At 66.6% G+C, this 57,671-nt stretch carries 46 protein-coding genes (2 of these 46 cut by a window edge); 23 read left to right on the top strand and 23 right to left on the bottom strand.

Annotated elements, in window-relative coordinates; translation table 11 throughout:
• The 6 genes from folC to M3I56_RS12170 form a co-directional block, all read left to right on the top strand.
• On the top strand, nucleotides 1-635 hold the 3' end of the coding sequence (gene folC, locus M3I56_RS12195; protein ID WP_254354137.1) for a bifunctional tetrahydrofolate synthase/dihydrofolate synthase. It extends 676 nt beyond the left edge of the window; 635 of the gene's 1,311 nt are visible here — the last part of the coding sequence; its start codon lies beyond the left edge, outside the window; it ends in the stop codon at nucleotides 633-635.
• A gap of 62 nt (nucleotides 636-697) precedes the next feature.
• Complete coding sequence (locus M3I56_RS12190; RefSeq protein ID WP_254354136.1) at nucleotides 698-1,621, top strand: SPOR domain-containing protein; 924 nt, start codon at nucleotides 698-700, stop codon at nucleotides 1,619-1,621.
• Nucleotides 1,622-1,628: 7 nt separating this feature from the next.
• A complete protein-coding gene (locus M3I56_RS12185; protein WP_028202927.1) occupies nucleotides 1,629-2,123 on the top strand; it encodes a CvpA family protein in 495 nt (164 codons plus the stop codon).
• A gap of 125 nt (nucleotides 2,124-2,248) precedes the next feature.
• Nucleotides 2,249-3,793 (top strand): amidophosphoribosyltransferase, encoded by a 1,545-nt coding sequence (gene purF, locus M3I56_RS12180; protein WP_254354135.1) that lies wholly within the window; start codon nucleotides 2,249-2,251, stop codon nucleotides 3,791-3,793.
• A 139-nt stretch (nucleotides 3,794-3,932) separates the two neighbouring features.
• Nucleotides 3,933-5,129 carry an O-succinylhomoserine sulfhydrylase gene (locus M3I56_RS12175; RefSeq protein ID WP_254354134.1) on the top strand — a complete coding sequence of 399 codons (1,197 nt, stop codon included), beginning with the start codon at nucleotides 3,933-3,935 and terminating at the stop codon, nucleotides 5,127-5,129.
• Nucleotides 5,130-5,210: 81 nt separating this feature from the next.
• Nucleotides 5,211-6,086 (top strand): MOSC domain-containing protein, encoded by an 876-nt coding sequence (locus M3I56_RS12170; RefSeq protein ID WP_254354133.1) that lies wholly within the window; start codon nucleotides 5,211-5,213, stop codon nucleotides 6,084-6,086.
• 15 nt (nucleotides 6,087-6,101) lie between these two features.
• Here M3I56_RS12170 and M3I56_RS12165 read toward each other — a convergent pair whose 3' ends face one another.
• Both M3I56_RS12165 and M3I56_RS12160 read right to left on the bottom strand, forming a co-directional pair.
• Nucleotides 6,102-6,905, bottom strand: coding sequence for an AraC family transcriptional regulator (locus M3I56_RS12165; protein WP_254354132.1), 804 nt, complete (start codon nucleotides 6,903-6,905; stop codon nucleotides 6,102-6,104).
• A gap of 54 nt (nucleotides 6,906-6,959) precedes the next feature.
• Entirely contained in the window at nucleotides 6,960-7,301 is a 342-nt protein-coding gene (locus tag M3I56_RS12160; RefSeq protein ID WP_028202932.1) for an FKBP-type peptidyl-prolyl cis-trans isomerase, read from the bottom strand.
• Between the two features lie 155 nt (nucleotides 7,302-7,456).
• On the opposite strand from M3I56_RS12160, the gene M3I56_RS12155 reads away from it, so the two are divergent.
• Both M3I56_RS12155 and M3I56_RS12150 read left to right on the top strand, forming a co-directional pair.
• Entirely contained in the window at nucleotides 7,457-8,221 is a 765-nt protein-coding gene (locus M3I56_RS12155) for a sensor histidine kinase KdpD (protein ID WP_254354131.1), read from the top strand.
• A gap of 127 nt (nucleotides 8,222-8,348) precedes the next feature.
• Nucleotides 8,349-9,749, top strand: coding sequence for a hemolysin family protein (locus tag M3I56_RS12150; protein ID WP_254354130.1), 1,401 nt, complete (start codon nucleotides 8,349-8,351; stop codon nucleotides 9,747-9,749).
• Nucleotides 9,750-9,767: 18 nt separating this feature from the next.
• Here the strand turns inward: M3I56_RS12150 and treY are convergent, their stop codons facing one another.
• The 8 genes from treY to M3I56_RS12110 all read right to left on the bottom strand — a co-directional run bounded on the left by treY (nucleotide 9,768) and on the right by M3I56_RS12110 (nucleotide 29,256).
• A complete protein-coding gene (gene treY, locus M3I56_RS12145; RefSeq protein ID WP_254354129.1) occupies nucleotides 9,768-12,656 on the bottom strand; it encodes a malto-oligosyltrehalose synthase in 2,889 nt (962 codons plus the stop codon).
• Nucleotides 12,653-14,896, bottom strand: a complete 2,244-nt coding sequence (malQ, locus tag M3I56_RS12140) for a 4-alpha-glucanotransferase (RefSeq protein WP_254354128.1) — start codon at nucleotides 14,894-14,896, stop codon at nucleotides 12,653-12,655. The genes treY and malQ overlap by 4 nt, the downstream gene beginning before the upstream one ends.
• On the bottom strand, nucleotides 14,893-16,794 hold the full coding sequence (treZ, locus tag M3I56_RS12135) for a malto-oligosyltrehalose trehalohydrolase (RefSeq protein WP_254354127.1): 1,902 nt from the start codon (nucleotides 16,792-16,794) through the stop codon (nucleotides 14,893-14,895). The genes malQ and treZ overlap by 4 nt, the downstream gene beginning before the upstream one ends.
• A 26-nt stretch (nucleotides 16,795-16,820) precedes the next feature.
• The gene (gene glgX, locus M3I56_RS12130) at nucleotides 16,821-19,040 is read right to left on the bottom strand and encodes a glycogen debranching protein GlgX (RefSeq protein WP_254354126.1); all 2,220 of its coding nucleotides are present in this window, start codon (nucleotides 19,038-19,040) and stop codon (nucleotides 16,821-16,823) included.
• Between the two features lie 68 nt (nucleotides 19,041-19,108).
• The gene (glgB, locus tag M3I56_RS12125) at nucleotides 19,109-21,325 is read right to left on the bottom strand and encodes a 1,4-alpha-glucan branching protein GlgB (protein ID WP_254354125.1); all 2,217 of its coding nucleotides are present in this window, start codon (nucleotides 21,323-21,325) and stop codon (nucleotides 19,109-19,111) included.
• The gene (gene treS, locus M3I56_RS12120) at nucleotides 21,318-24,773 is read right to left on the bottom strand and encodes a maltose alpha-D-glucosyltransferase (RefSeq protein WP_254354124.1); all 3,456 of its coding nucleotides are present in this window, start codon (nucleotides 24,771-24,773) and stop codon (nucleotides 21,318-21,320) included. Before treS ends, glgB begins: the two co-directional genes overlap by 8 nt.
• A complete protein-coding gene (locus tag M3I56_RS12115; RefSeq protein WP_254354123.1) occupies nucleotides 24,770-28,264 on the bottom strand; it encodes a maltotransferase domain-containing protein in 3,495 nt (1,164 codons plus the stop codon). The genes treS and M3I56_RS12115 overlap by 4 nt, the downstream gene beginning before the upstream one ends.
• A gap of 335 nt (nucleotides 28,265-28,599) precedes the next feature.
• A complete protein-coding gene (locus M3I56_RS12110; protein ID WP_254354122.1) occupies nucleotides 28,600-29,256 on the bottom strand; it encodes a DUF1345 domain-containing protein in 657 nt (218 codons plus the stop codon).
• A 341-nt stretch (nucleotides 29,257-29,597) separates the two neighbouring features.
• Between M3I56_RS12110 and M3I56_RS12105 the strand changes: the two genes are divergently transcribed.
• From M3I56_RS12105 to M3I56_RS12090, 4 genes are all read left to right on the top strand, one after another.
• The gene (locus M3I56_RS12105) at nucleotides 29,598-30,173 is read left to right on the top strand and encodes a sorbitol dehydrogenase family protein (protein ID WP_254354166.1); all 576 of its coding nucleotides are present in this window, start codon (nucleotides 29,598-29,600) and stop codon (nucleotides 30,171-30,173) included.
• A gap of 71 nt (nucleotides 30,174-30,244) precedes the next feature.
• Entirely contained in the window at nucleotides 30,245-31,846 is a 1,602-nt protein-coding gene (locus tag M3I56_RS12100; RefSeq protein ID WP_254354121.1) for a GMC family oxidoreductase, read from the top strand.
• Between the two features lie 13 nt (nucleotides 31,847-31,859).
• Nucleotides 31,860-33,263 (top strand): cytochrome c, encoded by a 1,404-nt coding sequence (locus tag M3I56_RS12095; protein ID WP_254354120.1) that lies wholly within the window; start codon nucleotides 31,860-31,862, stop codon nucleotides 33,261-33,263.
• 183 nt (nucleotides 33,264-33,446) lie between these two features.
• Nucleotides 33,447-34,187: a metallophosphoesterase gene (locus M3I56_RS12090; RefSeq protein WP_254354119.1), complete on the top strand. Its 741-nt coding sequence runs from the start codon at nucleotides 33,447-33,449 to the stop codon at nucleotides 34,185-34,187.
• A gap of 35 nt (nucleotides 34,188-34,222) precedes the next feature.
• Here M3I56_RS12090 and M3I56_RS12085 read toward each other — a convergent pair whose 3' ends face one another.
• Nucleotides 34,223-34,924, bottom strand: coding sequence for an RES family NAD+ phosphorylase (locus tag M3I56_RS12085; RefSeq protein ID WP_254354118.1), 702 nt, complete (start codon nucleotides 34,922-34,924; stop codon nucleotides 34,223-34,225).
• A complete protein-coding gene (locus tag M3I56_RS12080) occupies nucleotides 34,921-35,349 on the bottom strand; it encodes an MbcA/ParS/Xre antitoxin family protein (RefSeq protein ID WP_323183449.1) in 429 nt (142 codons plus the stop codon). The genes M3I56_RS12085 and M3I56_RS12080 overlap by 4 nt, the downstream gene beginning before the upstream one ends.
• A 117-nt stretch (nucleotides 35,350-35,466) precedes the next feature.
• Here M3I56_RS12080 and M3I56_RS12075 point away from each other — a divergent pair, with 117 nt between their 5' ends.
• Nucleotides 35,467-35,964: a hypothetical protein gene (locus M3I56_RS12075; protein WP_254354117.1), complete on the top strand. Its 498-nt coding sequence runs from the start codon at nucleotides 35,467-35,469 to the stop codon at nucleotides 35,962-35,964.
• Nucleotides 35,965-35,971: 7 nt separating this feature from the next.
• Here the strand turns inward: M3I56_RS12075 and M3I56_RS12070 are convergent, their stop codons facing one another.
• Nucleotides 35,972-36,823, bottom strand: coding sequence for a LysR substrate-binding domain-containing protein (locus M3I56_RS12070; RefSeq protein WP_254354116.1), 852 nt, complete (start codon nucleotides 36,821-36,823; stop codon nucleotides 35,972-35,974).
• Nucleotides 36,824-36,923: 100 nt separating this feature from the next.
• Here M3I56_RS12070 and M3I56_RS12065 point away from each other — a divergent pair, with 100 nt between their 5' ends.
• The gene (locus M3I56_RS12065) at nucleotides 36,924-37,307 is read left to right on the top strand and encodes a tautomerase family protein (protein WP_254354115.1); all 384 of its coding nucleotides are present in this window, start codon (nucleotides 36,924-36,926) and stop codon (nucleotides 37,305-37,307) included.
• A gap of 164 nt (nucleotides 37,308-37,471) precedes the next feature.
• On the opposite strand, the gene ppk2 is transcribed toward M3I56_RS12065, so the two are convergent.
• Both ppk2 and M3I56_RS12055 read right to left on the bottom strand, forming a co-directional pair.
• Nucleotides 37,472-38,563 carry a polyphosphate kinase 2 gene (ppk2, locus tag M3I56_RS12060; protein ID WP_375541717.1) on the bottom strand — a complete coding sequence of 364 codons (1,092 nt, stop codon included), beginning with the start codon at nucleotides 38,561-38,563 and terminating at the stop codon, nucleotides 37,472-37,474.
• 193 nt (nucleotides 38,564-38,756) lie between these two features.
• Nucleotides 38,757-38,975: a YdcH family protein gene (locus M3I56_RS12055; protein ID WP_028202952.1), complete on the bottom strand. Its 219-nt coding sequence runs from the start codon at nucleotides 38,973-38,975 to the stop codon at nucleotides 38,757-38,759.
• 238 nt (nucleotides 38,976-39,213) lie between these two features.
• Here M3I56_RS12055 and M3I56_RS12050 point away from each other — a divergent pair, with 238 nt between their 5' ends.
• Both M3I56_RS12050 and M3I56_RS12045 read left to right on the top strand, forming a co-directional pair.
• Nucleotides 39,214-40,863, top strand: a complete 1,650-nt coding sequence (locus M3I56_RS12050; protein WP_254354114.1) for a CHAD domain-containing protein — start codon at nucleotides 39,214-39,216, stop codon at nucleotides 40,861-40,863.
• 101 nt (nucleotides 40,864-40,964) lie between these two features.
• A complete protein-coding gene (locus tag M3I56_RS12045) occupies nucleotides 40,965-41,891 on the top strand; it encodes a TOBE domain-containing protein (protein WP_254354113.1) in 927 nt (308 codons plus the stop codon).
• A gap of 36 nt (nucleotides 41,892-41,927) precedes the next feature.
• Here M3I56_RS12045 and M3I56_RS12040 read toward each other — a convergent pair whose 3' ends face one another.
• Entirely contained in the window at nucleotides 41,928-42,629 is a 702-nt protein-coding gene (locus tag M3I56_RS12040; protein WP_254354112.1) for a phosphatase PAP2 family protein, read from the bottom strand.
• Between the two features lie 287 nt (nucleotides 42,630-42,916).
• Between M3I56_RS12040 and M3I56_RS12035 the strand changes: the two genes are divergently transcribed.
• Complete coding sequence (locus M3I56_RS12035; RefSeq protein ID WP_254354111.1) at nucleotides 42,917-44,098, top strand: PHB depolymerase family esterase; 1,182 nt, start codon at nucleotides 42,917-42,919, stop codon at nucleotides 44,096-44,098.
• A gap of 101 nt (nucleotides 44,099-44,199) precedes the next feature.
• Nucleotides 44,200-44,379, top strand: a complete 180-nt coding sequence (locus tag M3I56_RS12030; protein WP_028202957.1) for a DUF3563 family protein — start codon at nucleotides 44,200-44,202, stop codon at nucleotides 44,377-44,379.
• 94 nt (nucleotides 44,380-44,473) lie between these two features.
• Here the strand turns inward: M3I56_RS12030 and M3I56_RS12025 are convergent, their stop codons facing one another.
• From M3I56_RS12025 to M3I56_RS12015, 3 genes are all read right to left on the bottom strand, one after another.
• A complete protein-coding gene (locus tag M3I56_RS12025; RefSeq protein ID WP_254354110.1) occupies nucleotides 44,474-45,277 on the bottom strand; it encodes a BPSS1780 family membrane protein in 804 nt (267 codons plus the stop codon).
• Nucleotides 45,268-46,275, bottom strand: a complete 1,008-nt coding sequence (locus M3I56_RS12020; protein ID WP_254354109.1) for a homoserine kinase — start codon at nucleotides 46,273-46,275, stop codon at nucleotides 45,268-45,270. Before M3I56_RS12020 ends, M3I56_RS12025 begins: the two co-directional genes overlap by 10 nt.
• Nucleotides 46,276-46,448: 173 nt before the next feature.
• Nucleotides 46,449-46,856, bottom strand: coding sequence for a hypothetical protein (locus M3I56_RS12015; RefSeq protein WP_028202960.1), 408 nt, complete (start codon nucleotides 46,854-46,856; stop codon nucleotides 46,449-46,451).
• Nucleotides 46,857-47,099: 243 nt separating this feature from the next.
• Between M3I56_RS12015 and M3I56_RS12010 the strand changes: the two genes are divergently transcribed.
• Nucleotides 47,100-48,596, top strand: coding sequence for an AMP nucleosidase (locus M3I56_RS12010; RefSeq protein WP_375541718.1), 1,497 nt, complete (start codon nucleotides 47,100-47,102; stop codon nucleotides 48,594-48,596).
• 102 nt (nucleotides 48,597-48,698) lie between these two features.
• Here M3I56_RS12010 and M3I56_RS12005 read toward each other — a convergent pair whose 3' ends face one another.
• Complete coding sequence (locus tag M3I56_RS12005) at nucleotides 48,699-49,226, bottom strand: chromate transporter (protein ID WP_254338000.1); 528 nt, start codon at nucleotides 49,224-49,226, stop codon at nucleotides 48,699-48,701.
• The gene (locus M3I56_RS12000) at nucleotides 49,223-49,828 is read right to left on the bottom strand and encodes a chromate transporter (protein ID WP_254354107.1); all 606 of its coding nucleotides are present in this window, start codon (nucleotides 49,826-49,828) and stop codon (nucleotides 49,223-49,225) included. Before M3I56_RS12000 ends, M3I56_RS12005 begins: the two co-directional genes overlap by 4 nt.
• Nucleotides 49,829-49,928: 100 nt before the next feature.
• Here M3I56_RS12000 and M3I56_RS11995 point away from each other — a divergent pair, with 100 nt between their 5' ends.
• Nucleotides 49,929-50,855 (top strand): transcriptional regulator GcvA, encoded by a 927-nt coding sequence (locus M3I56_RS11995; RefSeq protein WP_254354106.1) that lies wholly within the window; start codon nucleotides 49,929-49,931, stop codon nucleotides 50,853-50,855.
• Nucleotides 50,856-50,944: 89 nt separating this feature from the next.
• On the opposite strand, the gene M3I56_RS11990 is transcribed toward M3I56_RS11995, so the two are convergent.
• Nucleotides 50,945-51,712: a TIGR00730 family Rossman fold protein gene (locus M3I56_RS11990; protein WP_028202964.1), complete on the bottom strand. Its 768-nt coding sequence runs from the start codon at nucleotides 51,710-51,712 to the stop codon at nucleotides 50,945-50,947.
• A gap of 1 nt (nucleotide 51,713) precedes the next feature.
• Between M3I56_RS11990 and polA the strand changes: the two genes are divergently transcribed.
• From polA to M3I56_RS11975, 3 genes are all read left to right on the top strand, one after another.
• Nucleotides 51,714-54,515 (top strand): DNA polymerase I, encoded by a 2,802-nt coding sequence (gene polA / locus M3I56_RS11985; protein ID WP_309249149.1) that lies wholly within the window; start codon nucleotides 51,714-51,716, stop codon nucleotides 54,513-54,515.
• A 255-nt stretch (nucleotides 54,516-54,770) separates the two neighbouring features.
• On the top strand, nucleotides 54,771-56,147 hold the full coding sequence (locus M3I56_RS11980; protein ID WP_254354105.1) for an NAD(P)/FAD-dependent oxidoreductase: 1,377 nt from the start codon (nucleotides 54,771-54,773) through the stop codon (nucleotides 56,145-56,147).
• A gap of 83 nt (nucleotides 56,148-56,230) precedes the next feature.
• The gene (locus M3I56_RS11975) at nucleotides 56,231-57,103 is read left to right on the top strand and encodes a dienelactone hydrolase family protein (RefSeq protein ID WP_254354104.1); all 873 of its coding nucleotides are present in this window, start codon (nucleotides 56,231-56,233) and stop codon (nucleotides 57,101-57,103) included.
• Between the two features lie 34 nt (nucleotides 57,104-57,137).
• On the opposite strand, the gene M3I56_RS11970 is transcribed toward M3I56_RS11975, so the two are convergent.
• On the bottom strand, nucleotides 57,138-57,671 hold the 3' portion of the coding sequence (locus M3I56_RS11970; RefSeq protein ID WP_254354103.1) for a sulfurtransferase. 336 nt of this gene lie beyond the right edge of the window; the window shows 534 of its 870 coding nt (coding positions 337-870); its start codon lies off the right edge, out of view — the gene reads right to left on this strand; it ends in the stop codon at nucleotides 57,138-57,140.

Here is a 57,671-nt window from a genome sequence, read left to right as displayed (position 1 = left end):
ACGAAGGGCAGCCTGGCAACGAACGCCAGCAATGGAGCTACGTGGGCCCGACGATGCGTCGCTCGGCGCTCGCCTATCCGGCGCTGCGCGGCGCGAACCAGCTGATCAACACCTCGGCTGCGCTCGCGGGCCTCGAGTCGTTGCGCGACCGCCTGCCGGTTTCCGCGCAGGACATTCGCCTCGGCCTCGCCAACGTCGAACTGCCCGGGCGCTTCCAGGTGCTGCCGGGCAAGCCTTCGATCATTCTCGACGTCGGCCACAATCCGCACGCGGCAGCCGTGCTCGCGCAAAACCTCGGCAGCATGGGCTATTTCCCGTACACCTACGCGGTGTTTGGCGCGATGCGCGACAAGGACATCGCGGGCGTGGTCGAGCACCTGAAGGGCGAGATCGACCACTGGTGCGTGACCGATCTGCCGCTGCCGCGCGCGTCCACGGCCGAACAGCTTGAAGAAGTGCTGCGCGATGCGGGCGTGACGGACGGCGCCGATAGCAGCGTTACGCGCTACGAAAATCCCGCCGCCGCCTTCCAAGATGCGCTAAAACGTGCAACCGAAAATGATAGAATTATTGTTTTCGGAAGTTTTCTGACGGTTGCCGGGGTCATGGCCTGGCGAAAGTCGCAGCAACATTGACCGCCCGGCACCCGCACGCCGCCCACGTAAGACAGGCCAGGTAGGCCAACAGCAAGCCATACATGGGAATTTTCTCGTTCGGCAAGAAAGATGACGCTGACGCGCCCCGACGGCGCGGCACTGAGTCCGGCTCCAGCCGGCGCAGCAATCAGAGCTCGCGTGTGGAGCGGCGCAGCCGCCGGCCGGACCGGTCGGGCGCCGCCGAGGCGATGCTGCTCGACCCCACGCTCCCTGAAAAGCAACGCGCGCGCCGCCGTCTCGTCGGCGCGATCGCGCTGGTGCTCGCGGCCATCGTGATCCTGCCGATGGTGCTCGATTCGCACCCGAAGCCCGTCACCGACGACATCGCCATCGACATTCCGAGCCGCCCGGCCGACAAGGCCGCCGCGCGCCAGCACGACGCCGAAGACACGCAAGCCGGCGTCGCTCCCGACAATCCCGCAGCCGCTGAAGCGACGCCTGGCGCGTCGGCTCTCGCGGCCGCTTCGGGCGCTGCGCCCACGCAGAACGCCCAAAGCACGGACAAAACGCCGGCAACGCCTGCCAAAAAGCCCGCCCAGGCGGCAGCCGCGGCGGCCCAATCGACGCAAACCGCCCAGACGCAAAAGCCCGCCGCCAGGCCGGCGGCGTCGGCCAGCACGACCGTCGCCGCGAACAGCAAGCAGACAACGCCCGCCGCAAACGACAACGACACCAGCGACGGAAACGGCGCAAAAGCCGAATCCGCCACACCGGCGGCGCCCCCGGGCGCACGTTTCGCGGTGCAGCTCGGCGCGTTCTCGAACGGCACGACAGCGAACAATTGGGTAACGAAGTTGAAAGCAGCGGGGGTGCCCGCATATACGGAGCAGCGTAAGGAAGCCGACGGCACGACGCGCACGCTGCTGCGCGCGGGCCCGTTCCCGGACCGCGCTTCGGCCACGGCGGCGATCGCCAGGGTGCGCGGCGCCGGCCTGATGGCGGGCTCGAACGCCAACGCGGAATAAGCCGTCGATGTTGACTGCATTCGACTACGCTGTAATGGCGGTGATAGGCCTGTCGGCGCTGCGCGGCGCGTGGCGGGGCTTGATCGGCGAGATTTTTGGATTGATCGGCTGGATCGCGGCGTTGCTCGTGGCCTGCCGCTACGTGGACCGCGTGGTGCCCTGGATTCCGGCGAACTGGCCGGGTGGGGCGCTGACCCAGTGGCTGATCGCCTTCGCGCTGATCGTCATTGCCGTGGTGCTCGTGGCCGGCGTGGGCAACGCACTGATCGGCCGTCTGGTGCAGGTGAGCGGATTGTCCGGCGTGGACCGTTCGCTCGGGATGATGTTCGGCCTCGTGCGAGGCGTCGTGCTGGTGCTGATCCTCGTCGTCCTCGGCGGGCTGACCGAGCTGCCCCAGCAGGACTTCTGGCGCCACGCGCTGCTGCGGCCCTATGCCGTGCAGGGCGTGCTCGAACTGAAACCGCTGTTGCCCGAGGCGCTCGCGGCCTACGTACACGTCTGATCAGAAACTGGTCGGACGCGATGCGAGGCGAAGCTTCCCGGCAACACTGCCCATTTGCGGCGCTCGACCGGTGTTGATGAAGCTGGGCGACCCGCTACCGATTTCGCTTTTTTGAAGGACCTGCCATGTGCGGCATCGTAGGCGTAGTTTCCCGCTCTCCCGTCAACCAGCTCCTCTATGACGCGCTGCTGTTGCTCCAGCACCGCGGTCAGGACGCGGCCGGCATTGCCACCGCGAACGGCAGCACGTTCCACATGCATAAGGCCAATGGCATGGTGCGCGACGTGTTCCGCACGCGCAACATGCGCAGCCTCCCCGGCACCGCCGGCATCGGCCAGGTGCGCTACCCGACGGCCGGCTCGGCGTCGAGCGAAGAAGAAGCCCAGCCGTTCTACGTGAACGCGCCGTTCGGCATCGTGCTCTCTCACAATGGCAATCTCACCAACTGGCAACAGCTCAAGGAAGAGATGTTCCGCGTGGACCGGCGCCACGTGAACACCAATTCCGACACTGAAGTGCTGCTCAACGTGCTTGCGCACGAAGTGCAGCTCGCCACCTCGGGTCTCGAACTCGATCCGGCGACGCTCTTCAAGGCGGTTTCGGGCGTGCACCGCCGCTTGCGCGGCTCGTACGCGATCGTCTCGCTGATTGCCGGCCATGGCCTGCTCGCGTTCCGCGACCCGTTCGGCATTCGCCCGCTCTGCATCGGCAAGATGGAAACGCCGGAAGGCACTGAGTGGATGCTTGCATCGGAATCGGTGGCGCTCGAAGGTATCGGTTTCGAGTTCGTGCGCGACGTGAAGCCAGGCGAAGCGGTGTTCATCGACTTCGAAGGCAACTTCCATTCGCAGCAGTGCGCGCAGGCGCCGAGCCTGAACCCCTGCATCTTCGAACTCGTGTATCTCGCGCGTCCGGACTCGGTGCTCGACGGCGTGCCCGTGTACAACGCGCGTCTGCGCATGGGCGACTATCTCGCCGAGAAGATCAGGCGCGAGCTGCCCGACGTGAAAATCGACGTGGTCATGCCGATTCCCGATTCGTCGCGCCCCGCGGCCATGCAGGTCGCGAACAAGCTCGGCGTGGAATATCGCGAAGGCTTCTTCAAGAACCGCTACGTGGGCCGCACCTTCATCATGCCGGGCCAGGCCATGCGCAAGAAGTCGGTGCGCCAGAAGCTCAACGCCATGGGCATCGAGTTCAAGGGCAAGAACGTGCTGATCATCGACGACTCGATCGTGCGCGGCACCACCTCGCAGGAAATCGTGCAGATGGCGCGCGACGCGGGCGCGACCAAGGTGATCTTCGCTTCGGCGGCGCCGCCCGTGAAGTACCCGAACGTCTACGGCATCGACATGCCCACGCGCGGCGAACTGGTCGCGCACGGCCGCACCGACGACGAAGTGGCGCGCATCATCGGCGCGGATTACCTCGTGTATCAGGACGTGGAATCGCTCAAGCAGGCAGTGCGCGACATCAATCCGGAGTTGAAGGGCTTCGAGGCTTCGTGCTTCGACGGCGACTACATCACCGGCGACATCACGAGCACGTACCTCGACAACATCGAGACGGCGCGCCTCGCGCCCCAGGCGCAGTCGGACCGCGACGCCGCAAGCGACGCGATGGACGGCGGCTCCCGCTCGCAGTTGCACCTGCAGCTCTCGGTGGAGTGATCCCTTCGGCAAACGCGAGCGTGAGGCTCGCGTTCCCGCCGATTCCGAAGCCCGCTTTCTGCCGACGCAAAAGCGGGCTTTTTTGCGCCTGCACGTGCAGGATTGAAGCCTGATTGTTCAGCACACGGAGAACACGAACATGGACGACACCTTCAACTTCGACACGCTGGCCGTTCGCTCGGGTACGCTGCGCAGCGCGTTCAACGAACATTCGGAAGCGCTCTACCTCACGTCGAGCTTTTGTTTCGGCAGCGCCGCCGAAGCCGCCGAGCGCTTCAGGAATTCCGAAACCGCCTATACGTACGCACGTTTCTCGAATCCGACCGTCACCATGTTCCAGGAGCGCCTCGCCACGCTCGAAGGCGGCGAGGCGTGCATCGCCACGGCTTCGGGCATGGCTGCGATCATGTCGGTGGTGATGGCCGCGCTGCAGGCGGGCGACCATATCGTCAGCTCGCAGAGCATTTTCGGCTCGACGCTCGCCATGTTTTCGCAGATCTTCAGCAAGTTCGGCATCACGACCACCTTCGTCGATCCGACCGATCTCGATGCATGGAAGAACGCCGCGCGCTCCGAAACGAAGATGTTTTTCCTCGAAACGCCGTCGAACCCACTCACCGAAGTGGCCGACATCGAAGCCGTGGGCAAGATCGCCCGGGCGGCGGGCGCGCTCTTCGTGGTCGACAACTGCTTCTGCAGCCCGGCGCTGCAGCAACCGCTCAAATTCGGCGCGGACGTGGTGATGCATTCGGCCACCAAGTTCCTCGACGGCCAGGGCCGCGTGCTGGGCGGTGCGCTCGTGGGCTCGAAGGCGTTCATCATGGAGAAGGTGTTTCCGTTCGTGCGCACTGCGGGCCCGACGCTTTCCGCGTTCAACGCGTGGGTGCTGCTCAAGGGCATGGAAACGCTGTCGCTGCGTGTGGAGAAGCAGTCCGGCAATGCGCTCGAAATCGCGCGCTGGCTGGAGACGCATCCGGCTATCAAGCGCGTTTTCTATCCGGGCCTCGAGTCGCATCCGCAGCATGCGCTCGCCATGCGGCAGCAGAAGCTGGGCGGCGCGATCGTCTCGTTCGAAGTGAAGGGCGACACGCCGGAGCAGCAGCGCGCGAATGCCTGGCGCGTGATCGACGGCACGAAGATCTGTTCGATCACCGGCAATCTCGGCGATACGCGCACGACCATCACGCACCCGGCGACGACGACGCACGGCCGTATCACGCCTGAAGCGCGCGCGGCGGCCGGCATCACCGAAGGGCTGATCCGCCTGGCCGTCGGCCTCGAAAACGCGCAGGACGTGCGCAACGATCTCGCGCGCGGGCTCGATGCGGCGCGGTAAGCTGTTTTAAGCAGCGGTTGTATGATCGTGGGTCGGGCGCTGCCCGGCCCATTTCCTTTTTTCCTTTCCCGTGAGTTCGTCATGCCCATTGTTCGTGCGCTGTTCGTTTATCCCGTGAAGTCATGCGGCGCGATCGCGCTCGACGATGCGCAGCTCGGCCTGAAGGGTATCGAGTGGGACCGCCACTGGATGGTTGCCGACGAGAACGGCCGGCTCGTCACGCAGCGCCAGTACGCCGCCATGGCGCGCATCGTGCCCGCGTTCGTCGAAGACGGCGTGCGCCTCAGCATGGAAGGCATGAGCGAAGTGCTCCATCTGCCGTTCGCGCCGCGCGGCGGCGAGGCGCGCGTGCCGGCCTCGGTTTGGGACGACGATTTCGAGGCGCTCGACGAAGGCGATCACGCGGCGCAGTGGTTCACACAGGCGATTGGCGTGCCGGTGCGCCTGCTGCGCTTCGCGCACGACGTGACGCGCCTCGCGAGCAAGAAGTGGACGAACGGCGAAGACGCGCCCACGCAATTCGCCGACGGCTTTCCGATTCTCGTGACGAGCGAGGCGTCACTCGCGGAACTCAACGAGCGTCTCGCGGCGAAGGGCGCGCCGCCCGTGCCGATGGCGCGCTTTCGTCCGAACATCGTCGTCGGCGACATTGACGACGCATTCGAGGAAGATTTCATCGACACGCTCGCCATCGAATCGGCTTCAGGCGGCGAAGAGATCGTGTTGCGCTTCGTGAAGCCTTGCGCGCGCTGCCCGATCACGACGATCGATCAGCTAACGGGCGAGCGCGACGCGCAATGGCCCACCGAGCCGCTCGACACGCTTGCCGTGTTTCGCGCCGATCCGCGCGTGGACGGTGGCCTCACGTTCGGCCAGAACGCGATGGTCGTGGCGGGAGCGGGCCAGCATGTGACGGTGGGCGCACGCGCCGCGTGGGAATACCGCTTCGACGAATGAGCCGCGCCTGCGCACTCAGTGTGATGGCAGCGCGCGCCACTGGCCGGGCGCGAGCCCAAAGCGGCGCGTGAACGCGTGCGTGAACGCGCTCTGGTCGCCGAAGCCCACTTCGAGCGCGATGTCGGTGAGCGAGGCGCGCGGGTCGGCGAGCAGCGTGAGCGCCGTGTCGAGCCGCAGCCGCTGCAAGTAGCGATGCGGCGTCTCGCCGAACGCTTCGATAAAAAGCTGATGAAAGCGCCGCATGCCGAAGCCGCAATGCGCGGCGAGATCGGCAATGCGCAGCGGCTGCGCGAGATGCGCGCGCAGCCACCGGTCGATACGGGCGAAGTCCAGCCCGGCAGCCGCGCTGAATGGGGCGCTGGGTGCCACGCCGGTCTGTGCGATGAATGCCGCGCACAGGCGCGCCGAGGCGTCCCAGTGAAAGCGGCGCGCACGCAGGTCGGCGCTGTCGCGCGGCGGCGTGGCCGCGGCGGCGCGCTGCGCGATCTGGCTCACGAGCTGCGTGAGTGCAGGGTCGAGGCGCACGGCGCGCGCGGTGTCGAAAAGCCGTTCGGGCACCGCGAGCGTTGCCGCGGGCAGGTCGAGCACGAGCTGGCGGTTATCGCCGATACCCATGTAGTCGTGCCGCGCGCCCGCCGGAATGAGCCACGCGGAACAACTGTCGATGCGCTCGCCCCGGCCGTTCACGGTCATCTCCATCTCGCCGTCGAGACCGAGCACGATCTGGTGAAAATCGTGCAGATCGGTTTCCTCGATCGCGCCGTAGCGGCGCAGTTCGACGCCGGGCGCGGTGACGGGAGCGTGGTGATGCGGATTCATGTTGACCGGTTGCGGTTGCAAATCAGGCGAGCGCTGTGAAGTGTCAAGCGGGCATCAGACGTCGAGCAGCTCGACTTCGAACACGAGCGTCGCGTTCGGCGGAATCACGCCGCCCGCGCCACGCACGCCGTAGCCCAGTTGCGGCGGAATCGTCAGCTTGCGCACGCCGCCCACCTTCATGCCCTGCACACCTTCGTCCCAGCCCTTGATGACCATGCCGCCGCCCAGCACGAAGGCGAACGGATCGTTGCGGTCCTTGCTCGAATCGAACTTCTGGCCGTCCGTGAGCCAGCCGGTGTAGTGCACGCTGACGGTCTGGCCGGCCTTGGCTTCGGCGCCGGTGCCTTCGGTCAGGTCTTCGTACTTGAGGCCGGATTCGGTGGTCACGATAGACATGGAAAAACTCCTGATTCGGATAGGTTGAACCCGTTATTGTAGGCGCTTTGCAGGGCCGGGCGGGCAGCGGCTAGCCAGGCACGCCGGTTGCTTGCTACCCGCTGCCTATAATGGGGGACCGCTCGCCCGGCTTGTGGCGAAATACGAGGAATCAGATGGTGTCGACTTCGCAAAACCGAACCGAGCGCACGGCGCGCCTGTGCGCCGAGGCAGCGCTGTTCATGCGCGACCACGTGCTCTCGCGCGTCTCGCATGATCTGCGCAGCCCGCTCAATGCAATCCATAGCTGGGCTTACGTGCTCGAACGCAAGATCGACAACGCCGACGCCACCGCGCAACGTGCGCTGGGCGGCATTCGCACGGGCGTGGAGCAGCAGGTTCAACTGCTCGAAACGCTCGTCGATACCACGCGCGCCGAAACGCGCAAGCTGCGTATCGAGCGCGCGCCGTTCGCCGTCGCGGCACTGATCGGCGAGGCCGTGGATGATGCTCGCGCCGCGCTCGGCGATGCGCGCGGCGTGACGTTCGCGGTGCAGGACGCGACAGGCGCGGCGACGCTCGACGGCGACCGCGAACGCATTGCGCAGGCGCTGTGGCTGATGCTGGTGTTCGCGGCGGAAACGAGTGCTCAGGGAGCCAGCGTGACGCTCGCGGCGAGCGCGAGCGCCACTGCCGCTCAACTGGAAGTGCGATGGCACGCCACGCGTGCGGTGCTTACCGACGACACGCTGGCGCACGTGCTGGAACCGTTCGCGCGCGCCCAGGCGAGCGAGCAGCAGGAAGCGGGGCGCTACGCCTGGGTGCTGGCGCTGTGCCAGCGCGTGGCCGAGGCGCATGGCGGACGCTTCGAGGCGCCGGCTCTAGTGGGCGAGGGCGAGGCGATGGTGCTTGCGCTGAATGTGCCGCTGAATGGCGTGTGAGCGGAGATCGAACCGGGTCGCGCACGAACGACCGCCGCGTGCGCGGCGAGTCGTATTGAGCCCGCCCGCACCTTTCACTCACCTTGCACCTTTATACTGAGCGCTTCGTCTCCCGGAGCCATGTGTCTTGATCCAGCTTCTCGCCCTCATCGGGGCGTTCCTGCTCGTTGCCCTCAACGGTTTCTTCGTCGCGGCCGAGTTCGGCCTCGTCAAGCTGCGCGCCACGCGCGTGCAGAGCCTCGCGCAGCAGCACGGCCTGCGCGGCCGCCTGCTCGCCAAGGTTCACGGCCAGCTCGATGCCTATCTTTCCGCGTGCCAGCTCGGCATCACGCTCGCTTCGCTCGGCCTCGGCTGGATTGGCGAGCCGGCTTTCGCGCAGTTGCTCGCGCCGGTGTTCGAACTGCTAGGCGCGCAATCGGCGGATCTCGTGCACGCCATCTCGCTGGTGTTCGCGTTCACGGTCATTTCGTTCCTGCACATCGTGGTGGGCGAACTGGCGCCGAAGTCGCTCGCCATCCGCCAGGCCGAGAAGATTTCGCTGTGGACGGCCATGCCGCTCTACGGCTTCTACTGGACCATGTATCCCGCAATCTGGGTGCTCAATTCGAGTGCGAACGCGGTGCTGCGTCTCGCGGGCCTTTCGTCGGGGCACGGCCACGACACGCACTATTCAACCGACGAACTTAAGCTGATCCTGCGCAGCCGCCGCGCCGCCGCCCAGGCCGAAGCGCATGACGCGATGCACGAGCCGCGCGGCGCAAAAGGCGGCGCGGTGCCGCGCCTCCCCGCGCCGGCTGCGAATGCCTATAGCGCCGACGAATGGAACACGCTCGCCCATTCGCTCGACTTCTCGCGTCTCACAATATCCGACCTCATGCGGCCTACGCACGAGATGGTGGGCCTGCGCCGCGACCTTTCGCTGCGCGAGAACATGCAGATCGTGGCGCGCCATCGTTTCAGCCGCTACCCGCTGTTCGAGGACGCCGCGGGCGAACGCGTGGCGGGCCTCATCCACCTGAAGGACCTGCTGCTCGCGCGCGAGGCGGGCAACGCACTCAGCGATCTCGGCAAGTTCGTGCGCCCCGTGCAGTACGTGCGGCCCGACACGCCCGCGCTCGCACTGTTCCGCCGCTTTCGCAAGGGCGCGCCGCATTTCGCGCTGGTGGGGCACAAGAACGCACGCCCGGTCGGCTTTCTCACGCTCGACAATCTGCTCGGTGCGCTCGTGGGCCAGATTCACGACGAGTTTCACCAGGCCGACGCCGACTGGACCCGCATGGACGACGGCACGCTGATGGGCCGCGGCAGCCTGCCTGTGGTGTCGCTGGAGCAGGCGCTCGGCATCGACATCGATGAAGGGCGCGCGGAGTCGGTGGGCGGCCTGGTGATTCACGCGCTCAACGATCTGCCCACCGAAGGGCAGCGCGTGGAGTTCGACCGCTTCGACATCGTCGTGAAGAAGATGAAGGGGCCGCGCATCGTGCTCGTGCGCGTGTATCCGAAAGATCTCGAGGACGAGGGCGGCTGAGCGCGCCTCGAGTGCCGCTCAGCTGCGCGTGAGTGTGGCGAGCACGGCTACGGGCATTGCGCCCAGGATGTCGCGCAGCGCGAGCGTACCGCCTTCGCGCACCGTGTGCGTGGCGTCGCTGAGCCAGTCGTATAGCGTGGCTGGTGCGCATCCTTTCGGCAATTCGACGGCCGTATCTTCCCAGCGTTCGGGCGCGACGAGCGGGGTGTCGCCATCCAGCAAGCCTGCCGCGAGGCGGGTGCCGATCACCACGGCCCACGCATTGCCGTGATGGCGCGCGAACGCGATCACGTGTGAGGCCTGCGCGCCGCTGACTGTGAGCGGCAGATAGTCGCCTTCGCGCAGCAGTTCGGGCGCGCGCGAGTGCAGCGCGAGCAGGCGGTGCACGGTGGCCAGCTTCACCTGTGCGTTGCGCCAGTCCTTCAGCTTCGCGGCGGGCGCTTGCTCATCGAGCGCGGCCGCGCGTGCGGCGTAATCGACGGGCCGCCGGTTATCCGGATCGACGAGGCTGAAGTCCCAGAGTTCGGTGCCCTGATAGAGATCGGGCACGCCCGGCGAGGTGAGCCGCAGCACCGTCTGCAGCAGCGTATTGAGCGCCCCTGCGGGCGCCACGCGCGCAACGAATTCGGCCAGCGCCTGCAGGAAGCCGTCGCGCCGTTGCGGTGCGAGGATATCGAAGAGAAATGCCTGGCACTCCGATTCATAGGTTTCGTCAGGCGAGAGCCAGTTCGTGCGCAGCTTCGCTTCGCGCAACGCTTTGAGCAGCCACGTCGAGACGCGCTCCGCGAGCGCGTGCACGCCCGCTTCGTCGCCGGGGTCCAGCTCGGGCGGCCAGCATCCCACCAGCGTTTGATACAGCATCGCCTCGGCGGTCGGTCCGGGCGACCAGGCCGCGCCAGCCGCCCCTTCGTTGCGGCGATGCGTCTGGTTCAGCGTCGACCAGGCGCGCAACGTGGCGCTCCAGTCGCTCGCAATCTCGCTCAATACGGCGAGCCGCGCGCGCACGTCCTCGCCGCGCTTGTGGTCGTGCGTGGCCGTGGCGAGCAGTCCATAAGGACGCCGCTGGCGCAACCGGTTCGTCGCATGAAAGTCGTGCGGCGTGCGCGCGAAATCGTCGGGGTCTGCGCCCACTTCGTTACGCGACAGCAGGCGGCCGTAGCGATAGAGCGCCGTGTCCTCCGTGGCCTTCGCGGCGAGCGGCGCGGTGAGCTGCGAGAACAGCGCGAGCGCCGTGCGTTGCGCGATCAGCGCGTGGCTGAGCGGCGTATTCGCCTGGTTGTTGCCCGCACTCGCGTTCGCGACGGCTGGCGCGGCGCGTGGCGTCCTGGCACCGCCGCTAGTGTTGCCACTGTTGCCGCTGCCGCTACTGGCGTTGGTCGCGGCCGGTTCGGGGGCGCGTCCGCCTAGCCAGCCGTCGACCAGGTCGAGCGCCGCGAGGCTCGCGCGCGGCAGCGCGCATCTCGCGGCGTCGAGCGCAACGTCGAAGTAACGGTTGTCGAGCGCGCTGCGCAAGCCGTTCACCGGATAGATCCGGTAGATCGGGAAGGACATGGCCAGATGCGCGGCCACGCGATGCACCGACGCATAGGTGGTGTCGCGCGTGCCCGGGAGTTCGCGCGCGATGCGGTGCAGCGCGCGCGTCACATGGTCGAGTTCCGCGGGGAGATAGGCGGCCAGCATCTCGCGGCGCGCGTCGAGCGCGTAGGCCGCGAACGGCCGGTCGTCGCCGGCAATGGCGGCCCACGCCTCGGCGAGCGGCGCGGCGCCCGCGGGGTCGTGCAGCAAGGCGCCCACGTCGTTCATGAAGTCGTAGCCGGTCGTGCCTTGTACCGGCCAGTCGTCACGCAGCGTTTCGCCTTGCGCGAGGATCTTCTCGACCACGATGTAGGGCGGCGTGGCGCGCAGCGCAGCGAGCCGTTGCCGCAGGCGTTCGCAGTACTCGCGTGGGTCCGCGAGTCCGTCGATATGGTCGATACGCAGGCCGTCGATCACGCCGTCGGCGTAGAGGCGAAACACGAGCTTGTGCACGGCCTCGAACACGTCGTGACGTTCCACACGCACGCCGGCGAGCGCGGTGATGTCGAAGAAGCGCCGCCAGTTGATCTCATCGGTGGCGGTGCGCCACCACGCGAGCCGGAAGTGCTGGCGCTCCAGCAGGCGGTGTAGCCGCTCGCGCGGCACCGGGTCGCTACTCGTATAGGATTCCAGAACGAAATCGATGGGGTCCGTGCCGGCCCGCTCGACGAACGCGCGCAGCGCGTCGCGCCCCGCGGCGGCGCGCGCCTGGTCGTCGGGCTGGGTCGTGAGGCTCTGGAATGGCCCGGCGAGCGTGTTCAGATCGGCGCGGTTCGCGGACTGCAGGAGCGCCGCGTAATCGGTCGGGCAGATCGGGCACACGTGCGGCCCGTACTGCACGTAAAAGCGCGCGGCGGCGGGGTCGAACTTCAGCTCGATACGGCCTGCGGCGAGTTCCTCGCCGTACTGTGCGCCGAGAAACGGCATCAGCACCTTGCCGCGCAGGGCGGGGTCGGGCGAGTGCCAGTCCACGTCGAAGTGGCGCGCGTACGCGCTGTGACGTCCCCATTCGAGGATGTCGAGCCACCAGGCGTTGTGGCCGCCGCCCACACCCATGTGATTCGGCACGAAGTCGGCGATGATGCCCATGCCGCGCTCGTGCACTTTCGCGGCGAAGCGGCGCAGCGCGCCTTCGCCGCCCAGCTCCGCGCTCACCGTGCCGTAGTCGACCGTGTCGTAGCCGTGCATCGATCCGGGCTGCGCGGTCGTGACGGGAGAAAGGTAGAGATGGCTCACGCCGAGCGCGGCGAAGTAGTCGAGCTGCGCGAGCGCGTCGACGAACGTGAAGCCGTGATGGAGCTGCAGGCGCAGCGTCGCGCGAGGGTGTGTCATGGCGTCGGCTTCTTTTCCGGCGCACGTGGCGCCGAGCTGGCGGTTGAGTTGGCGTCGTTTGCGCCTGCACCGGCGCTCGGGTCGGCCGGCGTGCGCGCGACGGCGTCGCGTGCGCGTACGATGGCTTCGACGCGCGCGGCGACGGCCGCATCGGCGAACAGCGTCTCGACGGGCAGCGGCAGGCGGCGGCGCCAGTTCGGATGCTCGTCGATCGAGCCGGGCAGATTCGGCTGGTCGGACAACGCGAGCAGGTCTTCGAGCGGGCAGGTGACGAGCGGGCTCCGCGTTGCCGCGACATAGGCGAGCGCGGCATTCACGGGCGGATCGTCGGCGGGCGGCGGATCGGTGTCGCGCGGCGCGAGCCCGCTGTGCTGCAACGCGTGCCAGAGCGCGACGCGATCTGTCGCGCGCCGCGCGTGGTCGAGCGCGACGGGGTCGAGCCCGTCGGCACGCGGGAGCGTCTGGCCGATGCGGTTGCGCCAGTCGATGTCCGCGCCGCTCCACCATCCCGCGACGGTCGGCAGGTCGTGCGTGGTGGTCGTCGCGACGCCGTGCGGGTCCCAGCGCGCGGGCGCGAGAAAACCCTTGCCGTCGTGCTCGAACCACAGCACGCGAATGCCATAGAGGCCGTGCGCGGCGAGCCGTTCGCGCAGCCCTGGCGGGACGGTGCCGAGGTCTTCGCCAATCACGATCGCGCGATGCCGCCACGATTCGAGCGCGATGAGCCGCACGAGGTCGTCGAACGGGTAGCGCAGATACGCGCCGTGGCGCGCGCTTTCGCCTTCGGGCACGAGCCAGAGCCTGCGCAGCCCGAGGATATGGTCGATGCGCACGCCGCCCGCATGGGCGAAGGCCGCGCGCAGCATGTCGATGAACGCGCGAAAGCCGTTGTTGTGCATGGCGCGCGGCGAGAACGTCGTGAGCCCCCAGCTTTGCCCGGCCTGGTTGAAGATGTCGGGCGGCGCGCCGACCGAAACGCGTTGCAGCATGTCCTGCGGCAGCGACCACGCGTGCGAGCCGGCGCCGTCGCAGCCCACGGCGAGGTCGGCGACGAGGCCGATCGCCATGCCGGCCTCGCGCGCGCTGCGCTGCGCGCCCGAGAGCCCTTGCGCCGCGAGCCATTGCAGGAAGCAGTGAAAGTCGACTTCGCGACGGTGCTCCTGCGCAAACTTTGCCACGTCGGTGCTGCGCGGATCGCGCAGCGGTTCGGGCCAGTCGCGCCAGTGGCGCTCGCCGCCGGGGCCGCGCAGCATGGCTTCCTGCAGCGCCTCGAAACGCGCGTGGTCTTCGAGCGCTTCGCCGCCCTGTGCGCGGAATGCGTCGAAGGCAGCGGCATGCGGCGAGCCGCTCGCGCGCTCTTCGGTGTCGAAGCGCTCGAACAGCGCGCGCAGCACCTTGAGCTTGAGCGGCAACGCACGCTGCCAGTCAACGAGCGGCGCGGCTTCGAGTTCGCGCCAGGCGTCGAGCGCGTTCGCGGCCACGCTCGCGTCGTGCGCGGCCTTGGCGCCGAATACCGCGGCGGGGTCGATATGCGCGACGTTGACCCACAGGCGCGATGAAGGCGAATAGGGGCTGAAGTGGCCCGGCTCGGCGCTGAACATCGCATGGGTCGGGCTGACTGCGAGCGCCTGTGCACCGCGCAGCGCGCTTTCCGCTGCCAGGGCGGCGAGCGCGGTGTAGTCGCCGATGCCGCCGTCGCCATTGCGTCGGAGTCCATACAATTGTGCGGCGAGGCCCCACAGCGGCGGCACCGCGCCGCTGTCGCCGTGACGGGCGCGCCAGGCGTCGGCGACGGTATGGCAATGCGGCGGCGCGACCGCAATCGTCAAGCGGTGGTCGTGGACGGTGAGCGTGTGATAGCCCGGCTCCGCAAGCGGCGCGAGCAGGGCGCTCTCGCCGCGCGGCGAGGTGAAGCGGCCTTCGATATGCTCGCCGCTTTCGAGGTCGATACGATAGTGGCTGCCCGCGCGTACGGCCGAAGGCGGCAGTTCGATCGCGCTGTCGTATTCGGTGGTGATGAGCGGCGGCAGTCGCCGCGCCGACTGTTCCGCATTGAGCGCGGAGGTGCTCTGGCGGATTTGCGCGGCGTTGGCGCAAGGCAGGCCCGCGCATTCCAGCAGGGCGGCGAGCGTGCTGTCGGGCACGCGCTGCACGGCGCCGTGCGCGTCGGTCCATTCGACCTCGAAGCCCGCGCGTGCGGCCAGGGTCGCGAGCGTTTCGCTGCGGCGCGCCGTGCTCATGCGTTGGGCTCCTCGCGATGCACGACGCGCGCGTCGTGTTCGCTCGAATACTCGGGTACGTTGCCGGTGAGCCATGCAATGCACGCGCTCTCGGGCAGCACGCCATTGTCGGTATGGTCGCGCGCACGCGGCGGCGTTTCGAAGATCACCATGCCCTCGGGCCGTGGATTGAGCAGCACGCCGTCGCGGCCCAGGTTCAGCGCGATCGTGAGCGTTTCGCCATCGTCGAGGCGCCAGCGCGCGACGAGCGCGGCGAGGCCGTTCGCGGCGTCGTCGGCGAGCACCGTCGCGCCGAGCGCACGTGTGTGGCGCAGGCGCGGCATGAGCAAATGCGCGCGCACGCATAGCGCCGACTTGTAGAAGTGCATCCATTCGAGCCGTTCGCCGTCGAGCGGCGCGTCCGCCAGCGGCGACGAATTCAGGAAGGTCTGCAGATCGTTCGGATCGGGAATGCGCGCGCGGCTAGCCTCGTCATTGAACGCGGTGAATGCCTTGAATTCGCGGCGGCGGCCTTCACGTACCGCATCGGCGAGCTGACCGGTGAAGGCGGTGAAGAACTGGAACGGCTGCGTCGAGCCGTATTCCTCCTCCATGAAGAGCAGCGGAATTTGCGGCGATAGCAGCAGCATTGCCGTGGCCGCGCGCAGGGCGTCGTCGTCGGCCAGCGTGCGCAGCCGGTCGCCGAGCGCGCGGTTGCCGATCTGGTCGTGGTTTTGCAAAAACATCACGAACGCGGTAGGCGGCAGGTGCGCGCTCGGTTCGCCGCGCGGCTTGCCCGCATGCACGGGCGACGGGTCGCCCTGGTACACGAAGCCTTCGCCGAGCACGCGCGCGAGTTTGCCGATGGGGGAGTCCGTGAAGGCGCGATAGTAGCCTTCCGATTCGCCGGTCAGCAGCACATGAAAACAGTGATGCGCGTCGTCGTTCCATTGCGCGCTGAAGTGCGATTCGAGCAGATTGGCTTCGTTGTGCTCGTTTTCGAGTACGAGGTGCACATGGCGGCCGGGCTCGACGCGCGCCTTCACGTGGTCGGCCAGTTCGCGCAGCCAGTCGATGTTGCCGATCGCGTGCGCAGCGTCGATGCGCAGACCGTCGAAGCGATACTCCGTGAGCCAGTAGAGCGCGTTGTCGCAGTAGAAGTCGCGCACTTCGAAGCGGTCGAAGTCGAGCGCTTCGCCCCACGGCGTCTTCACGTCCTGGCGGAAAAACGGCTTGGCATAGTGGCCGAGCCAGTTCCCGTCGGGGCCGAAATGGTTGTAGACGACGTCGATGAACATCTGCAGCCCCAGCCCATGCGCGGCATCGACCAGCGCTTTCAGTTCATCAGGACTGCCATAGGCCGCGTGCGGCGCGTAAGGCAGCACGACGTCGTAGCCCCAGCCGCGCTCGCCCGGATAGTCGTTGAGCGGCATGAGTTCGACGGCCGTCACGCCAAGCGCTGCCAGCGCGGGCAGACGTTTCATTACGCCCTGATATCCGCCCAGCGCGCCCACGTGCAGCTCGTAGATCACGGTCTCTTCCCAGGGGCGCCCTTGCCAGTGCGCATGCTGCCAGGCGTACGCGCGCGGGTCGAGCACTTCGCTCGGTCCGTGCACGCCCTGCGGCTGGAAGCGCGATGCGGGGTCGGGTACGCGTTGCTGGCCGTCGATGCAATAGCGGTACAGCGTGCCCGGCCCGCACGGCGCCTGCGCTTCGAACCAGCCGTTGCCGCTCGGCGTCATGTCGAGCGGCGGCGCGTCTCTCACGTTCTCGAACACGACTTGCACCGTTTGACACGACGGCGCCCAGAAGCGAAAGCGCGTATGCGGCTGCGCGTGCGCCGCGCCGATCAGCTGCGCGCCGAACGGCAGGCAATGCATGTACTGGCGGGTGTACGGTTCGTGCGAAAGCGGGGACATGGTGGATTCCTGGTTGCGTCCTGTTCCTATCCAGCGGCGGCTTCGTCCGGGCCCGCGGGCGCGCCCGACCCGGACGCGCCCGGCGTGCGGCGCGGGTCCGGCGTGGGCGCGTCGCCGCGCGTGCCCGCTGGCCGGTGCGTGTCGGCTCGCGCCGGACGGGCGCGGAGCACGGCGAGCGCGCGCGCAGCCAGCTCGTACGTCGTGTCGGGCAGCGCGTAGGGCGCCGCGTCGGGACGCGCGGTATCGAGCAGCACCTCCAATGCCATGCGCGGCGCGGGCGCGACGAATGTCACCGCGCCCTGCGAAGCGTTCAGCATCATCAACAATACTTCCATTTGGCCGTGGAGTCCCGCTCCCGCGCGCCGCATGGTGAACGCGCTCGCTTCCGGGTCGTGCCAGGCCTCGGGCGAGAGCGACTCGCCGCGTTCGTCGAACCAGTCGATGTCGTGCACGCCGGGCATCAGTTCGCGCTCGCCGAACAGAAAGCGCGTTTCGTGCAGCAGCGGATGTTCGCGGCGCAGCGCGATCACGCGCGCGGCGAAACGCGTCATGGCCTTGCCCTGGGGCGTGTCGGCGAGCGCCCAGTCGAACCACGAAATGTCGTTGTCCTGGCAGTACGCGTTGTTGTTGCCGCGTTGCGTGCGGCAGGCCTCGTCGCCCGCGAGCAGCATAGGCGTGCCGAGCGCGATGAGGAGCGTGGCCATCATCGAGCGGGCCACGCGCGCACGCGTGGCGAGGATGGCGGGGTCGTCGGTCGGGCCTTCCACGCCCCAGTTCGCGCTCCAGTTTTCATTGTGGCCGTCGCGGTTCTCTTCGCTGTTGGCTTCGTTATGCTTGCGCTCGTACGAAACGAGGTCGGCGAGCGTGAAGCCGTCGTGCGAGGTGACGAAATTGATCGACGCCCAGGGCCGGCGCTTGCGTTTGTCGAACAGGTCCGCGCTGCCGGTCAGGCGCGCCGCGAGGTCGGCGCGCTGGCCCGGCGCGCCGCGCCAGTAGCGCCGCACGCTGTCGCGAAAGCGATCGTTCCATTCGGAAAAGCCGGGCGGGTGATTGCCGAGCTGATAACCGCCCGGGCCCACGTCCCACGGCTCGGAAATCAGCTTGCACTGCGAAAGCACTGGGTCCTGGCGCAGCACGTCGAAGAAGCCGCCGTTCGGGTCGAAGCCTGCGGGCTCGCGCCCGAGTGTCACGCCGAGGTCGAAGCGAAAGCCGTCGATGCCATATGACGTGGTCCAGTGGCGCAGCGAGTCGGCGACCATCTGCAGCACGCGCGGGTGCGATAGGTCGAGTGTGTTGCCGCAGCCCGTGTCGTTGATGAAGTGGCGCTCGTCGCCTGGCACGCAGCGGTAATAGCTGGCATTGTCGAGGCCGCGCCACGAGACGGTGGGGCCCATTTCGCCGCCTTCGCAGGTGTGGTTGTAGACCACGTCGAGAAAGACTTCGATACCCGCTGCATGAAGCTGCCGCACGGCAATGCGCATTTCGTCGGTGTCGTAGCCCACCAGGTAGCTGGGCTCGGGCGCGAAGAACGCGGCCGCGTTGTAGCCCCAGTAGTTGCGCAGGCCGCGATCGATCAGAAAGCGCTCGGAGAGAAACGCGTGGACTGGCAGGATCTCGATGGCCGTCACGCCGAGCTTGTGCAGGTGCTCGATGAAACGCGGCGCGGCTAGCCCGGCGAAGGTGCCCCGCATGTGCGTGCGCAAATCGTGACGCTGCATCGAAAGACCGCGCAGATGCGCCTCGTAAATCACGGTGTCGCCCCACGGCGTATTGGGCCGCCGGTCGCGCGACCAGTCGAAGTTGTCGTTCACGACCACGCACTTGGGCATGGCCGGTGCCGAGTCGCGCCGGTCGATCGAGAGGTCCACGCGGTTCGAATGCGCGCGGTAGCCATAGAGCGTGTCCGACCAGCGGAACTGGCCGATGAGCTGCTTCGCGTAAGGGTCCAGCAGCAGCTTGTGCGGATTGAAGCGGTGCCCCAGATGCGGCTGATAGGGCCCATGCGCGCGCAGGCCGTAGACGGTGCCGGGATGCGCGCCCGGCAGATAGCCGTGCCACACCTCGTCGGTGCATTCGGGCAAGGTGTAGCGAATGCGTTCCTTGCGGCCGGTGGGGTCGAAGAGGCACAGCTCGATGCGCCATGCGTGGGCGGAGAACACGGCGAAGTTGGTGCCGAGTCCGTCCCACGTCGCCCCGAGCGGCCAGGGGGAGCCGGGCAGCAGGCGCTCAGGCGGACCGTTTGCCATGACGATGCTCCATGTGTTGTTCTTCGTTTTGCATCGGCTTCCTGATCCGATCCCGCCGCCGCGCCGGTTTATCGGCGCAGGCGCAGGATCAGCGTGCCGAGTGGCGGCAGGACGAGCGCGGCCGACTGCGGCTTGCCGTGGCTCACCACGCTCTCCGTGGTGACGAGGCCCCCGTTGCCGATGTTCGAGCCGCCGTACACCTCGGCGTCGGTGTTGAGCGCTTCTTCCCACTGTCCCGGCTGCGGCATGCCGATACGGTAGCCGTGGCGCGGCAGCGGCGTGAAGTTGCAGATCACCACGATCTCGCGGCCCGTGCCGTCCACGCGGCGCCATGCGAGCACGCTGTTTTCGTTGTCGTCGGAAACCAGCCATTCGAAGCCGCCCGGTTCCGAGTCGAGCGTGTAGAGCGCAGGCTCGCTCGCGTAGAGGCGGTTGAGGTCGCGCACGAGCGTTTGCACGCCGCGGTGCAGCGGGTCGTCGAGCAGGTTCCAGTGCGGCGTGCCGTCGTGATCGAATTCGGCCATCTGCCCGAACTCGCCGCCCATGAACAGCAGCTTCTTGCCGGGGTGCGCCCACATGAAGCCGAAATACGCGCGCAGGTTCGCGAACTTCTGCCAGCGGTCGCCCGGCATCTTGCCCAGTAGCGACCCTTTGCCGTGCACCACTTCGTCGTGCGACAGCGGCAGCACGAAGCGCTCGGACCACGCGTAGACCATCGCGAACGTCATCAGGTGATGGTGATAGCGGCGATAAACGGGGTCTTCGTGCATGTAGTGCAGCGTGTCGTGCATCCAGCCCATGTTCCACTTGAACTGGAAGCCGAGGCCACCATCTTCGGGGCGCGCCGTGACGCCCGGCCATGCTGTGGATTCCTCAGCAATGGTGATCACGCCGGGGCGTTGCGGAACGTATTGCGTTTCGTGATTGAGGCGCTTGAGAAACGCAATCGATTCGAGATTTTCGCGGCCGCCATAGATGTTGGGCACCCACTCGCCTTGCGCGCGCGAATAGTCGCGGTAGAGCATCGAGGCGACCGCGTCCACGCGCAGCGCATCCACGTGATAGCGCATGAGCCACGCAAGACCCGACGCGACCAGGAACGCGCTCACCTCGCGGCGTCCCAGGTTGTAGATCATCGTGTTCCAGTCGGGGTGATAGCCCTCGCGCGGGTCGGCATGCTCGTAGAGCGCCGTGCCGTCGAAATCGATGAGACCGTGCGCGTCGTTCGGGAAGTGCGCGGGCACCCAGTCGAGAATCACGCCCAGCCCCGCTTCGTGCGCGCGATCGACGAACGCCGCGAAGTCCACCGGCGCGCCAAGACGCGCGGTGGGGGCGAACTGCGAAAGCGGCTGATAGCCCCATGAGCCGCCAAACGGATGTTCCGCCACGGGCAGCAGTTCGATGTGCGTGAAGCCCATGCCCTGCGCGTAGGGGATCAGGCGCTCGGCGAGCGCGCCCCAGTCGGGCGCGGGGGCATCGGCGCCTTGCGTGGGCAGCCACGAAGGCGCATGCACCTCGTAGACCGACATGGCCGCGCGCGCGTTCTGCCGTTCTGCGCGCGTTTGCAGCCACTCCTGATCGCGCCACGCATAGTGGTCGATCGCTTCGACAGGGGCGACGATCGAAGCCGTGCCCGGCGGGCATTCCGTCTGCAGCGCGCAGGGGTCGGCCTTGAGCGGGAGGACCACGCCGCGTGCGCCGAGTATCTCGAACTTGTAGCGCGCGCCGGGCGCCACACGCGGAATGAAAAGCTCCCATACGCCCGCTTCGTGACGCAGCCGCATGGGGTGACGCCGCCCGTCCCACGCGTTGAAGTCGCCCACCACGGAGACGCGCTTCGCATTCGGCGCCCAGACCGCGAAGCGCACGCCGGGTACGCCGTCGCAAGTCAAGGGCCGCGCGCCGAGGCATTCGAGCACGGCGTAGGGGTCGCCGTCCGCGAGACGCACGAGCGCATCGTGCGCGAGATGCGGGCCAAATGAATAGGTGTCCTCGATTTCCTGGCTCACGCCATGCCAGTCGACCACGAGCCGGTAGGGCACCGCTTCCGCGACTGGCCCTGCGTAGAGTCCTGCGGGATGCACGAGCGAGAGTTCGCCGAGCGTGTGGGCGCGGTCGCGCGCCACCACGCTCGCGCCGGAGGCGTTCGGCAGCCATGCGCGCACGTAGGGGGCGCCGTCCACCCAGTGCAGCCCGAGCACGGAGAAAGGATCGGAGTGGTACGCACCGGCGAGTGCGTCGGCGTCGTGGGGATTCAGGCCGGCTTGGGCCGCGCGCTCAACCATGGCCACCTCCGCCGGAATGCGATTGCGTGGACTGCGTGGGCGTGAGCCCAAGCACGCGAGCCGCCAGCGCCGCGAGACCGCGTACCGGCAGCGCGAGCCAGGTGGGACGGTTGGCCGCTTCGTAGCGGATCTCGTAAGCCGCTTTCTCGATCAGGAACAGGTCGAGCAGCGCCTGCTCCTGCGAAGCGCTGACGAGCGTAAGCGGTCCTTCTGCCACGGCTGCGCGGTACTGGCTCAGGAACGCTTCGGCCGCATAGCCGCGGAAGCGTTCGAACAGGGCACGCTTGCGATCGACGACTTGCTGCGGCGCGCTTTCGAGCGTCGATTGCGCGGCGGCGCCCGCATACGAGAGCGAGCGCAACAGGCCCGCCACGTCGCGCAGCGGCGAGGCCTTGGCGCGCCGGTATTCGAGCGCCCGCGCGGGCTCGCCTTCGAAGTCGATCAAATACGCGTCGCCCTGGGAAAGCAGGACCTGGCCCAGGTGGAAATCGCCGTGGATGCGGATGCGCGCAGCCTTCGTGTCGTCCGGCACGAGTTCGTCGATCTTCGCGACAAGCGCCTTGCGCCGATCGATCAGGCTGCGCGCGAGATCGCGTGCGTCTTCGTCGAGCATTTGCTCGTCCTCGCCCGTATGCCGCGCGACGATGTCGAGCGCTTCGTTGAGCATGGTCTTCGCGTCGGCTATCCAGGCGCGCACGTCCTCGGGGGTCGCGGCAACGGGCGCGAAGGCTTCGTCGTCGCTGGGTCTCGAGAGCAATGCGTGCAGCTCGCCCAGCCGCTTGCCGATGGCGCCGATCACCGCGCAGTAGCCCTGCACGGCTTCTTCTTCGTGCGCCTGGTCGGCGCGCGTGTCGTCGTCCACGGCGAGCGCGAGTTCGTCGATCGTGCGGCGCAAATAGTCGAGCGCCCAGTCCCACGCGTTGCCCTGATTGTCGATGAAACCTTGCACGATGATGAGCGTATGCGGCACGCCCGCGGGGTCGACGCGCACCACTTCACCATAGAGCGGCGCGGTGTTCGCGTAGCCGAGCTTCGTGAGGTAGCGGCTCATTTCCGCTTCGGGGTGCACCCCAGCCATCAGGCGGCGCACGATTTTGAGCACGAGGGTTTCCGCGATCACGAGCGAGCTGTTGCTCTGCTCCGCGGCGAGCCAGCGCACTTCCGGCGTGTCGCCAAGGTCGAGTTCGTCGAGGCGCTCGGTCGGCTCGAAGCGGATCGTGCTCTGCTGCACGGTAGGCACCGCGGCGCGCTCGCGCAGCTTGCGCAGCACGCCGTAGGCGAACCACGGCAGCGAGAACGCATCCGTGAGATAGCCCACCGTGCGGCCGCGCCGCACGCGCGAGAGCGCGAGCTGAATGTGCAGCGGCGTGGTGATTTCGGCGCCCCACGTAATGGCGATCGGGAGGACGTAGCGCTCGCTCGTGCCATCCGCAAGCTCGGCCTCGATCTCCGTGAACGCGAAACCCGCGCCGTAAATCGTCGTGAGCGCCGCGAGACGCACGGCGCGCAGCGGCTTGTCCTTGGAGGCGAACCAGCGGCGACGCGAGAGCCACGAAGGCAGCACTTCCGATTCGAGCAGCCGCACGTTTTCGGGCGTCGCACCGGTTTGCCCTTCGCGGATCACCACGGTCACGAACTCGGGCAATTGCTCCGAGGTCGGCTGGCTCCACGAAGGCCGCTGATCGCCCGCGCTCAGGAGGAACCACAGGAAGCCGTAGGGCGGGAACGTCAGCAGATAAGGCAACTGCCCGACGGCCGGGAACACGGAGTCGGCCGTCATCTCGACGGGGGACATGCCCGCGAACTCGGAAAGATCGAGTTCCACCGCCTGCGGCGCGCGCGACAGATTCGCCACACACAGGATCGGCGCTTCGCCGGGCATTTCGCGCAGGTACGCGAGGATCTTGCGGTTCTCAGGCCGCAGGAAGCGGATCGTGCCGCGCCCGAACGCCTGCTTCGCGCGGCGCGTGGCGAGCATGCGGCGCGTCCAGTTGAGCAGCGAATGCGGGTCGCGGCTTTGCGCTTCGACGTTGATGGCGTCGTAGCCGTAGAGCGAGCCCATGAGCGGCGGCAGCACGAGCTGTTCGGGGTCGGCGCGCGAGAAGCCGCCATTGCGGTCCGACGACCACTGCATCGGCGTGCGCACGCCGTCGCGGTCGCCCAGGTGAATGTTGTCGCCCATGCCGAGTTCGTCGCCGTAATAGATCACGGGCGTGCCGGGCATGGAGAGCAGCAGCGAGTTGATGAGTTCGATGCGGCGCCGGTCGCGCTCCATGAGCGGCGCGAGACGCCGGCGAATGCCGAGGTTCAGGCGCGCGCGCCGGTCGCTCGCGTAGGTGTTCCAGAGGTAGTCGCGCTCGGAGTCGGTCACCATTTCGAGCGTGAGTTCGTCGTGATTGCGCAGGAAGATCGCCCACTGGCAGCTCGGCAGCAAGTCGGGCGTCTGCTTCATGATGTCGAGAATCGGGAAGCGGTCCTCGCTCGCAATCGCCATGTAGAGGCGCGGCATGAGCGGGAAGTGGAACGCCATGTGGCATTCGTCTTCGTTGCCGAAGTACTCCTGCACATCCTCGGGCCACTGGTTCGCTTCGGCCAGCAGCATGCGGTTCGGGTAGTGCTCGTCGATGGCCGCGCGGATGCGTTTGAGAATGCCATGCGTTTCAGGCAGGTTCTCGTTGTTCGTGCCTTCACGCTCCACGAGGTAAGGCACGGCGTCCAGGCGCAGCCCGTCGATGCCCATATCGAGCCAGAAGCGCATGACCTGCAGCACCTCGCGCAGCACGGCCGGATTGTCGAAGTTCAGGTCGGGCTGGTGCGAATAGAAGCGGTGCCAGTAGTACGCGCCCGCCACCGGGTCGTGCGTCCAGTTCGATGGCTCCGTGTCGATGAAGATGATGCGCGTGCCCTGGTACTTCTGGTCGGTGTCGGACCACACGTAGTAGTTGCGATGATTCGAGCCGGGTTTGGCGCGGCGCGCGCGCTGAAACCACGGGTGCTGGTCCGAGGTGTGGTTGATGACCAGTTCGGTGATCACGCGGATGCCGCGCGCATGCGCTTCCTGAATGAAGCGTCGCACGTCGGCGAGCTGGCCGTAATCGGGGTGCACGTTGCGATAGTCGGCGATGTCGTAGCCGTCGTCGCGGCGCGGCGAGGGGTAGAACGGCAGCAGCCAGACCGCCGTGACCCCAAGGCTGGCAATGTAGTCGAGCTTCGCGAGCAGGCCAGGGAAATCGCCCACGCCATCGTTGTTCGAATCGAAGAACGATTTCAAGTGCACCTGGTAAATGATCGCGTCCTTGTACCAGAGCGGGTCGTCGGAGAGCATCGACGGCCTGCCGCGCCGTTGCGTGGCGCGCTCCTCATCGTGTGGGTCGTGTGCGGTCGAGTCTCGCGTGACGGTCTGCACGTTCGTTGCCACAGGCTCGTGCGTAGCGGGGTCGCGTTTCATGTCGCTCCTCCGGGCGGGAAGTCCGCGTCCAGTTCGGGATGGCCCTCGATGTGCTCGTCGGCGTGTTCAGGCAGCGGTTCTTCGCGCGGCAGGCCCTTCGCGGGCTCGATGCGCCAGATCGAAAACGGGCGCGCATGCGGGTCGAGCCGCACGTGCTGCCAGCGCCCACGCCACTCGAAGCGCTCGCCGGTCATTTCGTCGACCACATTGAGGGGGGCGTGGTCGTCGAGCTGCCAGCGCTGGAACGTCGCCCACGAAAGTTCGAAGTCGGCGCCCTGCTCGTTGAAGGCATCGAGATTGATGGCCACGACGAGCACGTTGTCGCGCGCGGGCGTGGCCTTCTCGAAGCACAGCAGCGAGTCGTTGCGCGCGTCGAGGAACGTGATGCCGAGATGCGTGTGCAGCGCCGGGTTCGCGCGCCGGATGCGATTGAGTGTGGCGATCTCCGCGACGATGTTGCCGGGGCGATGCCAGTCCCATGCGCGCAGCTGGTATTTCTCGGAGTCCAGATATTCTTCCGAATTGGGCATGGCACGTCCTTCGCACAGTTCGAAGCCGCAGTACACGCCCCACAGCCCGGATAGCGTCGCGGCCAGGGCGGCACGGATCAGGAAGCTCGAGCGCGCGCCGGTCTGCAAATGGCGCGGATTGATGTCGGGCGTGTTGACGAAGAAGTTCGGCCGATAGAAGTCGCGCACCTCGGTTTGCGTGAGTTCCGTGAGGTACTCGGTGAAATCTCGCTTCGATTCGCGCCACGTGAAATACGTGTACGACTGCGAGAAGCCGAGTTTGGCGAGCCGGTACATGAGGCGCGGCCGCGTGAAGGCTTCGGAGAGGAAGATCACGTCGGGGTGGCGCGCGCGCACGTCGGCGATCATCCATTCCCAGAACGGCAGCGGCTTCGTGTGCGGGTTGTCCACGCGGAAAATGCGCACGCCCGTGTCCACCCAGAACAGAATCGCGTCGCGCAATGCGAGCCACAAATCAGGCTTGGAGTCGTGAGCGTAGAACTCGGGGTTCACGATGTCCTGGTACTTCTTCGGCGGGTTTTCGGCGTAGCGCAGCGTGCCGTCGGGCCGCCACGCGAACCAGGTGGGATGCGCTTTCAACCACGGGTGGTCAGGCGAGCATTGAATCGCGAAATCGAGCGCGATTTCGAGGCCTTGTTCGCGCGCCGCGGCAAGCATGCGGCAGAAGTCCTCGAGCGTGCCCAGTTGCGGATGCACCGCGGTGTGGCCGCCTTCGGCTCCGCCGATTGCATACGGGCTGCCCACGTCGCCGGGCTGCGCATTGAGCGTGTTGTTGCGCCCCTTGCGGTTCGCGAGGCCAATGGGGTGGATCGGCGGGAAGTACAGCACGTCGAAGCCCATTTCGCGGATGCGCGGCATCTTCGCGATCACGTCGTCAAAGGTGCCGTGGCGCGATTCGTCGTCGCTCATCGAGCGCGGGAAGATCTCGTACCAGCTCGCGAAGCGCGCGGCGCCGCGCTCCGCATCCACGCGATTGACGATCGTGTCGCGCGAGAGAAACGGGCGATGGCGCGCGGCGCGCACGGCCGCAGCGGTCGAAGGCGCGGCGATGATCGCGCAGCGTGTTTCGGTGTCCGCAGCAATGAAGCGTTTGACGATGGCGTCGAGCGTTTCGTTGGTGCGCTTCTGGTCGTCGTCGCCCGTGCCCGACGTTTCCGCGGTGGCGAGCACGAGCGCGAACAGGCGGCTCGCTTCCTCCAGCTCGAGATCGACGGGCTGGTTCGCCGCGCGCTTCTTGTGCAGATGTTCCGCGAGCGAGGCGAAGTCGTCGCGCCACGCAATCACGACGTACTCGTAGCGTCCGACGCGATCGAGGGGAATGTGGCCCGCCCACAGGTCGGTGCCCGCGGGCGGCACGGGCGTCATTAGCGACTCGTGCCAGGCGGTTTCGTCGACGGCGCGCCAGAGCACGGCGGCGTCGATGCGGTCGTGGCCCTCGGCGAAGATCGCCGCGCGCACTTCGCAGCGCTCGCCCACGGTGCGCTTCGCGGCGAAGCGGCCGTGATCGACCGAGGGCTGCGCGCTCTCGATGGCAATGCGCGGCGCGGCGATCGCCTCGAGCACGCTCTTGTGTCCACTCGTGTCCGTCTTGCCGCGATCTTCGGGCGGCGCAAGGACCACGAGCGGGCTCGCGAGCGCGCGGAACATCCAGCATGCGCCGGCGGGCAGCGTGAACGCGTCGGGGATCGCGCTCGCGTCGCGTGGCGCGGGCAGGCGTGCGCCGCGCAGCGTTACGGCGTCGAGCGGCGCGAAGCGCGTGAAGCCGCCAGGCACGCCGTCGAGCAGGCGCGAGAGATCCACACGCACAGGCGCAGCGAGCGCGGGATTGATGAGCGTGAGGATGGCGTCGTCCGCTTCGCGCAGGTCCGCGCGGTCGCCGCGCAAGAGCGCCGCGACGCTCGCGCCGGGGCCATTGAGCGCACGCAGTTCACCGTTGGTCTGCAGCACCCACGTTTCGCGTTGCAGCGCGTTGGCGTGCGCGACATCGGCGCTCAGATCGAAGGGCGCGCGCGCCTTCGCGGCTTCCCACGCCTGTGCGCTGTTGCCGCTGTGCGAGGTCGCTTCGTCCACGCCATATTCGAAGCCCATCGGCATGAGCCAGCCGGTGCCGAGCGCGGCTGCCGCGCGCAGCATGCGGCGATAGGCGCGCTCGAGCGCGCGCGCATCGGCAGCGCCTTCCTGGTCGTGCGCGTAGCGCGCGCCATAGGGCGCCTCTGGAAACGTTATCGGCGAGCCCACGCGGCGCAATGCGGCGTGCTCCTCGACCATCCAGCTCGACGAGAAGTCCCACCAGCGCAGCGAGGAGAAGGCCGCGTCGAAGCCCGCGCCTTCGAGGTGCGCGAGCGCCTCGCGCGGCAGGCCTGGCGTCGCGGCGAGCCAGCGCGTTTGCGGAAAGCGCGCGCGCACGGCATCGAAGATCGCGCGCAGCACATGGGGCGGCGTGCGGTGCGGAGAGTCCACGCGAAAGCCGCCGATGCCCGCTTCGACGAGCGCGACGGCGCGTGCCGTCCACCATGCGATGAGCGGCGCGCTCGCGCGCTCGAAATCGGCATAGGCGACGTTGGCTTCGCGATGGCCGTGGCGTGGGTCGAGGCGTGCGTCTTCGGGCTCGAAGGGGTGGAACCATTCGGGGTGCGCGGCGTAGAGCGCGCCGTCGGCGGCGCTGCGATCGAGCACGAGATCGGCGAGCAGCGTGACGCCGCGCGATTGCGCCGAGAGTGCGAGTTCGCGCACGGCGTCGGCGGCTGAAAGCTGGCTGCCGAAGGCCGCGTTCAGGCGCGCATGGTCGGCGACGATGCGGTCGTCGCCCGACGCGCCCGAGGCGAACAGGGCGCCGATCAGGACGTGATCGAAGCCCAGCGACGCTGCGCGGGCGATGTGCGCCGGCCACGCGTCGAGTGGTCCTGCCAGGACGGAATGGACGAAGTAGATCCGCGGCGCATAGGCGTGGGGGGGTTCCATCGGTCGTATTCCAGGTACGTCAGGCGAAGGGGATGCAAGTCGGGGTTAGCCGAAATGCGATCGCGCCGCCCGGGGGCTGCCGGAGCGTGCCGCGCTGCGTGTGGTGACAGGCACCTGTTCAGAGTAGTGCAAGAGCAGGCCGGAACCAAACCGCTTGCGCCGCGTGGCGACTTGCGGGGGAGTCGAGCAAGGCACATGCCCATGAGCGAACCAGGCGCGCGGCGCCGCGCGCAGGCGCATGTTCGCAAAGGCTGGGCTCAAAGGCGGGCGAATCGAGAGGCGAAACCGGCGGCGATTGCCGGTATCCGTTGCAGCGGTGAAAAAGGGAAACGTGCTCAGCTACCGACCATGCTCGCGGCGATGTTCACGCACAGGCCTAGCACAGAAACGTTGAAATAGAACGACAAAATCGATTGTGCGAGCACGCCGCGCCGCGCGCTGCGCCCGCGCAGGCCGATATCGGCGGTTTGCGACGCGCAGGCGATGGTGAACGAGAAGTACAGAAAGTCCCAGTAATTCGGCGTGAGCTTTTTGTCGGGAAACGCGAGGGCGGGCTCGTTGGGATCGGAGCCGTAGTAGATGCGTGCGTAGTGCAACGTGAAGATGGTGGGAATGAGAAACCACGCCCCGATGAGCGTGAGCCCCGTGAGCAGCGAATGCAGCACTTTCGAGGCTGTGTCGAGATCCTTCGTCGTGCCGAGTTCGATGACGATGGCGACGATGCTCGCCACCGTTGCGATGCAGATGAGAAACAGCACGGTGCCCGCGTTTTCGTCTTCGCGGCGGGCGTTCGCGCGCACGCTTTCTTCGTTTGCTAACACCATGTGCAGCCAGATCAGCACGAGGTAGGTCCATACCGTGGCGTCCCAGCCGAGCAGGACGCGCGCGGAAGTATGGATCGAGGCGGGCGCGAGCAAGCCGAGCACGACGCCCACGGCGATGGCGATCATCAAGTGCGGTCGGTTGCGCAGTACCAGCGGGATGAGGTTCATGGAGTGGCGCGGGTTAGCAGTCAATTGCGGCGATTCTACCGTGCGTGGTCCGCCGGGGTGACGCGCTGTTCGCTGTTATGCCGGGCATGCAAGCTTTCGGTTTGTCTTATCGGGCCATAAGGGGCTATATTGCTTGCGCAACTCGGGAGCGCGCTCTCGCAGTCAGCGCAACGATGGTGCATATGCATTGATCGCGGTGACTGACGATAGCAAACGTTTTTCGTATGGCCTGGTTTCAGGCGCCGCCCGCGCCGGCGGCAAGCGTGTTTCGCCCCAGCCAGGGGGACCTGGCGGGATCGACCTCATCTGGAGTGCCAATGACAGATGTGACACAACACGGGATGTCTCAGGCGCCGCACGATCTTCCCGCTGTATTCGAGCGCCTCGGCCGTCCAGGCCGCAGGCGTTTCGTCTCGGGAACGTGCGCAGCGGCGCTGCTCGCCTTCGCGGCTGCCGGGCGCTCGCGTGCGCCTTTCGGCATGGGCCGCGCCTTTGCGGCTACTCCGGCGAGCGCATCCGGCAGCGGCTATGAAGCGTTCATCAAGCTATCGCAGCGCCTCACTGGCCGCACGAGCTTCGACGCCGTGCTCGGCAAGCGCGTCTATGCTGCGCTCGACCACGCGAGCAGTCAGTTCGACGCGAACGTCGCCACGCTCAACACCTGGATTCAAGGTCACGGCGGCGTGCCCTCCGATACCGTGACCGCCGCGCTCAAGCCCGATCAGCCGGAGCTCGCCTCGATGGTGGGCGACATCATGCGCGCGTGGTATCTCGGTCTCGCGGGCGAGATGCCGAAGGTGCAGGTGGTGGCCTTCGAAAAGGCGTTGATGTTCGACCCCGTCAACGACGTGCTCGCAATTCCCTCGTATTGCCGCGACGTGCCGTTCTACTGGAAGCACAAACCCGCAGGCGAATAGCGGGGTAACGGGCACGCACATCACGGGCCGCGCCAGGCCCCCACAACGAAAGCCAAAGGATGAGGTCGACAATGGCGACAGGACATTCCGCCGACGTGGTCGTCGTCGGTTCCGGCGTGGCGGGCAGTCTGGTGGCGCACCAGCTCGCCCGGGCCGGCGCTTCCGTGGTGCTGCTCGAAGCGGGACCGCGCCTCGCGCGCTGGCAGATCGTGGAGAATTTCCGCAACTCGCCCGCCAAGGCCGATTTCGCCACGCCGTATCCTTCCGTGAGCTACGCGCCGCATCCCGAATACGCCCCGCCCAACGACTATCTCGTGCAGAAGGGCGATTATCCGTACAACTCACAATATTTGCGGCTCGTGGGCGGAACCACGTGGCACTGGGCCGCCGCCGCGTGGCGTTTGCTGCCAGCGGACTTTCGTTTGAAAACGCAGTACGGCGTGGGTCGCGACTGGCCCTATCCCTATGAGACGCTGGAGCCGTGGTATCAGCTCGCGGAAGAGGAACTGGGCGTGTCCGGACCGGACGCGACGTACGATCTCGGCTCGCCGCGCGCGAAGCCGTATCCAATGAGCATGCTGCCGCTTTCCTGGATGGATCAGCGCTTCTCGCAAGTGCTGAATGCGAATGGCTTTCACGTGGTGCCCGAGCCGGTCGCGCGCAATAGCCGCCCGTTCGATGCGCGTCCCACCTGCTGCGGCAACAACAACTGCATGCCGATCTGCCCGATCGGTGCGATGTACAACGGCGTGGTTCACGCGGACAAGGCCGAGCGCGCGGGCGCGAAGCTCGTGCCGCAGGCTGTGGTCTATCGCATCGAGGCCGACAACAAAGGGCTCGTTACCGCGGTCCACTACAAGGACCCGAGCGGCAGAAGCACGCGTGTGACCGGCAAGCTCTTCGTGCTCGCCGCGAACGGCATCGAAACGCCCAAGCTCATGCTGATGTCGAAGAGCGATGCATTTGCCCGCGGCATTGGCAACAGCTCCGACCAGGTGGGCCGCAATCTCATGGATCATCCGGGCACGGGCATCACGTTCATGGCCAACGAACCGCTATGGCCGGGACGCGGGCCCATGGAGATGACGTCGGTCGTGAACTTCCGTGACGGCGCGTTCCGCTCTGCGTATGCCGCGAAGAAACTGCATCTGTCGAACGCGGTGCCCACCATGGTCGTCACGGCCGCGCTCATCAAGAACGGCTTGACCGGCGCGGAGCTGGACCGGGAGATACGCGAGCGCACGTCGCGCACGCTCACCATCAACAGTTTCCACGAGCATTTGCCCGAGCCGCAGAACCGCGTGCTGCCCTCGGGCGAGCACAAGGACGGACTGGGCATTCCGCAACCCGAGATCTATTACTCGATCAACGATTACGTGAAGAAGAGCGCGGCGAACACGCATGAACTCTATGCGCAGATCGCGCAGCTTTTCGGCGGTACGGACATCGCGTTCGACGACACGTTCGCGCCCAACAATCACATCATGGGCACGACGATCATGGGCGCGAACGCCGCCGATTCAGTCGTCGATGCCGATTGCCGCACGCACGATCATTCGAATCTGTTCGTCGCCAGTAGCGCGGTGATGCCCTCTGCCGCCTCGGTGAACTGCACGCTAACGATTGCCGCGCTGTCGCTGAAGCTTGCCGACAAGCTGCGCCACGAGCTTTGATACGAGCCAGACGATGAAAACAGCGAAGTCCTCCACCGCGGCCACCACGAATCACGAGCGAGAGAGATGCGCGCGTGCCGCCATCGCGGCCGCGCTTTTCTGCGCCTTCGCGCTCTATATCGCGTGGCACGCGTCGCACGAATCGCAAACGCGTCCCGTCGACGAACTGCCGATCTCCACGGCGCGCGGCGACGACACGTCGATGCCGATTGCGGACGCGGACAAGCCCGACCTCATCAAGCGCGGCGCCTATCTCGCGCGCATAGGCGACTGCGTCGCGTGCCATACCGCCGACCCGGGCAGGCCATTCGCGGGCGGCTTGCCCATCAGCACAGCGTTTGGAAAAATCTACACGCCGAACATCACGCCGGACCCCGACACCGGCATCGGCCAATGGAGCGATACCGACTTCGTGCGCGCGCTGCACGAAGGCATCGGCCGAGGCGGTGAGCGGCTGTATCCCGCGTTTCCTTACGTCGAATTCACGCGCATGACCGAGCAGGATATGCTCGCGATCCGCGCGTATCTGAATACGGTCGCGCCGGTGCATTACACGCCGCCCGCCAACGAGCTGCGCTTTCCGTTCAACCAGCGCTGGCTGATGATCTTGTGGAATCTCTTCAACTTCAACCAGGGCCGCTTCGTGCCGGACCCGAAGCAGAGCGCCGAATTCAACCGCGGCGCCTATCTCGTCGAAGGCCTCGCGCATTGCGAGGAATGCCACACGCCGCGCAACTTCATGCAAGGCCTCAAGACGACCGGGCGCTTCTCGGGCGCGACGCAAGCGGGCTGGCAGGCCTACAACATCACGCCCGACCGTACGAGCGGCATTGGCAACTGGAGCGACGACGCGCTGATCGCCTATCTATCCACGGGCATCGCCGCGGGCCACGCCAGCGCAGCAGGCCCGATGGCCGACGTGGTCCAGCACTCGACGCAATACCTGACGCATGAGGACCTGCGCTCGATCGTGGCCTACCTGCGCGCGCTGCCGCCGGTTTCGGGCGGCGTGACGCGGCCGCGCGATGCCTGGGGCAAGCTCGCTGTGAACGACGTCACCGCGCTGCGCGGCACGGCGATCACGACCGTGAACGGCTTGCAGCTTTTCGTGGCGAACTGCGCGAGCTGCCATCACTGGACCGGCGAGGGCGTGGGGGGAAGCGCGCAGGGCGCCTATCCATCGCTCATTCATAACAGCGTCGCGGGCGCGCCGAGCCCGAACAATCTCGCGATGGTGATCCTGCACGGCGTGAGACGTCAAACGAAGGACAGCGACGTGCTGATGCCGGCATTCGGCGATGCATTGAGCAACGAACAGGTGGCGGCCATTTCCAACTACGTGACGACGCAGTTCGGCGATCCGCGGGCCACCCTCACGGCCGGCGAGGTTGCGGCGCTGCGTGCCCAGCCCCAGTAACTCACCAGTCACGCCGGGACTTTGCGCCGCGCTCGCGGCGGCGCTGGCAGCCGCAAACGCGTATGCTGTGAGCGCAGGCACGCCGCTTGCGTATTGTTTGCCTCGTGACGCGTTTATCGGAATCGCATTCGGTACGATATTTGGCGCTCATATGGCCCACTCACACAGCGCTATGATGAAGTGATGACGCATACACCCGACGCTCTCGTGCAGCACCATGCCGCCAACCTTGCAGGTCGCGACTTTGTAGTAGGCGATTTGCATGGTTGCGTGGAGGCGTTGCGCTATCTTTTGCGCGAGGTCGAATTTGACACCGCGCATGACCGGCTGTTTTCGGTAGGCGATCTCGTTGACCGGGGCGAACGCGAGCAGTGCGAACAGGCGCTCGCGCTGCTCGACAAACCATGGTTCTACGCCGTGCTCGGCAATCACGAAGATGCACTGTGCGCCGTGGCCGAGGGGCGCATGCCGCGCAATCGCTGGTATGGCATCGGCGGCGGCTGGGCGCAGAGCGTGCCCGACGCCGAACTCGTGCACTACGCGCAACGGCTGCGCCAATTGCCGCTCGCGCGCGTGGTGGGCGAGGGCGAAAAGCGTTTCAACATCATCCACGCGGAATTTTTCGGCGACGACGCCGCGCTCGACAGTGGCCAGTTCAATTCCGACGTGCGCGAACGCATGCTTTGGGGCCGCGATCTCGTGCTCGGCACGGGCGACCCGGCGCGCCATGCACTCTCCCTCACGTTCTGCGGGCACACGCCGGTGCGTGAAGTGCGGCAGATCGGCTCGCAGGTGTTCATCGACACCGGAGCGTTCATCACCGAAGGACGCCTCACCATGGTCGAGGCGCTCACATCGCGCGTCTGGTCGGTCTCGCAGGTCGAAGCGCTCGCGCACGGCGCGGCCGCGATCGTGCTGCCCTGAGGCAGCGCCTGCCGGTCTCTCGTTGGCCGCTCGGGCTATACGATGCGGTTCAACTCGAACACCATATCGATGGTGTGCCCATTCCAGTTGTATTCCAGATACGCAGCGTGATGGCACGCGCGCAGCAGCGTCGTGCTGAGGGCGGCGAGGCATTCGCCGTCCTCGTCGCGCACCGACGGATACGCAATGCCTGGCGCACGCGCCTCGCGGGCGGCGCGGCCTAGCGCCTGGCCGGCCGTGTAGTCGTCGGGCGAGAGCACGCCCGGGTCGAGCGCGGGATCCTCGCGCAGATCGATCACCTCGCCATGCGCGATCACCGTATAGAGCCGCATTTGCTGGCGGATGGGCGGCTCGTTTGTGGCGGCGAGAAAAAGCCCCGAGTGATAGCGCGTTTCCGCCACGGCGGTGGCGCGCGAGCGCGCGCAGTAGAACACGCCGTAGGTGCCGTCGGAAAAACGGCTGCCCTGCGGATTCAGGTGCGTGAAGGCCGCCATGATCGGACCGTAGCCGGGGCCGAAGCGGCGCTCCTCGCGCGGCACGAGATCGAGGTCGCCGGTCTCGGTGCGCAGGCGGTCGTTGGTGAGCGCTTCAAGCGCGTAGAGCGCCTCGAAGTCGTCCGCGGAAGCCACGCGGTCGAACAGGTTCACGGCGGGAAACCGGGTGGGAATCACTCTGAACGCAGGTGACCAGGTGAGGTGCGCGCTGTGCCAGCGGTCTTGCCAGTTCGTTTGCGTCACGCCCAGCCGCCTCGCATGGCGTCGAGGTACTGGCGCACCGCCACGAGGTCGCTGACGTTGCCGGCCAGCATGCGGTCGAGCGCGCGCCGTCCGCCAAAGGGCGGCGCGCTATTGGGGCGCTTGATCCAGGTGTCGGCGGAGGTGGGTTGGGGCAGGAGAATCTGCAGCGCCTTGTAGATGCCGAGCAGCAACGAAAGGCGTTCGAGAGTGTCGCGGCCGAGCCGGGCGGTTTGCGGGGACTGCTTCCACTTGAAGAACGTGGATCGGCCCGGCGAGCCGAGCAGAATAATCTGCTCTTCGGCGCTCAGGTCCCAGTCGCGTGCGATGTTGAAGAACGCCCTGAGCCCCGCCGCCGACATTTCGGTGAGCGAGGGTTCGGCGCGGGGACGTCGCGACGGAGTGACGGAAGCAGTGGCGGATGACATGGTGGTCGAGTCCTGAATTGAACTTTTAATAGATATTAGTCCATATGTGGATTATTGCAAGTTTTGACTCGGTATAATCCTCGCCGGGCATTTGGACGACATTTGGGGAGAGACGGGGTGCGGGCATGCGTATTGATGGTCGCGGCAATGGTTTTTGCCGCGCCGGTGGGGGCATCGGGGCAGGGCAAGACGGCAGGGGCGCATGCGGGGCAGGGAGCGGCTGCCGGGCGGCAGTCGCATGGCGGGCAGGCGTCCAAAGCGCGTGGCGGGCACGGCGGTGCGGCGCCGCACACGGCCGGACGCCATCCGCACGCGACGGGTGCCACCCGTGCGAGCGCCCCGCGCCATGTTGCGAAGGCCGGCAAGCCGTCGCACGCAAAGGGCCACGCCGCGGTGCAGCGGCACACGCCCGGCGAGGCCCACGCGGCGGCAAATGCGCATCATCCGGCTGCTGGCACGGCGCCGGCGCCCAAAACCGTCACGCAAAAGCGGCCCGCGCCGAAGCCGGCCGCCGTGCGGCCCGCGCCACGCCACAAGCTCGTGGTGGATGCGCCGCCGCCGCACATCCAGCGTGCGATTCCCGCGCCGCACGCGCTGCCGCCCATCCTGAGCTGAGCGCCATCTAGCCTGTGCCGAGCCCCGAGGCGAGCAATTGCAGCGTTGCTGCGGTTTGAGGCTCGCGTACCCGCGAGTGAAGCTGGACCTGGGAAACCGGCAGCGCGGGCAAACCGAGCCGCGCGCCGACGTCGATCAGTTCGCGCGGCGCGACCCGGCGCGCCAGCGGCGAGATTGCGAGCCCTGCGGCCAGCGCCGCGCCCACCGCTGCGACACCGCCGCCCACGAACACTTCGGTCCACGCCACGCCCGCGGCGTCGAGCGCGCGAATCGCCGCTGCCCGCACCGCGCATGGCGCGGCGAGCAGCGCGAGCGGCAGCGCCGTGCCGGGCTGCCACTGCCATTGCGGCGCGGCGAGCCAGACGAGCGGCTCCGCGAAGAGCCGGCGGGCATCGCCGCGTGGCGCCTCCCCTTCTTCCTGACGGACGATGACGGCATCGAGCCGCCGCTCGTCGAACTGCGCGAGCAGATGTGCCGAGAGTCCCAGATGCAGTTCGATCACGAGCCCCGGATCATGAACGCGAAGCTGGGCGAGCTGGCGGGCCAGGTTGGTGTCCGCAACATGCTCGCTCAGGCCAAGCGCGAGGCGCCGCTCATCGCCTGAAAGCGCCCCGAGCGCGCGCTCATGCGCGCCCAGCAGGTCGCGCGCCGCGGCGAGGAACGTGAGGCCGTCAGCCGACAGCCGCACGACGCGCGGCGTGCGTTCGAGCAATTGCTTGCCCAGATGCGCCTCGAGGCGCTTGAGCTTGAGGCTCACGGCCGATTGCGTGGTGTCGAGGGCGTCGGCGGCGCGCGTGAAGCTGCGCAGCTCGGCGACGAGCACGAAGGCGCGCACGGCGTCGAGATCCAGTGGTTTCATTTCAGTTTGAAATGGATGAAATATCTATCTATGTCTGTTTATTATGATAGATCGCGCCTAAGCTGACGTCATCTCAAACCCACCGAAGCAGGAGATCGACATGCCGTTCACTCGTATCGCTGTTCGCGCAGGCAAGCCCGCCGCGTATCGCAAGGCGCTCACGCAGGGCATTCATCAAGCGCTGATGGAGGTGTTCAAGGCGCCCGAAGACGACATCTTCATGATCATCACCGAGCACGATGCCGATAACTTCGTGTTCGGCCGGCATTACCTCGGGATCGAGCGCAGCGATGATCTGGTCATGATTCAGATCGCCGTGAGCAACACGCGCGGGCAGGATCAGAAGAAGGCGCTGTTCGCGCAGATTGCCGAAAACCTCGCGCGCGATCCGGGGGTGAGGCGCGAGGATGTGTTTGTGAATCTCGTGGATGTCGCGCGGGAGAACTGGTCGTTTGGGAATGGGGTGGCGCAGTACGCGACTTGAGCGCGGCGCTTGACGCCGCCTCCGATGCAGAGCGACGCTCATCAGGCGTTGGCCGAGTTGCGGCGTACGCTGGCCAGCCTGAACGCCCTGGCCGATTATCTCGAACGCCACCCTGAGGCATTGATCTGGGGGAAGTGCGCAGATCCATGAATCAGCAAGGTCGCCTACAGCGCCCGGCTCACCAGTAATGGATCGACCACTCCAATCGCCTCACCATCCCGGCTCGCATAAGGCAGCTTATGCAGCACGAATCGCATCGCATTCAGCCGCGCGCGTTTCTTGCAATCGGAGCGGACGACCGTCCAGGGCGCATCGGCGATATCCGTCCGCGAGAACATCGCTTCTTTCGCCTGCGTGTACGCCTCCCACTTGTCGAGCGAAGCGAGATCGACAGGACTCAGCTTCCATTGCTTGAGCGGATGCACCTTGCGTTCCTTGAAGCGCCGCCGCTGCTCGCCACGGCTTACCGAAAACCAGAACTTGATCAGGTGGATGCCGCTACGGATCAACTGCCGTTCGAACTCCGGAACTTGCCGCATGAAATCGGCATATTCCTCAGGCGTGCAGAAGCCCATGACATGCTCGACGCCCGCGCGGTTGTACCAGGACCGATCGAACAGCACGATCTCCCCCGCCGAAGGCAGATGCTGCACGTAGCGCTGGAAATACCACTGGCCGCGCTCCACTTCGGTGGGCTTTTCGAGCGCGACGACGCGCGCGCCGCGCGGGTTCAGATGCTCCATGAAGCGCTTGATCGTGCCGCCCTTGCCGGCTGCGTCGCGGCCCTCGAACAGGATCACCACGCGCTGACCGGTTTCGCGCACCCACGCCTGGAGCTTGAGCAGTTCGACCTGCAGCCGGTACTTCTGCCGCTCGTAGGCGCGGCGCGACATCAAATTGCGATACGGATAGCCACCTTCGCGCCAACCGGAGGCGAGTTCCTCGTCGGGGTGGCGCGTGCGCGAGCTGCGCCAGTCGGCAGGGTTGCCTTCGAGGATCAGGCTGCGCAACTGGGCGGCTTCGTCGGGCGACATGCCTTGCATCAATGCCGCGATCGACTCGAGCAGCATGGCGGGCGGATTGTGCCCGGCGCGAGTGCGCGCGACGAGATCGTGGACTGCGCCCGCGATGGCCTCGCTCGCGGACTCGACGGCACTATCGACGGCGCGCAACTCGGCGCTGCGGGGCGTGACGAGCGGCAGTCGCGCACCGGGGCTGGCGGTGTCGGAAGCGGAGTAGGGGATGGATTTGGGCATGGTGTCGGCGGATGCGGGGGATGGGCGTGCGCACAGAGTGACTCGCATTCAAAGCGGATGCATCGAAGCGCGAGCGGCAATGGCGCGCAGGGAAGTCGTCACGGCTTGATTGGCAGGGCAGCGCCGGGGCAATAGCCGGCGCACCGATAGCCGGCGCCAGCCCGCTAACAGCCGGCGCTGGACGCCGCCGGGTTCAGGCGTTTGCCGCTTTTTTGAGGATGAGGTAGAGCGAGTCCTTGAGTTGGAGCTTTTCCTTTTTCAGTTGCTCGACTTCCATGCCGTGCGAGGCCACGACACCCGCCTCCATGTTCTTGATCTGCTGGTCGAGCTCGTTGTGACGATGAAAAATCCGGGCGAAATGGTCGTCCTGGATCTTGAGGCGCGAAATCAAATCTCTGTACTCAGGGAACACTCAACACTCCTTACAGACAGGCAAAATAAGAAAGATTGAAGCGTAATTATTTTTCCACCGTCTCGGCGTGGCAGTCTTGACCATCATCAGAGTCCGGTTGCCGGAAGGTCAGGGACGTTACCTGGGGCGCCGAGGCGCGCTCGCGTGTACCATCGATCGCGTCGTCGCAGTTCCTGGCTCTCCATCCGCCTGCACCGTTCTAAGCCGTCGCGCCCACCCACAGAACCCTGGAGCGTTCATGGATCGCGTTCTGGAAATCGTGCTGGATGTCGTGATCCCGGCAGCGCCGGATAGAAAAAGCGCAAAAGCCGCCGCCGCCACGGGAGCGGTGTCCAGGGCGCACGCCAGCACGAAACCATCGGAGCGGGCCGCCAGCCTGTGCGCGGCTTTGCCGCCGCTCGTGGCGCTGCCCGATGTGCGCGAGTGCGTGACGACGGTTGCCTTCGACCGCGACGGCGTCCTTGGGGGGCTCGGCTGGCGCGTGGCGGTCGAATCGCGCGGCGACACGCAGCGCGTCGTCGTGGCGAGCCGGCGCGTTCATACGCCGGGGGTCACCGTGGTCGCGCCGATCTTCGAGGCGGCGCTCGATGCGAACGGCATCGCGCATGCGCTCTTCGACGCCGCGCCCGAGCCATTTCGCGAGGCGCTGGGCAGCGCGGACGATCTGTCTGCGTCGGCCACACTTGTGGCGTTGCGCAGCCGCTGGAGGTGGCCGCGCGACGGCGTCGAGGTGCTGCTCACGTTCGACGAAGACTTGCACGAGCGGTCGGCGCCGCCGCAAGGACCGGTGACTCAGGACACTCACGGCGCGGATGCGGCGCCCCCGCCCGACTTGCACGAGGTGCGCGTGAGTGCGCACTGGCCCGAAGGCGAGGACGAGCGGCCTGTCGTCGATGCGCTTTTTGCCTGTGCTGGCGACCTGATCGGGGCGCTTCCCGCATTCGTGCGCCTGACCGACGCGCTCGAACGCGCCACCGCCGGCAGCGTGACCGGCGACGCCGAAGCCATCAAGGCCGAAGCCGTGGATCTCGCCGGCGCGGACACGGCCGAAGCCGCGCTCGTGGCGATCGGGCGCAACATCAGCGCGCAGTGGTTCGGCAATGACGCGGGCGTACGCGGCAGCACGAACGGCGAGTTCATCCATCAGATGCGCGTGTCGCAGCGGCGGCTGCGCACCGCCATGCGCATCTTCTCGCGCTGGTGCGACGAGACCTGGGAGACGTGCATCGAGCCGGAGCTAAAATGGCTCGGCGGCCTGCTCGGCGATGCGCGCGACTGCGATGTCTTCGTCGAATCGACGCTGCCGGCGCTCGCCGCCGCTGACGTCGAGCCGGGGCGCTGGGATGCGATTCGCGACGCGGCAAACTCGCAACGGCTCGCCGCGCGCGCTCGGCTGCGCGAGGCGCTGGCTTCGCCGCGCTATGCGCTCGCGGCGCTGGCGTGGCTCCAGTGGCTCGACCTCCTCGCGCGGCGCGCGCACGACGCCGGCAGCGCCGGGTTTTCGCTGCACCGACACGCGAAGAAGCGCGTGCGGCGCTACTACGATCAGCTAGCGGGCACGCAAAAGCTCACTGCCATCGACGAGGCGAGCCGTCACCGCGCGCGCATCAATGCGAAGTATTTGCGCTACACGATCGAATTCTTCGCCACGCTCACGTCGCGCCGCACGCGCGTGGAGGTGGCGCGCACGCTCGCGCGGCTGCAGAGCGTGCTCGGCGACGGCAACGACGCCGCAGTGGCCCTGCGCTATCTCGAGCGCATGGATGCCGAGCCGTATCAGCTCGGGTTCGCGCGCGGCTGGTGCGAGGCCGTCAAGCGCTATACCGCGAAGGAGGGCGAGCGCCTGCTGCGCGAACTGGGCGAGCCGAAGGTGCCGCGCGGCGCCTGACGCGCGCGTCTCTAGAGTCGTTGGCGCAGATTGGCGGTTTGGCGGATGGCGAACCACGCCGAACCATCGCTCATTTCGTCTTGTTTTGGCTTGTTTTGCGCATGATGAATCCCACTGACCCGAACTCCGCACCCATCGGAGCCGGCCACGCCGACGCCGGTTCCACTGACACGTACCCACCCGCCGAAGCGCCGGAACTGGGTCTGGGTGGCTCGGTCTGGTTTCAGTCCGGCCAGCAGATGCTAGGTGGCGCGGCGCGTATTGCGCTGCTGGAAGCCATCCATGCAACCGGTTCGATCACAGGTGCCGCGAAAGCGGTCGGCATGAGCTACAAGGGCGCCTGGGATGCCGTCGACGTCATGAACAATCTCGCGGGCGAGGCGCTCGTGGTGCGCGCGACGGGCGGCAAGGGCGGCGGCGGGACGACGCTCACGCCGCGGGCGCTGCGGCTCGTCGAGACGTTTCGCGCCATCGAGCACGAGCACCAGCGCTTTATCGAGCGCGCGGCGCATGCGCTCGGGGCAGTTTCGAGCGAAGGCGACGATGCACACGCTGGCGGATTCGCGCGCGACCTGGCCGTGCTCGGCCGCTTCGCCATGCGCACGAGCGCGCGCAATCAGCTCTTTGGCACCGTCTCGGGGATCGTGCGGGGCGCGGTGAACGACGAGGTGTCGATCGCGCTGCCCGGCGGCGAAGTCCTCGTGGCCACGATCACGCACGAGGGCGCCGAAGCGCTCGGGCTTGCGATGGGCGCGCCCGTGGTGGCGCTCGTGAAGGCGACTTCGGTCGTGCTGGTCGCGAGCGCGGCGGATGCGGCGCGGCTTTCGGCGCGCAACCGGCTGAGCGGGACGATCGAGGTCGTGCGGCACGGCGCCGTGAACGCCGAAGTGACGCTCGCCTTGCCGGGCGGCACCGTGATCGCCGCGATCGTGACCGAAGCGAGCGTGGACGCTTTGGGATTCGCCGCAGGGCAAGCGGCGACGGCCGTGTTCAATGCCTCGAGCGTGTTGCTAGGGGTGGCCGGCTGAGCGGCGGGCGAGCGGGGTGCCCCCAGTCAGGCGGGTTCAGGCGTGCCGCTGCGCGGGCGGGGTGAGTCCGTTGCGGGTTTGCGAGACGGGCGCGACCGGCGCGCGGTTAGCGCGGTTGGCCTTCCATTTGGCGCGCACGTAGGGACGGTCGTGACCTGAAACCGTGAGCGCGATGTTCGTGACCCAGCGATGCGTGGGCACATGCACGTTGTGCAGTGCGACAGTCAGTGCCGCGAGGCTCAGCGCGACGACCGCCGCCGAAATTCGCTGGGCCTGCGCCTGCCACCAGTAGCGCGCGAACACGAGCGCGGTGAGCGCCCCGACCACGCAGCCCGTGACGGCCTCGGAAGGCGAGTGAGCGTCGAGCACCACGCGCGAGAGCGCGACCGCGAGCCCCACCGCGAGCCCGATGGTCACGCCCGCGGCGCGCACGAAGGACGGCGCGCCTTGCAGCATCAGGAAGAACGCGACGGGATAGACGGCCGTGGACAGCATGGCGTGGCCGCTGATCCCCGTGAAATCCAGTTCTCTTACCCCCACGCCCCAGCCGAGAAACGCGATCTTGGTGAGCGTCACGAGGCCGATTGCCAGGCCGAGCACCAACACCCAGCTCGCCGTCATGCGCCACGAGTAGCCGACCATGAGCCACAGCGCGATCGCCAACGCGAGCGGCAGGGTGAGGCCTGCGCCGCCGAGGTTGGTAATCGAGTACCAAAGGTGAATGGGCAAATCTGGCATGAGTCCGCGCTGCCGGCTATCTGAAGAGGATTCTGGGGTTGCAGGTGCTTAACCGCTACTTCATAGCGACTTAACGCGCGAGCCGCCTCGCCGGCCGACACGCGCGTAAGACGAGCTTCCAGTATAGCTGCCTCGCATGAACGAGGGCTTGCGTCGTCGAAAGCACACGAGAACGGAATCGAACGGGTCCGATCTGCAGCGTCGTTCAAATGGTGTTATTGTGCGTTGCACAACGACGGATCGCGGCAAAACGCCATGATGTGTCGGACCCTTTTACGAGGCCATAGATGACGAAAAATCTGACGAAGCTATGGGCCGGTGGCGTGCGACGTCTGCTCGCCATCCAGACCCGGGCGACCCGCGACGCCCTGAAAGGCGCGGGGATCGATACGCCCAAGCCGCAGGCAATCTGGCGCGCCGCCCAGGCTGCAGCCGAGCAGGCGGCCGGGCATGCCGCGCCTGCGCAGGCGCGCAGCGGTGCGCCGGTGCGCGAGTCGCGCGTGGGTCCGCGGGCGACCGCCTGGGCCGCGGGCGAATGGCGCCGCGCGGAGCACCTTGTGCCGGCGAACGACCAGCATGCCGGGCGCTCGCTTCCTTACGGGCTCTATTTGCCGCCGGGGGGCAAAACGGCGGGCATGCCGCTCGTCGTGATGCTGCACGGCTGCAAGCAGTCGATGGACTCCTTCGCCGAAGGCACCCGCATGAATCTGCTCGCCGACCGCCATGGTTTCGCGGTGGTGTATCCCGAGCAGTCGGAACGCGCGCACCCGCACCAATGCTGGCATTGGTACGACTCGCGCGACGCAGCGGGCGGCGGCGAAGCGGCTTCTGTCGTTTCGCTGGTCGACTCGCTCGTCGAGGAGCACGGCTTCGACCGCTCGCGCGTCTATCTGGCAGGGTTGTCGGCGGGCGCGGGGCTCGCGATGCTGCTCGCGGTGCGCTCGCCCAGCCGTTTCGCCGCCATCGCGTTGCATTCCGGCCCCGCTTTCGGTGAAGCACGCTCCGGCGTTTCGGCGCTCGACGTGATGCGGCGCGGCGTGCACCACGATCCGGTGGCGCTCGTTGATACCCAATTGGGCGCACGCATCCACGCGGGCATGCCGGCGATCGTCGTGCAGGGCGATGCGGACGCCGTCGTCGCGCCCGTCAACGCGGAACAGCTCGCGGTGCAACTGCTGCGTTTGAACGGTCTTGCGGATACGCGCGGCGTGCGTCAGGGCGTCGTGTCGCGCGAGACCTTCAAGGACGGCTATCGCGAACAGGATTACGAGCTCGATGGCGCGAGCATCGTGCGGCTGTGCCGCGTGGCGAACCTCGACCACGCCTGGAGCGGCGGCGACGACACCGTGCCATTCCATTCCTCGACGGGACCGGACGCGAGCACGCTGATCTGGGACTTTTTCGAGGCTCATCGCCGCGAGGCCTTCGACGAGGCCTACGAGGCTGAATTGACACAGGACGTTGGTTAAAAGCGACTACGGGCAATTTTGGGGTTTACCCTTAACAGGGTTTACCCTATAATGGTCTCATTCGATTCGCGGGCGCGTGCCCGTCAAAGAAGGGCCAAATCATGTACCTGCTCAGCCGTCTTTTCCTGTTCCTCTCCGAAACCGCCGAAGCTCGCCGCCAGCAGCGCGAGGAAGCGTATCTCGCGCAGTCCGTCGACATCTACGATCTCGAATTCCGCATGCAGAAGATGGATCGCGAAAAGGCCACGCGCCACCCGTCGTGGATGAACCACTACGGCTAAGCAGGAATGCTGTGCCCCGCTAACGGGGCAAGATTGAAAACGGCGCCCCGAGGCGCCGTTTTTGCGTGGTGCGCGTGAAGGACCGCCGCGCCGTTCAGCGGCCCGAGTCCGGCATTTCGGCGGCCTGCTTTTCCTGCACGCCGAAGCAGCCGCGGTAAGTTGCGTAGAACGAGCAATAGAGCATCGTCGTCACGATGATGAGCGCGGGCATGAGGATCGCGACCGTGAAGTCACCCGCGCCGAGCGCGCGCAGAAGCGTCGACAGTCCGATCGATACGACAGTCGAGACCGCGAACCACAGCGCCCCGTACACCATGAACGCGCCCTTGTTGCGCCAGCAGCTCACGATGCTGAAGAACATGGCCTTGACGGGCGGCACGTCGTGCCACGCCGTGAGCACGGGCGCAAACCAGAACAGCATCGACACCGGCACGTAGCAGAGCAGCGAAGCAAGCACCGCGAGAGGCACGTCGCTGTTGGCGAGCGCTTGCGCGTCGAGGTCGCCGCCGATGGTCATCAGCCGCAATAGCGCGCCGCCGTCCACGAACGCAGACGCGGCCAGCACCAACAGCATCGCCACCACGTAAATCGCCCCGAGCGCCAGCAGGTGCTTCGCCACGTTGCTGCCGTACGAACGAAAGCCGTCGATCAGAATGGTTGGGAACACCGGTTTGCCCGCGATCGTGTCACGGCACGCCGCCATGAAGCCGACAGCCACGCCGGGCACGAACAGCAGCGGGAGCACGCCGCCGATCACGGGAATGGCGGAGATCAGCGTCATCGCCAGCAAATAGGCGAAAAACAGTGTGAGAAATGCAAGCGGATTGCGGCGGAACAGCCAGATACCCTGGCGGAACCAGACGTAGCCCGTCTTCGCGGAGACTTCGATTAGTTGCATGGGCGATGGGGCAAGGCGTGAAGGGAGCCCGCCTCGCTGCCGGCGAGGCGTTCGCGCAGAATGCGCTCGAAGTGGCCGGGATCGTGCGGCTTGAGCAGTTCGGCCGAGCGGGGCAGGTGGAAATCATACAGGCGCGAGACCCAGAAGCGGTACGCGCCTGCGCGCAGCATGTCCATCCAGTGCCGCGTTTCTTCGGGCGTGAACGGGCGCACGGTCTGGTAGGCGCGCAAGAGCGCTTCGGCGCGCGCGGTGTCGAGCTTGCCGGTGGCGAGGTCGACGCACCAGTCGTTCACGGTCACGGCCACGTCGAAGAGCCACTTGTCGCAGCCGGCGAAATAGAAGTCGAAAAAGCCGCCCAGCCGAACTTCGTGGCCCGGCGCCGGGTGCGAGTGCGCGAACATCGCGTTGTCGCGGAACAGGTCGCAATGGCACGGACCGCCCGGCAGCGCCGCGTAGTCGGCCGAGCCGAAGAATGCGCGCTGGTGGTCGAGTTCACTCGTGAGGAGCGTGCGCTGGGCGTCGTCCAGAAACGGCAGCACCGTCGGCACCGTTTCTTCCCACCACGAAAGGCTGCGCAGATTCGGCTGGTCTCCGCGGTAGTCGCGGCCCGCCAGGTGCATGCGCGCGAGCATCTGGCCCACTTCCGCGCAGTGCTCCACGCCGGGCGCGAGTTCGGGCTTGCCTTCGAGCTTCGAGACGACAGCCGCGGGCTTGCCGTGCAGCAGGCCGAAAAGCGCGCCATCCTTGCGCGGCATGGGGTCGGGTACCGGCACGCGATGCGAGGCGAGATGCCGCATCAGGTCGAGGTAGAACGGCAGTTGTTCGGCCGTCAGCTTTTCGAAGATCGTCAGGACGTATTTGCCGCGCGTCGTCGTCAGGAAGAAGTTGCTGTTCTCAATGCCGGACTGGATGCCGCGAAATTCGACGACATCGCCGAGATCGTAGTCGCGCAGCCATTGGGCAAGCTCTTGGTCGGTGACAGCGGTGAAGACGGCCATGCAAGAAGGTCGGTTGATTGGTAATGGCGGGTCGGCGAACGCTGCGTCGTGCTGCCCGAGGGGCTTGCAAGCGTGTCCGGCTCAGGCGCGATGGCCGCGGCCCGGCTTATGGGGCGGCGCACATGGCGTTGGCGCGCGCATGCCCCATAAAGGCATGCCCGCGCCCAGATGGCTCAGTAATGCAGGTTGATCGACGGCAGGCGCGTGCTGGCCTGGCCGTTGTTGCGCACTTGCGGCGAGGTGTCGGGGTTCGCGCTCATCGTGTAGCGCGTGCCGAAGTTCGAATGCACGTTGATCTCGACGGGTTTGCCCTTGTCGCGGAACTCGGTGATTTCGGTGCCGTTCGGGCTCACTTCGTGATAGCTGGGCACGCGCGGCACGTCGTTGATGTTGACCTTCGAGGTGACGCGTGCGGCCGGCTTGTTGTTGATCGCAGCCAGATCGGGCAGGCCCGCGCGTTCGTTCTCGGACTGCGCGGATTGTGCCTCGACGGCGGTCTTTGCGTCGTCGGCCGGCGCGGCCATGGCGACCCCGCTGAAAGCGAGCGTCACCGCGACGGCGGCAAGAAGGTGCGACTTCATGGTCTTTCTCCGATGGGATGCCCCAATTCTAGCAAATCCGGGCGCTATACCCCATGTCGCGCAAGCGCTGCGGCCCGCGCCCGGCGGGCGGTGCGCGGCGCCCGCAGCGCCCGCCCGGGGGGCTGCAAAAGCCCTGCGCGCGGCGAGGTCCGTCGCCAGAAAGTCGCACCTTCCGTGGTAATGTGGATCCATCAAACGGAGAGGCGAACGAAGATGAACAACGATAGCTACCCGCGGCCCCTCATGACGCCGGCGCACGACTTCCCGGACGAGTTTTTCGAAGACGCCGCCGACGCCGTGGCGCGCCTCTCGAGCATCTACGAAGCGAATACGTCTTTTCTGCGCGACGCGTTCGCGCGCTATCGCCGCGGCGAGGCGCTCGAGCGCCGCGTGCGCGCGTGCTACCCGTTCGTGCGCATCCGCACCAACGTCAGCACGCATATCGACTCGCGCCGCTCGTATGGCTTCGTGGCGGGCCCCGGCGTGTTCGAGACCACCGTCACGCGGCCCGATCTTTTCGGCAATTACTATCGCGAGCAGTTGCGCCTGCTGGCGAAGAACCATCACGTGGGCATCGAAGTGGGCGTGTCGGATCAGCCCATTCCCGTGCACTTCGCCTTCGCCGAAGGCATCCACCTCGAAGGCGATCTCGACCGCGAGCGCCTCTTCGCCATGCGCGACGTGTTCGATACGCCCGATCTCGCGCAGCTCGACGACCGCATCGTCAACGGCACCTACGAGCCGGAGCCGGGCGAGCCGCATCCGCTTGCACTCTTCACCGCGCCGCGCGTGGACTTTTCGCTGCATCGGCTCAAGCACTACACGGCCACGTCGCCCACGCACGTGCAGAACTACGTGCTCTACACGAACTACCAGTTCTATATCGACGAGTTCGTGAAGCTCGGCCGCGCGATGATGGCGCATACCGACGACGCCGACCTGCGCAACTATCGCAGCGAATACACCTCGTTCGTCGAGCCCGGCGATGTGGTGACGTACAACGCAAACCTGGGCGAACAGGACGACGAAGGCACGGCGTCGGTGCGCCTGCCGCAAATGCCGGCCTATCACCTCAAGCGTGCGGACGGCAGCGGCATCACGATGATCAACATCGGCGTGGGACCGTCGAACGCGAAGACGATCACCGATCACATTGCCGTGCTGCGTCCGCATGCGTGGATCATGCTTGGCCACTGCGCGGGTTTGCGCAACACCCAGCGCCTGGGCGACTACGTGCTCGCGCACGGGTATGTGCGCGAGGATCACGTGCTAGACGCCGATCTGCCGCTGTGGGTGCCGATTCCGGCGCTCGCCGAAGTGCAGCTCGCGCTCGAGCGTGCGGTCGCGGAGGTCACGAAGCTCGACGGCGTGGAACTCAAGCGCGTGATGCGCACGGGGACGGTGGCGAGCGTCGACAACCGCAACTGGGAGCTGCGCGATCATCGCGAGCCGGTGCAGCGCCTCTCGCAAAGCCGCGCGATCGCGCTCGACATGGAAAGTGCGACCATCGCCGCGAACGGCTTCCGCTTTCGCGTGCCGTATGGCACCTTGCTGTGCGTTTCCGACAAGCCGCTGCACGGCGAACTCAAGCTGCCGGGCATGGCCGATTCGTTCTATCGCGCGCAGGTCGATCAGCATCTGCAGATCGGCGTGAAGGCGATGGAGATTTTGCGCACGAACGGCTTGCACAAGCTGCATAGCCGGAAATTGCGCAGCTTTGCCGAGGTGGCGTTTCAGTAAATGCTTGATGGCTGGCTGGCGCATGGTGTGCACCGGCCAGTCTGTCGAATTGCGCCGTTGCCTTGCATCACTTCGGATGCCGAATCATTCGCTGGCAGTCGTTTATTGCCCGAACCCCATCAACCCGATCAGACTCCCCGCGCCAAGCAGCCACAGCGGATGAATCTTCGTGCGAAACGCGAGCACGGCGCACACGCCGGTAATCACCCAGGCGATCCACGAAGGATCGGAGGCTCTCGCGATCAGCACGGCGCTCGCGGCCACGAGGCCCGCCGTCACCGGCACGAGCCCCTTTTGCGCGATGCGCCGCCACGGGCGGTCCTTGAAGCGATCCCACGCATGCAGCGCGGCGATCGTGACGAGCGACGACGGCCCGAACTTCGCAATCGACGTGACCAGCATGCCTGCCCAGCCGGCCACGTGCCAGCCCACCAGCGTCACGACCATCATGTTCGGGCCCGGGGCGGCCTGGGCGAGCGCGAATAGCGCGCTGAACTCGCTCGCGGGCATCCAGTGGTGGACCTCGACGACCTGACGCTGCATCTCGGGCAGGATCGTGTTGCCGCCGCCGAAAGCGAGCAGCGAAAGCTGGCTGAAAATCGCGGCGAGCGCAACGAGTGTGGCGTTCATCGCGAGCCTCCTTCCTTGCGCGCCGCGCGGGCCGCGAGCGCGATGCCGACTGGCGTGAGCACGAGCATGGTGGGCAAAAGCGGCGTGCGCAGCACCGCAATGGCCACGAAGCCGAGCGCGGCGACGACGGCCGCGGCGGGATCGCGCCGCAGCGGCAGCACGATTTTCAGGGCCATGGAGACGAGCAGCCCGGCGGCCGCTGCGGCGAGCCCCACGAACAGATGCCGCACGTGCGGGTCGTTTTGCGTGCGCTCGTAGAGCACGCCAAGCCCGATCACGACGAGCGATGGGCCCGCGATCAGGCCGAGGATGCCTGCGAGCGCGCCGCGCCATCCCTGAAAACGCATGCCGAGCGCGACCGAGAGATTGATGACGTTGCCGCCCGGCAAAAACTGGCAGAGGCCGAGCAGGTCGGTGAACTCGCTGGCGGTGAGCCAGCGGCGCTGCTCGACGATGGTGCGGCGCGCCAACGGCAGTGCGCCGCCAAACGATGTGAAGCCGAGACCGAGAAAGCCTACGAACAGATCGCGCACGGTAGGCGTGTGCAGACCGTCGTCCGTGCCATGTCCGGCAGCGGCGGGCGATGAGATGGGTTGTGTCATGACGGGAAGGGACCTCTGAGGCAAGCTGCGAGATTAAGCCCAATCGCGCGCGCGGCAAAACGATTTCTATGGTGCGCTCTTGTGATCTACACTCACAAGCATGGCACGCTCCCTTCCTCCCTTTCCCGCGCTGCGCGCGTTCGAAGCCGCTGCGCGGCATAACAGCTTCTCTTCCGCGGCCGGCGAGCTCAATGTGACTCACGGTGCCATCAGCCGGCAGGTGGCCGCGCTCGAGGCTTGGGTCGGCGTGCAGGTGTTTCACCGGCATGGCAAGCGGGTCGCGCTGACCGAGGACGGGCGGCGCTACCTCGCCGCCGTGCAGTCGGCGTTCGACGACATCGCGCGCGCAACCAGCCAGTTGCGCGACACGGGCGTGGTGCACGTGCTGCGCGTGAACGCGCTGCCTACCTTCGCGATGAAATGGCTGCTGCCGCGGCTCTCGCAGTTTCAGCGCCTCGCGCCGAACGTCGAGTTGCGCCTGTCGACCTCGAACGCGCCGGTCGAGACGCTCGAAGGCTTCGACGTGGCCGTGCGACGCGGTCCGGCCCACTGGCCCGACTGCGAGGCCGGTCATTTTCTCGACGAGACGGAACTGCCGGTGTGCAGTCCGGCGCTGCTCAAACGAGCGCCGATTCAACAAGCGAATGATCTTGCACGCCACGTGCTGCTGCACTCGGACACGCGGCCCGATGCGTGGCGCACCTGGCTCGCGGCTGCAGGCGTGAAAGCCAAATGCCGGAAGAAGCAGTCGTTCGACCACTTCTATCTGGCCTTGCAGGCCGCCGTGGATGGTCTTGGCGTCGCGCTTGGCCCGCTGCCGCTGCTCGATGACGAGCTCGCGTCGGGGCGTCTCGTCACCCCGCTCGCGGGGCCGCATCTCGACGCGCGCGGCTACTGGTGGGTGGCGCGCCGCGAGGTGGCGCAAGCGCCGCTCGTCGTGCAGTTTTGCCGCTGGCTGGAGGAGCAGGCGAGCGCGCGGGCGCCGCTCGGTGCGCCCGGCGTGCCCGCAAGCGCGGAGAAAGCATGAGAGAAGCGATGCGCTGAGGCGCGAGCGGTGCGCAGGCCTACGGAAACATTAACCGCAGGCCATCCGCACGCCGCGCCGCAAGCGATGCATCAGAGGTAGAACATCCGGTCTTCGTCGGAGTCGCGGTCGCGGCGCGCCGGGTGCTCCTTGCCGGTATCTTCGGCGGTGTCCGCATCTTCGTAGAACTTGAGAACGGCTTCGAGCACCTGGTCCGGGTCGTCGATCACCTGCATCAAGTCCATGTCTTCGGGATTGATGAGGCCCATGGGCACCAGCGCCGAGCGGAACCAGTCGAGCAGGCCCTTCCAGAATTCGGCGCCCACCAGAATGATGGGCACGTGACGCGACTTTTTCGTCTGGATGAGCGTGAGCACTTCGGCCAGTTCGTCGAGCGTGCCGAAGCCGCCGGGCATGACGATCACGGCGTCCGAGTTCTTCACGAACGTGACCTTGCGTGTGAAGAAATGGCGGAAGCGCAACGAGATGTCCTGCCACTGGTTGCCCGACTGCTCGTGCGGCAACTCGATGTTCAGGCCCACCGAAGGCGACTTGCCCGCATGCGCGCCCTGGTTCGCGGCTTCCATGATGCCGGGGCCGCCGCCGGAGATCACGGCAAAGCCCGCATCGGACACCTTGCGCGCGATGGTGCTGGCGAGCTGGTAGTACTTCGACTCCGGTTTCAGGCGGGCGGAACCGTAGATGCTGACCGCTGGCCGGATCTCGGACAGGTACTCGGTCGCCTCGATAAACTCTGCCATAATCGTGAACATCTGCCACGATGCGCGCGCCTTCTTGGCCGTCGCGCGCTCTTGATCTGCGAGTGAACGCAGACTCGGAATCACTTTTCTCTTGTCCATAATGCCTGAAGAACTACGCGTGGAAACGAAGCTACAAAACGAGCTGGAAGGTAAGACCCTGCTGCTGGTCGACGGTTCTAGCTATCTCTATCGGGCCTTCCATGCGATGCCGGATCTGCGCGGTCCTGACGGCGAACCCACGGGCGCGCTATACGGCATCATCAACATGCTGCGTCGCATGCGCAAGGACGTTACGGCAGAGTATAGCGCGTGCGTGTTCGATGCAAAGGGCAAGACGTTCCGCGACGACTGGTACCCCGAGTACAAGGCCAACCGGCCTTCCATGCCCGAGCCGCTCGCAGCACAAATCGAGCCTATTCACACGGCCGTGCGTGCGCTCGGCTGGCCGCTCGTGATGATCGAAGGCGTCGAGGCCGACGACGTGATCGGCACGCTCGCCCGTGAGGCCGAGAAGCTCGGCATGAAGGTCATTGTTTCCACGGGCGACAAGGACCTCGCTCAGCTCGTGACGGACCACGTCACGCTCATCAACACGATGACGAATGAAACGCTCGATCGCGAAGGCGTGATCGCGAAGTTCGGCGTGCCGCCGGAGCGCATCATCGATTATCTGTCGCTCATCGGCGACACCGTCGACAACGTGCCGGGCGTGAACAAGTGCGGCCCGAAAACGGCGGTGAAGTGGCTCACGCAATACGACTCGCTCGACGGCGTGATCGCGCATGCGGATGAAATCAAGGGCGCCGTGGGCGGCTATCTGCGCGACGCGCTCGACTTCCTGCCGATGGCGAGAAAGCTCGTCACGGTGGAAACGGCTTGCGATCTCACGCCGCATCTCGAGTCGATCGAAGCGTCGCTAGCCACGCGAGCCGAAGCGCGCGAAGAACTGCGCGATATCTTCGCGCGCCACGGCTTCAAGACCTGGCTGCGCGAAGTCACCGAAGCGAGTCAGCAGAGCGAGACGGTGCCCGCTGCGACCAAAGGCGACGCGCCTGAGAAAGACGCGATCGTGCAGCCCGCGCTGTTCGTCGATGCTCCGCGCCATTACGAAACGATCCAGACGTGGCCGCAGTTCGACACGTGGCTCAGGAAGATCGAAGCCGCCGAACTCACCGCGTTCGACACCGAGACCACGGCGCTCGATCCGATGGTCGCGAAGCTCGTCGGCATGTCGTTCTCGACGGAACCTGGCGTGGCCGCCTATTTGCCGCTCGCGCATCGCGGTCCGGACGCGCCCGATCAACTGCCGCAGGACGAAGTGCTCGCGCGCCTGAAGCCCTGGCTCGAAAGCGCGAAGCACAAGAAAGTCGGCCAGCACATGAAGTACGACGAGCAGGTGCTGGCGAACTACGGTATCGAGCTGAACGGCGTGGAGCATGACACGCTGCTCGAATCGTATGTGCTCGAATCGCATCGCAGCCACGACATGGACAGCCTCGCGTTGCGCCATCTCGGCATCAAGACGATCAAGTACGAAGAGGTGGCGGGCAAGGGCGCGCAGCAGATCGGCTTCGACGAAGTCTCGCTCGAAAGGGCCGCCGAATACGCAGCCGAAGACGCCGATGTCACGCTGCAACTGCATCGCGCGCTGTATCCGCAGATCGCGCCCGAGAAGGGCCTCGATTACGTGTATCGCGACATCGAATTGCCCACGTCGCGCGTGCTGCGCAAGATGGAGCGCAACGGTGTGCTGATCGACACTGAAAGGCTCGAAAAGCAGAGCGCGGAAATCGCCGTGCGGCTCATCGCGCTCGAAGAGCAAGCGTATGCGCTCGCGGGCGGCGAATTCAATCTGGGCTCGCCCAAGCAGATCGGCCAGATCTTCTTCGAGAAGCTGCAACTGCCGGTCGTGAAGAAAACGCCCAGCGGCGCGCCTTCCACCGACGAAGAAGTGCTGCAAAAGCTCGCCGAGGATTACCCGCTGCCCAAGATCCTGCTCGAACATCGCGGTCTTGCCAAGCTCAAGTCCACGTACACCGACAAGCTGCCGCGCATGGTGAATGCGCAAACGGGCCGCGTGCACACGAACTACGCGCAGGCCGTGGCGGTCACGGGCCGTCTCGCGTCGAACGATCCGAATCTGCAGAACATTCCCGTGCGTACGGGCGAAGGCCGGCGCATTCGCGAGGCGTTCATCGCGCCGCCGGGGCACAAGATCGTTTCCGCCGACTACTCGCAGATCGAACTGCGCATCATGGCGCATATCTCGGGCGACGAGTCGCTGCTCGCGGCGTTCGCGCGCGGCGACGACATTCACCGCGCCACGGCCTCCGAAGTGTTCGGCGTCACGCCGCTCGAAGTGAGCGCGGACCAGCGGCGCATCGCCAAGGTCATCAATTTCGGCCTGATTTACGGCATGAGCGCGTTCGGGCTCGCATCGAATCTCGGCATTACGCGCGATGCGGCGAAGCTTTATATCGACCGCTATTTCGCGCGCTATCCGGGCGTGGCGCGCTATATGGACGAAACGCGCATGGACGCGAAGTCGCGCGGCTATGTGGAGACCGTATTCGGCCGCCGGCTGTGGCTGCCCGAGATCAACGGCGGCAACGGTCCGCGCCGCCAGGCCGCCGAGCGCGCCGCGATCAACGCGCCCATGCAGGGCACGGCCGCCGACCTGATCAAACTTTCCATGGTCGCGGTGCAGAAATGGCTCGACGAACGCAAGATCGGCACGAAGATGGTCATGCAGGTGCACGACGAACTCGTGCTCGAAGTGCCGGGCGACGAACTCGCCGAAGTGCGCAAGCGCTTGCCCGAGCTGATGTGCTCGGTGGCGCAGCTCAAGGTGCCGCTCGTCGCCGAAGTGGGCGTGGGCGAGAACTGGGAAGAGGCACACTGAAGGCGCGTCGAAGCGCTTAGTGAAGCTCTACTAAGTACATACTGAATGCGCAGCGCCGCAAAAGCCGTAACCAGGACGTAACTGCACGCGTGCGATAAGGCAAGCCTCGCGTGCGTGATGTCGCGAATGCGCGCCGCAAGGGTTGCCGCCGCGCGCTCCGTCAGCCGACAATGACTTGATTGAAGGCCGGTGCCTCGCACGTATGTTGTCGACGCATCGGCCTTTCTATCGCCTTTCGACATGCACGGAGAGTCTATGCATCGCTTTATCGTTGTGGGAGGAGGCGCAGGCGGGCTGGAACTGGCAACACGGCTCGGCGATCGCTACGGCGAAGCACGTGCGAAGCGGGGCAAGCCGCAAGCGGCGTCGATCACGCTGGTCGACCGCAACCCAACGCATATCTGGAAACCGCTCCTGCACGAAGTCGCGGCGGGCAGCATGGATCCATTCACGCATCAGCTCGAATATCCAGCGCAGGCGCGCTGGCACGGCTTCGAATTCCAGCAGGGCGAGCTGACTGCGCTCGACCGCGCGGCGAAGCGCATCACGCTTGGGCGCGTGCTCGACGAAGACGGCGCGGAAATGCTGCCCGAGCGCGTGCTCGAATACGACACGCTCGTGCTCGCAATCGGGAGCACGACGCACTTTTTCGGCGTGCCGGGCGCGGCCGAGAATTCCATCGCGCTCGACACCGTCGAGCAGGCCGAGCGCTTTCGCAAGCGCCTGATCGCCGCGTGCATGCGCGCCGAACATCAGGCGCCCGAAAAAGTCGCGGCGGAGGTGACGGCGGACGACCTCGCGCCGGCCATGGACGCCGGCGCCGAGCCGCGCGTGCAGGTGGCGATCATCGGCGCGGGCGCGACGGGCGTCGAGCTTTCCGCCGAGCTGCGCAACACCGCGCAGGTGCTTTCGGCCTATGGGCTGCACAAGCTCGATCCACGCCACGACGTGGGCATCGTGCTGATCGAGGCGGGCCCGCGCATCCTGCCCGCGTTGCCCGAGCGCGTGTCTTCGGCAACGGGCGAGTTGCTGCAGAAGCTCGGCGTGAAGCTGCTGACGAGCGAACGCGTGATCGAAGTGGCGCCTGGTGTCGTGCGCACCGCGAGCGGCAAGAACCTGCGCGCGGACCTCACGGTCTGGGCGGCGGGTATTACCGCACCGGCTGTGCTTTCGCGGCTCGACGGCCTCACCGTCAACAAGCTCGGCCAGCTGATCGTGCGCCGTACGCTGCAAACGGAACTCGACGACAACATCTTCGCGCTCGGCGACTGCGCGGCCTGCGAATGGCCGGGCCACGAGCGCGGTGTGCCGCCGCGCGCGCAAGCCGCGCACCAGCAGGCCACTTTCCTGTTCAAGTCGCTTGGCAATCTGCTCGCCGGCAAGCCGCTCGAGGAGTTCACCTATCGCGACTTCGGCTCGCTGGTGTCGCTCGGCCACTTCAGCGCGGTCGGCAACCTGATGGGCGGGCTGATCGGCGGGAATATGTTGATCGAGGGGTTGTTTGCCCGATTCATGTACATGTCGCTGTACCGGCTGCACATCGCGGCGCTGCACGGCTACGCGCGCATGGTGCTCGATACCTTCGCGCACTGGCTGCGCCGCACGACGTTGCCGCGTGTGAAGCTGCACTGAGCGGCTGCATCGAGCGGCGCTTGCGTCCCGGGGCGCGGCGCTATTCTGCCTGTTTCCGCTGTTTGACCTCCAAGGAGCGCTGCATGCTGAAACCCGAAGTCGATAGCCTCGTCCCGCACGTGCCGTTCGATCGGCGCACCTTCATCAAGGCGGCGCTCGGCAGCGGATTCGCCGCTGCCGTGCTGCCCGTCTCCGCGCAAACCATCCACACCGACAGCGAAGGCCTCGAAGCCGGCGAGATCGGCTTCGAGTCGGGCGGCACGCTCATCCCGGCGTATCGCGCGCAGCCGCGCGGCAAGACGCACTTGCCGGTGATCATCGTGATTCACGAGATCTTCGGCGTGCACGAGCATATCGCCGATGTGTGCCGGCGCTTTGCGAAGCTCGGCTATCTGGCCATCGCGCCGGACTTCTTCGTGCGCCAGGGCGATGCCTCCGTGTACCCGACGATTCAGCAGATCAACGAGAACATCGCGAGCAAGGTGCCCGACGCCCAGGTGATGGGCGACATCGACGCGGCCATTGCCTGGGCCGGCGAGCATGGCGGCGACACGAAGCGCGTGGGCCTCAACGGCTTTTGCTGGGGCGGGCGCTATGCGTGGCTCTATGCGGAGCACAACCCGCACATCAAGGCGGCAGTGGTGTGGTACGGGCGCGTGGCTGGCCCGCACACGGCGAACGCGCCGAGCAATCCGCTCGATCTCGCGAACAGCTTGCAGGTGCCGGTGCTTGCCATGTACGGCTTGCAGGACCAGAGCATTCCGCAAGACTCGCTCGAGCAGATGAAGGCCGCCATTGCGCAGGGCCCGCAGGGCGGGCGCGGCTCGCAGATCGTCGTGTACAACGATGCGGGCCACGCGTTCTTCGCGGACTACCGGCCGAGCTATCGCAAGGCCGATGCGCAAGACGGCTGGAAGCGCGCGATTGCCTGGTTCAAGGAGCACGGCGCGATGTGACGCCGTGCCCGGTTCCGGGCTCCTGGCTCCCGGCTTAGGGGTTGGGGCCAGTCGCGACCGGCCGCGACGCGTCGGCGCTCCATTCGCTCCACGAACCGGGGTAGAGCGCCGCGCCGTGCAGGCCGGCAATCTCCATCGCGAGCGCGTTGTGGCAGGCGGTCACGCCCGAGCCGCATTGCAGGACCACGTGTTCGGGCGTGATGCCCGGCAGCACCGCTGTGAAATCTTCGCGCAGCGCATGCGCCGACTTGAAGCGGCCGTCCGGCGTGAGATTGTCCTGATAAAACCGATTGCGCGCGCCAGGAATATGGCCGCCCACCGGGTCGATCGTTTCGTTTTCGCCGCGATAGCGGTCGGCGGCGCGCGCGTCGACGACCGTGAGTTCGTGCGTGGCGAGATTGCGGACGATGGCCTGCGCGTCCACCGTCACCTGGAGCGGTGCGCCTGCCTTGAAGGTGCCGCGCGCGGGCGCGGGCACGTCGCGCACGAGCGGGAAGCCCGCCGCCTCCCACGCCTTGAGGCCGCCGTCGAGCACGGCTACCGAGTCGTGGCCGAGCCAGCGCAAAAG

The organism is Paraburkholderia sp. CNPSo 3281, assembly GCF_024206515.1.
GTDB lineage: Bacteria > Pseudomonadota > Gammaproteobacteria > Burkholderiales > Burkholderiaceae > Paraburkholderia > Paraburkholderia nodosa.
The sequence above is the reverse complement of the archived record's forward strand: the minus strand, read 5'-3'. Positions and strand labels throughout refer to the sequence as shown.

Coding starts and splice junctions, on each gene's coding strand:
- M3I56_RS12190 (WP_254354136.1), top strand. CDS start 698: ATGGGAATTTTCTCGTTCGGCAAGAAAGATGACGCTGACGCGCCCCGA.
- M3I56_RS12185 (WP_028202927.1), top strand. CDS start 1,629: ATGTTGACTGCATTCGACTACGCTGTAATGGCGGTGATAGGCCTGTCG.
- purF (WP_254354135.1), top strand. CDS start 2,249: ATGTGCGGCATCGTAGGCGTAGTTTCCCGCTCTCCCGTCAACCAGCTC.
- M3I56_RS12175 (WP_254354134.1), top strand. CDS start 3,933: ATGGACGACACCTTCAACTTCGACACGCTGGCCGTTCGCTCGGGTACG.
- M3I56_RS12170 (WP_254354133.1), top strand. CDS start 5,211: ATGCCCATTGTTCGTGCGCTGTTCGTTTATCCCGTGAAGTCATGCGGC.
- M3I56_RS12165 (WP_254354132.1), bottom strand. CDS start 6,905: ATGAATCCGCATCACCACGCTCCCGTCACCGCGCCCGGCGTCGAACTG.
- M3I56_RS12160 (WP_028202932.1), bottom strand. CDS start 7,301: ATGTCTATCGTGACCACCGAATCCGGCCTCAAGTACGAAGACCTGACC.
- M3I56_RS12155 (WP_254354131.1), top strand. CDS start 7,457: ATGGTGTCGACTTCGCAAAACCGAACCGAGCGCACGGCGCGCCTGTGC.
- treY (WP_254354129.1), bottom strand. CDS start 12,656: ATGACACACCCTCGCGCGACGCTGCGCCTGCAGCTCCATCACGGCTTC.
- malQ (WP_254354128.1), bottom strand. CDS start 14,896: ATGAGCACGGCGCGCCGCAGCGAAACGCTCGCGACCCTGGCCGCACGC.
- treZ (WP_254354127.1), bottom strand. CDS start 16,794: ATGTCCCCGCTTTCGCACGAACCGTACACCCGCCAGTACATGCATTGC.
- glgX (WP_254354126.1), bottom strand. CDS start 19,040: ATGGCAAACGGTCCGCCTGAGCGCCTGCTGCCCGGCTCCCCCTGGCCG.
- glgB (WP_254354125.1), bottom strand. CDS start 21,325: ATGGTTGAGCGCGCGGCCCAAGCCGGCCTGAATCCCCACGACGCCGAC.
- treS (WP_254354124.1), bottom strand. CDS start 24,773: ATGAAACGCGACCCCGCTACGCACGAGCCTGTGGCAACGAACGTGCAG.
- M3I56_RS12115 (WP_254354123.1), bottom strand. CDS start 28,264: ATGGAACCCCCCCACGCCTATGCGCCGCGGATCTACTTCGTCCATTCC.
- M3I56_RS12110 (WP_254354122.1), bottom strand. CDS start 29,256: ATGAACCTCATCCCGCTGGTACTGCGCAACCGACCGCACTTGATGATC.
- M3I56_RS12105 (WP_254354166.1), top strand. CDS start 29,598: ATGTCTCAGGCGCCGCACGATCTTCCCGCTGTATTCGAGCGCCTCGGC.
- M3I56_RS12100 (WP_254354121.1), top strand. CDS start 30,245: ATGGCGACAGGACATTCCGCCGACGTGGTCGTCGTCGGTTCCGGCGTG.
- M3I56_RS12095 (WP_254354120.1), top strand. CDS start 31,860: ATGAAAACAGCGAAGTCCTCCACCGCGGCCACCACGAATCACGAGCGA.
- M3I56_RS12090 (WP_254354119.1), top strand. CDS start 33,447: ATGACGCATACACCCGACGCTCTCGTGCAGCACCATGCCGCCAACCTT.
- M3I56_RS12080 (WP_323183449.1), bottom strand. CDS start 35,349: ATGTCATCCGCCACTGCTTCCGTCACTCCGTCGCGACGTCCCCGCGCC.
- M3I56_RS12070 (WP_254354116.1), bottom strand. CDS start 36,823: ATGAAACCACTGGATCTCGACGCCGTGCGCGCCTTCGTGCTCGTCGCC.
- M3I56_RS12065 (WP_254354115.1), top strand. CDS start 36,924: ATGCCGTTCACTCGTATCGCTGTTCGCGCAGGCAAGCCCGCCGCGTAT.
- ppk2 (WP_375541717.1), bottom strand. CDS start 38,563: ATGCCCAAATCCATCCCCTACTCCGCTTCCGACACCGCCAGCCCCGGT.
- M3I56_RS12050 (WP_254354114.1), top strand. CDS start 39,214: ATGGATCGCGTTCTGGAAATCGTGCTGGATGTCGTGATCCCGGCAGCG.
- M3I56_RS12045 (WP_254354113.1), top strand. CDS start 40,965: ATGATGAATCCCACTGACCCGAACTCCGCACCCATCGGAGCCGGCCAC.
- M3I56_RS12040 (WP_254354112.1), bottom strand. CDS start 42,629: ATGCCAGATTTGCCCATTCACCTTTGGTACTCGATTACCAACCTCGGC.
- M3I56_RS12035 (WP_254354111.1), top strand. CDS start 42,917: ATGACGAAAAATCTGACGAAGCTATGGGCCGGTGGCGTGCGACGTCTG.
- M3I56_RS12030 (WP_028202957.1), top strand. CDS start 44,200: ATGTACCTGCTCAGCCGTCTTTTCCTGTTCCTCTCCGAAACCGCCGAA.
- M3I56_RS12025 (WP_254354110.1), bottom strand. CDS start 45,277: ATGCAACTAATCGAAGTCTCCGCGAAGACGGGCTACGTCTGGTTCCGC.
- M3I56_RS12020 (WP_254354109.1), bottom strand. CDS start 46,275: ATGGCCGTCTTCACCGCTGTCACCGACCAAGAGCTTGCCCAATGGCTG.
- M3I56_RS12015 (WP_028202960.1), bottom strand. CDS start 46,856: ATGAAGTCGCACCTTCTTGCCGCCGTCGCGGTGACGCTCGCTTTCAGC.
- M3I56_RS12010 (WP_375541718.1), top strand. CDS start 47,100: ATGACGCCGGCGCACGACTTCCCGGACGAGTTTTTCGAAGACGCCGCC.
- M3I56_RS12005 (WP_254338000.1), bottom strand. CDS start 49,226: ATGAACGCCACACTCGTTGCGCTCGCCGCGATTTTCAGCCAGCTTTCG.
- M3I56_RS12000 (WP_254354107.1), bottom strand. CDS start 49,828: ATGACACAACCCATCTCATCGCCCGCCGCTGCCGGACATGGCACGGAC.
- M3I56_RS11995 (WP_254354106.1), top strand. CDS start 49,929: ATGGCACGCTCCCTTCCTCCCTTTCCCGCGCTGCGCGCGTTCGAAGCC.
- M3I56_RS11990 (WP_028202964.1), bottom strand. CDS start 51,712: ATGGACAAGAGAAAAGTGATTCCGAGTCTGCGTTCACTCGCAGATCAA.
- polA (WP_309249149.1), top strand. CDS start 51,714: ATGCCTGAAGAACTACGCGTGGAAACGAAGCTACAAAACGAGCTGGAA.
- M3I56_RS11980 (WP_254354105.1), top strand. CDS start 54,771: ATGCATCGCTTTATCGTTGTGGGAGGAGGCGCAGGCGGGCTGGAACTG.
- M3I56_RS11975 (WP_254354104.1), top strand. CDS start 56,231: ATGCTGAAACCCGAAGTCGATAGCCTCGTCCCGCACGTGCCGTTCGAT.